Annotated in this window: 48 protein-coding genes, 3 tRNA genes and 1 other annotated feature (1 of these 52 cut by a window edge); of the genes, 35 read left to right on the forward strand and 16 right to left on the reverse strand. The window is 52.2% G+C overall.

Annotation, left to right across the window (positions count from 1 at the left end):
* The first annotated feature begins 255 nt into the window (after positions 1-255).
* Positions 256-1623: a sodium-dependent transporter gene (locus PGX44_RS01795; RefSeq protein ID WP_498854021.1), complete on the forward strand. Its 1368-nt coding sequence runs from the start codon at positions 256-258 to the stop codon at positions 1621-1623.
* A 50-nt stretch (positions 1624-1673) separates the two neighbouring features.
* Here PGX44_RS01795 and PGX44_RS01800 read toward each other — a convergent pair whose 3' ends face one another.
* Positions 1674-3029, reverse strand: coding sequence for an SGNH/GDSL hydrolase family protein (locus PGX44_RS01800; protein ID WP_498854022.1), 1356 nt, complete (start codon positions 3027-3029; stop codon positions 1674-1676).
* 189 nt (positions 3030-3218) lie between these two features.
* On the opposite strand from PGX44_RS01800, the gene PGX44_RS01805 reads away from it, so the two are divergent.
* Positions 3219-4625, forward strand: a complete 1407-nt coding sequence (locus PGX44_RS01805; RefSeq protein WP_498854023.1) for a sodium:solute symporter family protein — start codon at positions 3219-3221, stop codon at positions 4623-4625.
* A 65-nt stretch (positions 4626-4690) separates the two neighbouring features.
* On the opposite strand, the gene PGX44_RS01810 is transcribed toward PGX44_RS01805, so the two are convergent.
* The 3 genes from PGX44_RS01810 to PGX44_RS01820 form a co-directional block, all read right to left on the reverse strand.
* The gene (locus PGX44_RS01810) at positions 4691-5620 is read right to left on the reverse strand and encodes a mechanosensitive ion channel family protein (protein WP_186502760.1); all 930 of its coding nucleotides are present in this window, start codon (positions 5618-5620) and stop codon (positions 4691-4693) included.
* A gap of 104 nt (positions 5621-5724) precedes the next feature.
* Complete coding sequence (locus PGX44_RS01815; protein WP_498854024.1) at positions 5725-6864, reverse strand: MFS transporter; 1140 nt, start codon at positions 6862-6864, stop codon at positions 5725-5727.
* Between the two features lie 46 nt (positions 6865-6910).
* Positions 6911-6987: transfer RNA gene (locus tag PGX44_RS01820), tRNA-Val, on the reverse strand.
* A gap of 153 nt (positions 6988-7140) precedes the next feature.
* Here PGX44_RS01820 and PGX44_RS01825 point away from each other — a divergent pair.
* The 13 genes from PGX44_RS01825 to PGX44_RS01885 all read left to right on the forward strand — a co-directional run bounded on the left by PGX44_RS01825 (position 7141) and on the right by PGX44_RS01885 (position 26112).
* Positions 7141-7216 (forward strand) — tRNA-Ala (locus tag PGX44_RS01825).
* Positions 7217-7443: 227 nt separating this feature from the next.
* Positions 7444-9579, forward strand: a complete 2136-nt coding sequence (locus tag PGX44_RS01830) for an NAD-dependent epimerase/dehydratase family protein (RefSeq protein ID WP_498854025.1) — start codon at positions 7444-7446, stop codon at positions 9577-9579.
* Positions 9576-10469: a hypothetical protein gene (locus tag PGX44_RS01835; RefSeq protein WP_498854026.1), complete on the forward strand. Its 894-nt coding sequence runs from the start codon at positions 9576-9578 to the stop codon at positions 10467-10469. Before PGX44_RS01830 ends, PGX44_RS01835 begins: the two co-directional genes overlap by 4 nt.
* Positions 10462-12309, forward strand: a complete 1848-nt coding sequence (locus tag PGX44_RS01840; protein WP_498854027.1) for a DUF2194 domain-containing protein — start codon at positions 10462-10464, stop codon at positions 12307-12309. The genes PGX44_RS01835 and PGX44_RS01840 overlap by 8 nt, the downstream gene beginning before the upstream one ends.
* A gap of 1 nt (position 12310) precedes the next feature.
* Complete coding sequence (gene pelF / locus PGX44_RS01845; protein ID WP_498854028.1) at positions 12311-13753, forward strand: GT4 family glycosyltransferase PelF; 1443 nt, start codon at positions 12311-12313, stop codon at positions 13751-13753.
* Entirely contained in the window at positions 13741-15207 is a 1467-nt protein-coding gene (gene pelG / locus PGX44_RS01850; protein ID WP_498854029.1) for an exopolysaccharide Pel transporter PelG, read from the forward strand. Before pelF ends, pelG begins: the two co-directional genes overlap by 13 nt.
* Positions 15204-17315, forward strand: coding sequence for a transporter family protein (locus PGX44_RS01855; RefSeq protein ID WP_498854030.1), 2112 nt, complete (start codon positions 15204-15206; stop codon positions 17313-17315). Before pelG ends, PGX44_RS01855 begins: the two co-directional genes overlap by 4 nt.
* Before the next feature lie 12 nt (positions 17316-17327).
* Entirely contained in the window at positions 17328-18320 is a 993-nt protein-coding gene (locus tag PGX44_RS01860; RefSeq protein ID WP_498854031.1) for an endo alpha-1,4 polygalactosaminidase, read from the forward strand.
* A gap of 100 nt (positions 18321-18420) precedes the next feature.
* Positions 18421-19770, forward strand: a complete 1350-nt coding sequence (locus PGX44_RS01865; protein ID WP_498854032.1) for a GGDEF domain-containing protein — start codon at positions 18421-18423, stop codon at positions 19768-19770.
* 136 nt (positions 19771-19906) lie between these two features.
* Complete coding sequence (locus tag PGX44_RS01870; protein WP_498854033.1) at positions 19907-20428, forward strand: hypothetical protein; 522 nt, start codon at positions 19907-19909, stop codon at positions 20426-20428.
* Positions 20394-21572: a GGDEF domain-containing phosphodiesterase gene (locus PGX44_RS01875; protein WP_498854034.1), complete on the forward strand. Its 1179-nt coding sequence runs from the start codon at positions 20394-20396 to the stop codon at positions 21570-21572. The genes PGX44_RS01870 and PGX44_RS01875 overlap by 35 nt, the downstream gene beginning before the upstream one ends.
* Before the next feature lie 228 nt (positions 21573-21800).
* Entirely contained in the window at positions 21801-23477 is a 1677-nt protein-coding gene (locus PGX44_RS01880) for an EAL domain-containing protein (RefSeq protein ID WP_498854035.1), read from the forward strand.
* A 115-nt stretch (positions 23478-23592) separates the two neighbouring features.
* Entirely contained in the window at positions 23593-26112 is a 2520-nt protein-coding gene (locus PGX44_RS01885; protein WP_498854036.1) for a two-component system response regulator, read from the forward strand.
* A gap of 69 nt (positions 26113-26181) precedes the next feature.
* On the opposite strand, the gene PGX44_RS01890 is transcribed toward PGX44_RS01885, so the two are convergent.
* The 3 genes from PGX44_RS01890 to PGX44_RS01900 form a co-directional block, all read right to left on the reverse strand.
* Positions 26182-26412 (reverse strand): YgiT-type zinc finger protein, encoded by a 231-nt coding sequence (locus PGX44_RS01890; RefSeq protein WP_498854037.1) that lies wholly within the window; start codon positions 26410-26412, stop codon positions 26182-26184.
* Between the two features lie 70 nt (positions 26413-26482).
* Complete coding sequence (locus PGX44_RS01895; protein ID WP_498854038.1) at positions 26483-27715, reverse strand: [Fe-Fe] hydrogenase large subunit C-terminal domain-containing protein; 1233 nt, start codon at positions 27713-27715, stop codon at positions 26483-26485.
* A gap of 123 nt (positions 27716-27838) precedes the next feature.
* Positions 27839-28927 carry a mandelate racemase/muconate lactonizing enzyme family protein gene (locus PGX44_RS01900; RefSeq protein ID WP_498854039.1) on the reverse strand — a complete coding sequence of 363 codons (1089 nt, stop codon included), beginning with the start codon at positions 28925-28927 and terminating at the stop codon, positions 27839-27841.
* A gap of 382 nt (positions 28928-29309) precedes the next feature.
* On the opposite strand from PGX44_RS01900, the gene PGX44_RS01905 reads away from it, so the two are divergent.
* The 8 genes from PGX44_RS01905 (at position 29310) to PGX44_RS01940 (ending at position 36975) form a co-directional block, all read left to right on the forward strand.
* Entirely contained in the window at positions 29310-30335 is a 1026-nt protein-coding gene (locus PGX44_RS01905; RefSeq protein ID WP_289001887.1) for a phosphate/phosphite/phosphonate ABC transporter substrate-binding protein, read from the forward strand.
* Positions 30336-30359: 24 nt separating this feature from the next.
* Positions 30360-31112, forward strand: coding sequence for a phosphonate ABC transporter ATP-binding protein (phnC, locus tag PGX44_RS01910; protein WP_498854040.1), 753 nt, complete (start codon positions 30360-30362; stop codon positions 31110-31112).
* Positions 31102-32637, forward strand: a complete 1536-nt coding sequence (locus PGX44_RS01915) for a PhnE/PtxC family ABC transporter permease (protein ID WP_498854041.1) — start codon at positions 31102-31104, stop codon at positions 32635-32637. Before phnC ends, PGX44_RS01915 begins: the two co-directional genes overlap by 11 nt.
* A gap of 185 nt (positions 32638-32822) precedes the next feature.
* A complete protein-coding gene (locus PGX44_RS01920; RefSeq protein ID WP_498854042.1) occupies positions 32823-33794 on the forward strand; it encodes a C-terminal binding protein in 972 nt (323 codons plus the stop codon).
* Positions 33795-33893: 99 nt separating this feature from the next.
* On the forward strand, positions 33894-34712 hold the full coding sequence (locus tag PGX44_RS01925) for a polysaccharide deacetylase family protein (protein ID WP_498854043.1): 819 nt from the start codon (positions 33894-33896) through the stop codon (positions 34710-34712).
* A 32-nt stretch (positions 34713-34744) separates the two neighbouring features.
* Entirely contained in the window at positions 34745-35683 is a 939-nt protein-coding gene (locus PGX44_RS01930; protein ID WP_498854044.1) for a phosphodiester glycosidase family protein, read from the forward strand.
* A 10-nt stretch (positions 35684-35693) separates the two neighbouring features.
* Entirely contained in the window at positions 35694-36590 is an 897-nt protein-coding gene (locus PGX44_RS01935) for a hypothetical protein (protein ID WP_186502781.1), read from the forward strand.
* A 49-nt stretch (positions 36591-36639) separates the two neighbouring features.
* Positions 36640-36975: a hypothetical protein gene (locus PGX44_RS01940; protein ID WP_186502782.1), complete on the forward strand. Its 336-nt coding sequence runs from the start codon at positions 36640-36642 to the stop codon at positions 36973-36975.
* A gap of 54 nt (positions 36976-37029) precedes the next feature.
* Here the strand turns inward: PGX44_RS01940 and PGX44_RS01945 are convergent, their stop codons facing one another.
* The 5 genes from PGX44_RS01945 to PGX44_RS01965 all read right to left on the reverse strand — a co-directional run bounded on the left by PGX44_RS01945 (position 37030) and on the right by PGX44_RS01965 (position 40623).
* A complete protein-coding gene (locus PGX44_RS01945) occupies positions 37030-37956 on the reverse strand; it encodes a ketopantoate reductase family protein (RefSeq protein WP_498854045.1) in 927 nt (308 codons plus the stop codon).
* Positions 37953-38867: a ketopantoate reductase family protein gene (locus PGX44_RS01950; RefSeq protein ID WP_498854046.1), complete on the reverse strand. Its 915-nt coding sequence runs from the start codon at positions 38865-38867 to the stop codon at positions 37953-37955. The genes PGX44_RS01945 and PGX44_RS01950 overlap by 4 nt, the downstream gene beginning before the upstream one ends.
* An 82-nt stretch (positions 38868-38949) precedes the next feature.
* Positions 38950-39023: transfer RNA gene (locus tag PGX44_RS01955), tRNA-Gly, on the reverse strand.
* A gap of 85 nt (positions 39024-39108) precedes the next feature.
* The gene (locus PGX44_RS01960; RefSeq protein ID WP_186502785.1) at positions 39109-39480 is read right to left on the reverse strand and encodes a hypothetical protein; all 372 of its coding nucleotides are present in this window, start codon (positions 39478-39480) and stop codon (positions 39109-39111) included.
* A gap of 150 nt (positions 39481-39630) precedes the next feature.
* Complete coding sequence (locus PGX44_RS01965) at positions 39631-40623, reverse strand: bile acid:sodium symporter family protein (protein WP_288201439.1); 993 nt, start codon at positions 40621-40623, stop codon at positions 39631-39633.
* 99 nt (positions 40624-40722) lie between these two features.
* Positions 40723-40991 (reverse strand) — a binding site (T-box leader).
* Between the two features lie 390 nt (positions 40992-41381).
* Here PGX44_RS01965 and PGX44_RS01970 point away from each other — a divergent pair.
* Positions 41382-42809 carry an FAD-binding oxidoreductase gene (locus PGX44_RS01970; RefSeq protein ID WP_498854047.1) on the forward strand — a complete coding sequence of 476 codons (1428 nt, stop codon included), beginning with the start codon at positions 41382-41384 and terminating at the stop codon, positions 42807-42809.
* Between the two features lie 55 nt (positions 42810-42864).
* Here the strand turns inward: PGX44_RS01970 and PGX44_RS01975 are convergent, their stop codons facing one another.
* Both PGX44_RS01975 and ybaK read right to left on the reverse strand, forming a co-directional pair.
* Entirely contained in the window at positions 42865-43524 is a 660-nt protein-coding gene (locus PGX44_RS01975) for a uracil-DNA glycosylase (protein ID WP_498854048.1), read from the reverse strand.
* The gene (ybaK, locus tag PGX44_RS01980; RefSeq protein WP_186502788.1) at positions 43521-44033 is read right to left on the reverse strand and encodes a Cys-tRNA(Pro) deacylase; all 513 of its coding nucleotides are present in this window, start codon (positions 44031-44033) and stop codon (positions 43521-43523) included. Before ybaK ends, PGX44_RS01975 begins: the two co-directional genes overlap by 4 nt.
* Positions 44034-44213: 180 nt before the next feature.
* Here ybaK and PGX44_RS01985 point away from each other — a divergent pair, with 180 nt between their 5' ends.
* From PGX44_RS01985 to PGX44_RS01995, 3 genes are all read left to right on the forward strand, one after another.
* Positions 44214-44996 (forward strand): carbon-nitrogen family hydrolase, encoded by a 783-nt coding sequence (locus PGX44_RS01985; RefSeq protein ID WP_498854049.1) that lies wholly within the window; start codon positions 44214-44216, stop codon positions 44994-44996.
* A gap of 23 nt (positions 44997-45019) precedes the next feature.
* Positions 45020-45967: an AEC family transporter gene (locus tag PGX44_RS01990; protein WP_186502790.1), complete on the forward strand. Its 948-nt coding sequence runs from the start codon at positions 45020-45022 to the stop codon at positions 45965-45967.
* A 67-nt stretch (positions 45968-46034) separates the two neighbouring features.
* Positions 46035-47201, forward strand: coding sequence for an amidohydrolase (locus tag PGX44_RS01995; protein ID WP_498854050.1), 1167 nt, complete (start codon positions 46035-46037; stop codon positions 47199-47201).
* Between the two features lie 44 nt (positions 47202-47245).
* Here PGX44_RS01995 and PGX44_RS02000 read toward each other — a convergent pair whose 3' ends face one another.
* Positions 47246-48055, reverse strand: a complete 810-nt coding sequence (locus tag PGX44_RS02000) for a carbon-nitrogen hydrolase family protein (RefSeq protein ID WP_498854051.1) — start codon at positions 48053-48055, stop codon at positions 47246-47248.
* Between the two features lie 5 nt (positions 48056-48060).
* On the reverse strand, positions 48061-48954 hold the full coding sequence (locus PGX44_RS02005; protein ID WP_498854052.1) for a LysR family transcriptional regulator: 894 nt from the start codon (positions 48952-48954) through the stop codon (positions 48061-48063).
* 299 nt (positions 48955-49253) lie between these two features.
* On the opposite strand from PGX44_RS02005, the gene PGX44_RS02010 reads away from it, so the two are divergent.
* The 8 genes from PGX44_RS02010 to PGX44_RS02045 all read left to right on the forward strand — a co-directional run.
* Positions 49254-49460 (forward strand): 4Fe-4S dicluster domain-containing protein, encoded by a 207-nt coding sequence (locus tag PGX44_RS02010; RefSeq protein WP_498854053.1) that lies wholly within the window; start codon positions 49254-49256, stop codon positions 49458-49460.
* A gap of 18 nt (positions 49461-49478) precedes the next feature.
* The gene (locus PGX44_RS02015; RefSeq protein WP_498854096.1) at positions 49479-50594 is read left to right on the forward strand and encodes a 2-oxoacid:acceptor oxidoreductase subunit alpha; all 1116 of its coding nucleotides are present in this window, start codon (positions 49479-49481) and stop codon (positions 50592-50594) included.
* A complete protein-coding gene (locus tag PGX44_RS02020) occupies positions 50595-51422 on the forward strand; it encodes a 2-oxoacid:ferredoxin oxidoreductase subunit beta (protein WP_498854054.1) in 828 nt (275 codons plus the stop codon). It begins immediately after the preceding gene.
* Positions 51419-51970, forward strand: coding sequence for a 2-oxoacid:acceptor oxidoreductase family protein (locus PGX44_RS02025; protein ID WP_186502796.1), 552 nt, complete (start codon positions 51419-51421; stop codon positions 51968-51970). The genes PGX44_RS02020 and PGX44_RS02025 overlap by 4 nt, the downstream gene beginning before the upstream one ends.
* A gap of 17 nt (positions 51971-51987) precedes the next feature.
* Positions 51988-53490 (forward strand): succinyl-CoA:acetate CoA-transferase ScpC, encoded by a 1503-nt coding sequence (gene scpC, locus PGX44_RS02030; RefSeq protein WP_498854055.1) that lies wholly within the window; start codon positions 51988-51990, stop codon positions 53488-53490.
* Between the two features lie 163 nt (positions 53491-53653).
* Entirely contained in the window at positions 53654-54898 is a 1245-nt protein-coding gene (locus PGX44_RS02035) for a pyridoxal phosphate-dependent aminotransferase (protein WP_498854056.1), read from the forward strand.
* Between the two features lie 30 nt (positions 54899-54928).
* Entirely contained in the window at positions 54929-56095 is a 1167-nt protein-coding gene (locus PGX44_RS02040) for an aspartate-alanine antiporter-like transporter (RefSeq protein ID WP_498854057.1), read from the forward strand.
* A gap of 254 nt (positions 56096-56349) precedes the next feature.
* Positions 56350-57671: the 5' portion of a fructose-1,6-bisphosphatase gene (locus tag PGX44_RS02045; protein WP_498854058.1), read on the forward strand. Its footprint extends 595 nt past the window's final position; only the first 1322 of its 1917 coding nucleotides appear in the window; the start codon lies at positions 56350-56352; its stop codon lies off the right edge, out of view.

The following is a 57671-nucleotide window of genomic DNA, read 5'->3' on the forward strand; positions in this document are numbered from 1 at the left end:
CAATAACAACTTTTTTTTGACCAGGCTCTGTTTCTTGATGGATTAGCTGGATAAAAAGAATGCCGTTCCTGCTATGGGAACGATGATTACATAAAACGAATAAATATAATCTTGCAGAAGGAACACGTGTTTATTAAAATTAGATTAAAAAAGAGCGTTTCCTGTTGGCACGCTGGGATAAAACTAGTATGATAAACATATTCACTAATGTTTTTATGTTTTTATAGGATTCCTTTTTCGGAAAGAAGGTGCACTATGGAAAGTCGTGATAGTTTTAAATCAAGACTAGGGTTTATTTTGGTTAGTGCCGGGTGCGCCATTGGTATTGGCAATGTATGGAAGTTTCCGTATATTACAGGACAATACGGTGGCGCTGTGTTTGTCCTTTTTTATTTAGCCTTTTTGGTACTGATGGGCATTCCCGTTATGACCATGGAACTGGCCGTTGGCCGGGCCAGTGGTAAAAGCGTGCTCCTCGGCTTCCGCAAGCTGGAAAAGCCGGGAACGCCGTGGCATCTGCACGGCTGGGCCAGCCTTTTGGGTTGCTTTGTCCTCATGATTTATTACACGACCATTTCGGGCTGGATGCTCGATTATTTCTATAAGTTTTTGACGAATTCTTTTGCCGGGGCAACGCCGGAAGTCGTCGCCCAGACCTTTGATGCCATGATTGCCAATCCGCTGGAATTGACGGTCTTCATGGGTATTACCGTTCTGGCCGGCTTTTTCATCTGTTTTGGCGGTGTCGAAGAACGCCTGGAAGGCGTGACCAAGGTCATGATGATCGGCCTCCTGGGCCTTATTGTCATCTTGGCCATCAACAGTGTCCTCTTGCCCGGGAGCAGCGCCGGCCTTTCCTTCTACCTCATGCCTGATTGGGATAGAGCCATCGAAGCAGGCCTCGGCAATGTGGCTACGGCGGCGATGAACCAGGCTTTCTTTACCTTTTCTCTGGGCATGGGCTCTATGGAAATCTTCGCCAGCTACATGTCCAAGAATAACGGCCTGACCGGGGAATCCATGCGCATCGTTGCCCTCGATACGTTCGTGGCTATTATGGCAGGGATGATTATTTTCCCGGCTTGTTTTGCCTTTGGCGTAGAGCCCGATGCCGGTCCGTCCCTGATCTTTATTACCTTGCCGAATATTTTCATCAACATGTCGTGGGGCCAGTTCTGGGGCGTACTCTTCTTCGTATTCATGACCTTTGCCAGCTTTTCTACCGTTACGGCTGTCTTTGAAAACCTCATTTGCACGTGCATGGATAACTTTGGCTGGAGCCGTAAGAAAGCCGTCTATATCCTGTTGCCGGCTATCTTCTTCTGCAGCCTGCCGTGCGTCCTGGGCTTCAACCTTTGGCAGGACGTGACGCTCATCGGTGACCGGGGCATCCTCGATAGTGAAGACTTTATTGTCAGCAACCTGATTCTGCCCATTGGTTCCCTCATCTTTGCCCTCATCTTTGCCCTCTTCTGCTCGTGGAAATACGGCTGGGGCTTTGATGGCTATTTGAAAGAAGTAAACACGGGTGATGGCCTGAAAATGCCTGCCTGGGTACGGCCGTATTTCAAATATGTCCTGCCTGTCCTCATTGCCGTCATCATCGTACGCGGTTTGATCTAATAGAAAAAGAGATATTGCCTGGATGTGTTCCTTGGCAATATCTCTTTTTTTTACGGCTGTGCCTGGCCGGTGACACTGGCCCACTGTTCATTAATCGCTTCAGCCATGAGCTGTTTGCCCCGGCTGTTTAAGTGAATGCCATCGATGCCCAGCTCGTAAGGGAGGTCGTGGTCTTCCGGTATTTTTGTAGCCAGGTCAATATGGGGTTGCTGGCGGATCCATTCGTTGACCTTTTGGAAGCGTTCCCGCCAGTTTTCAGCTGTAGGCTCGTTGAAGGCGCGCTTAATGTTTTCCGGGTTCAAGGGCGGCAAGGTCAGGAAAACCGGCTGGATGCCATTTTCCCGGCACTTTTCTTCGATGCTTGCCAGATTGCTGATGACCTCGTCGGCACTGGTCCAGCCGCGCAGGCTGTTGCTGCCGGTCATGATGATGAGATAGCGCAAATGGAAGGGCAGGACATCCCGGTTGAAACGGTCCAGTGTCATTTGGCTCGTGTCACCGCTGTCAGAGAGGTTGATCGTATCGAAATCCAGGTAATATTGGTAGCTGTATTCCCAGTCTGACGGGGAATAGGATAAGTCGCCGCCACCGTGGCTGATGCTGTCGCCCAGGGTGCCGACCGTATAAGGTTTGTCAGGATTGATGCTCATAGGCTGGGGCGGGCAGAAAACACCGAGCGGCTGGCCATTCTTGTCTAGGGCCCGGACGCGCCAATAGAGCAGCTGCGTAGATATGCGGGGACTGTCGTCATACCAGTCGAACCAATGGGACACGCCGCGCCCCATGACCTGGCTGTCTGCTGCCGGTTCGTCCGGCCGGACATTGGCATCGGTGAGGATTTCTACGTCATACGTCGCAGCGTTGTGTATGGGTACCCAGTTGTAGACCGGGTAGAGGAGGGTTGTACCGTTGCCTGTATTGAAGTGGCTCAGCGGTTCCGGATATAAAGGCGTCTGCACGGCCGGGTCGACGTACATCGTTTCTGCCGGCGAATAGGCTGTCATAGGCTGATTGTCGAAATTGAGGGCCCGCACGCGCCAGGTAACGTCGCCTTTAGGCGTGTTGGCCGGCAGGGCTGCGTTATAGCCGGCGACGAAGATATGCGCGTCATGGATCGGTGTGGCGTTGGGGACGTCTATTTCGATTTCATAGGATACGGCGCCTAGGACCTTGTCCCAGCGCAGCGTCGGGTGCAGGGAGGCCGGGTTTTCTGCCGTGTAATGGGAAAGAATTTGCGGCGGTTCGTGGTCGTAGATTTCCCGGACCTCGTCAAGGGGAATTTCCCGTATAGCCGCTGCTGCGGCGGGTTTTTCTGAGAGAGGTGCCTGGACCGGCTGGGCGGCTGTTGCTGTGGTGGTCAGGCAGAGGGCAGAAAGTAAAAGTAAAAGCGTACGGTTTATAGACATAAAGGCCTCTTTCTTTTTCGTGAAAAAATAGATAGACGGTACTTCTTCTTGTATTCTAGAGAAAAGTGTCCTGAATTTCAAGGGGCCCCTTTTGCCATATGGAACGGATACTGGCTTCAGCAGGCAAAGAGGCGTATAATGAGAAAAATGTAAGCTTCCAATACGCAAAAAACGGAGATGATACGCACTATGGCGGCGCTGCATTTATCGGTCTGGCATATTTTAATTTTATTGGCTACTGTGGCACTGGTCATCGGCACCGGTTTTTATGTGGGCCGGTCTGTCCGCTCGGCTGATTCGTACAGCCTCAACGGCCGTTCAGCCGGTCCCTGGCTCGTTGCCGGCTCCATTGCCGGTACCGTAGTTGGCGGCGGCTCTACTGTGGGCACGGCGCAGTTTGCCTTTTCCTTTGGCCTTTCGGCATGGTGGTTTACCTTGGGTGCCGGCCTGGCCTTTTGTCTCATGGGGCTTTTTTACGCCAAGCGTCTGCGGCGCACGAATTTGACGACGATTCCCCAATATTTGTCCCTTCATTACGGCAAACGGGCTGAAGAAGCGGCCGGTATCATTTCCTCCGTAGGGATCCTCTTCAGTGCCGTTGCCAGCTGTATCCCCGGTATTGAAATCATCGCCGCCCTCTTTCGTATTTCTGCCTGGCAGGCAGCCCTCGTCCTGATCCTGCTCGTGGCAGGCTACACCTTTTTCGGTGGTATGAAGAGTGCCGGCGTGGGCGGTATCCTGAAGATGGCGATTATTTGGATTTCTCTCGCTATTGCCGGCGGCTCGGCGGCTTACAGCCTCTGGTCGCTGCCTACCTTAGGCGTCAGCTTTCCTGCGTCTGCCTTTAACCTCTTTGGCCAGGGCGGCAGTACGGCCTTGGCAAATCTCTTGGCCCTCATCGTCGGTGTTTTCTGTACGCAGACCTACATTCAGGCTGTCTTTTCGGCAGCGAAACCGGCCGTGGCTTCCCTGGGCTGTTTTGTCGCGGCGTTGATCGTCATTCCCGTAGGCCTGCCTTCTGTCAGCATCGGCATGTATATGCACTATTTTGCGCCCCAATCGCTGCCGGTACTGGTCCTGCCCTTATATCTGACGGAGCATCAGCCGGTCCTCGTCGCCGGCGTCGCCTTAGGCGGCATTATGCTCAGCCTCATCGGCTCCATTGGCGGCCTGTCACTGGGTATTGGCACGATGGTGTCGCACGACATCCTGTCGCCGCTATTGGGCATCCGGGAGGATAAAAAGCTGCTGCGCCTGACCCGGGCCAGTGTCCTCGGTGTCATGGTCGTCGCCTGCGGTATCGCTATTGTCAACCAGGATACGGAAGTTCTCTTTTGGAATTATCTCTCTATGGGCCTGCGCGGTGGCGGTATTTTCCTGCCCCTGACGCTGGCTGTCTTTTGGCCGGGTCACGTGAAGGCCGTGTGGGTCGTCATTTCTATGCTGGGCAGTACGGTGGCAGCCATGCTCGCGTCTACAGTCATTCCGTTGCCCTTTGATCCGCTTTTTGCCGGCCTCTTGGTGAGCCTGGCCCTCCTCGTACCGGGACTTCGCTGGCAAAAGCAGCCGCTTCTCGTACAGGAACGGCGTGAATAGTGTGTGCGTAGTACTTTATAGCGACAAAGAAGCCGCAGCGGGAAGCATTCCTGCTGCGGCTTTTATCAATTGGCCGGGTCTTTTTTTTCTGTTTCTTTTTCTTCTGTTGCCGGTGCCGGCGCCTGGACGTAGACCACGCGCTGCGGGAACGGAATATCGATGCCTTCGCTGTCAAAGCGGTCTTTGACGCGGGACATGGTGTCGTAGAATACAGGCAGATAGTCGTCGCCATGTACCTGTGGATAGGCGACGATGCGGACGGAGCTGTCGGCAAATTCCTTAATGCCAATTTCCAGTGTATCGTTATTGAGGATGCGCGGATCAGAGCGGAAAATATCCTGGAGTACGGCAATGGCGTGGTGATGATCGTTCTGATAGCCTATGTCGAAGAGAAATTCAATGTAGCGGTCTTGCTGATAGGAACTGTTCGTGACCTTCGTCGATGTAATGACCGAGTTGGGAATAAAGACCGTACGGTTATCCTTGGTAATGATCGCCGTATTCAGCATCTGAATGCCTTTAATGCTGCCGCTCACGTCGTTAATGGAAACCCAGTCACCGGCCTTGAAGGGCTTAAATATAAGAATCAGCAGGCCTGAAGCAAAGTTGGACAGGTTGTTTTGCAGGGCCAGACCGACGGCGAGGCCGAAGGCACCAAAGGCAGCCAGGAAGGAGTCCGTCGGAATACCGGCCTTATTGAGGGCCGATAAGAGGACGATGGCCATCATGGCATAGTAGACCAGCTGGCTGACGAAGGTAATGACCGTGTGGTCGTAATTGGCATGGGTCATCATGCGGACGGCTATATTTTTTAAGCCTTTGGCAATATAGAGGCCGATGATGAAGATGACGACGGCATAGATGATGTCTGGACCGTGATTGATGAGGATTTCCTTCATCTGATCCAAGGCAGTGACACTCTGGGTCACCTGATTTTGTACATCTGTGCGTACAGCTGAAGCTGCTGTATCAGCCGTATTGGAAGCTAAAGCCATGGGCACTTCTCCTTTCAAACGATAAAAACACGGTTACGTATTCCATTTTAAGCGGTTTATCCTGCCTTGTACAGGGGGCAGGACGCATTTGCCCCGGGCGGGAGCTATTGGAATTCCCTGTGGCAGGTAATGCGCCAGACCATGACGTACATGACGACCAGTAAGGCCGTAACCAGGGCAAATGATGCGTAGAGACTGCTGTAGCTGGCAATATAGCCCAGAACGGCCGGCGCTACGAGAATGCCGGCGTAGCCAATGGTACTGACGGCGGCAATGGCCTCTGTTACGGGAACCAGTTTTTGCCGGCCCAGGAAGGAATAAAAGAGCGGTACCGTGTTGGCACAGCCGATGCCGATGCAGATATAACAAGAAAAAAGGAGCCACGGCGACGTACCCGCGAGGAGGCCGCAAAAACCGAGGCCGGCTATGGGCAGACTGGCCAGCAGAATCTGGCGGGCACCGATGTGGCTGGCCAGGGCATCGCCAAATAAACGGACGACGAAGACGCTGGCTGTAAATAAGGTCAGACCCAGGCTGGACTGCGACATGGGAACGGCTTTTTCCGTCGTCATAAAGATGCCGCTCCAGTCGTTGATAGAGCCTTCAATCAAAAAGGAGAGCGTGCAGATCAGGCTGACCATGAGAATCGGTCCTCTGGGCAGGTGCAGACGGGCAGACGTGCTTTTTTCCGATTGCCGCATGAGATGCGGAGAGAAATACAGTACCAGAACGAGGATGAGTAAACTGCTGATGAGTGTCGTCACGCGGTCTGATAGACGGAAATGGAGAAGCACGCTAAAACAGGCAGCACCGGCAAAATTTCCTAACGACCAAAGCGCGTGGAGACCGGACATGATCCTCTTTTTGACCAGCCGTTCCATCATGATGCCGTTAATATTGACGACGACATCCATCAGTCCCAGAAGCGCTCCTAAGAGGAGGGCCAGGCAAACGGCACCCATATAGGAAGGGACGAGGCAGAGCCCCAAAAAGACCAGTGGCAAGAGAACTCCGGCAACGGTAAGCGGCCGGCGGCAGCCATAGCGGGACGCGATCTTCCCGGCAAAGACCATCATCATGAGCGCACCCAGGCCCAGACAGAGCAAGAGCAGGCCCAGATCGTCATCGGGAATGGCCAGGCGTTGTTTGAGAAAGGGAATGATGGCTGCCCACGTTGTAAAGCCAAAGCCGCCGAGGAAGTAAAAAGACCGGGCTGCGTTCAGTTGTCGTTTCGTTGTGGTCATGAAATTCACCTCGTAAAAAAAATCCGCATCGAAAGGGATGCGGAAGTGGTGGAATTAGGGGGACTCGAACCCTCGACCTCCACGATGTGAGCGTGGCGCTCTAACCGGCTGAGCTATAATTCCATGAAATAACAATTACATTATAACGTATAAGAAAAATATTGCAAGAAAAAAAGAAAAGCCTGTACAGGACGAGGAAACTTTTTTGAGAAAACGAAAAAAAGCTGTTGACGGATTCAGTAGCAAATGATATAATCCTTTTTGTAGTTGTGACATGGGGGTATAGCTCAGCTGGGAGAGCGCTTGCATGGCATGCAAGAGGTCAGGAGTTCGATCCTCCTTATCTCCACCATATCAGAAAACACACTGTCTAAGGCAGTGTGTTTTTTTTATGTCCTGCAGCAGGTCTGTAGGATAATTTTATAACCGTTCATTATTAATTAATTGATATTTGCAACAAAAAGCCATTCCTCCAAAACAGATTTCCTTAAAAAGTGGAAGATAAGCATTGCCTATGGTAAAATGAAGAAGATTATACGATAGATGTAGTACGGGAATGCGCGGAAGAGGGAGGCCGTCATGGCGGGAAGAAGTCATAAAGTACTTTGTTTGGGCTTGCGGGAGGCCATTGCCTTGCCGCTCATACAACTATTTAAGAAAGAAAACTGGCAGGTCTTCTTTATGGGGAAAGACGCACCTGCCTATGATGATGCCCGTTCCTATATGCTGGATATCATGGAAGAAGGAGCAGAGCAGGTCTTTCGTGTCCGGCGGCCGGACTTGCTGCTCGTCGGCTTGCGTGCCTTGAATGGTCCCCAGGGAGCGGCCCAGCTGGAGCGCATTCTTGCCTTAGCAGAAAAAAGCCATACAGGCAAGATCATTCTCCTCTCCGGGGCTGAAGTCTTCGCGCCGGAAACGGACGGTGCGACAGAAGAGATGACGCCCAACCCGGTGACCCGGGAAGGCCGGGCCCTGGCCTGCTTGGAAGCCTTGGCCCTGGCGTGGAAGCGCTATAGCCGCCTGCAGCTGACCATCGTCCGCGTACCCGAAGTATACGGGCCGGGCAACCGCACCCAGGATGGCCTCATGGGCACTTTTTTTAGTGCCATCGCCAAGGGAACTGCCATGCCGCATTGGACAAGGGAATACAAACGGGATTTTCTGGCGGCAAGGGATCTCTTTTATGGTATTTTAGAGCTGCAGAAGCGCCAATATACTGATGATTTCCTGCACCTGAGTACAGGCCAGGGCCTGACCTGTCAGGAGTTTTTCCAAATCGCGGCCAAGAGCATCCCGCACTTGCCGGCAGAACTAGACGATGAGTCCCTGCCTTACGGCCAGGCCATTTTGTCACCGCAAAAAGCGGCCCGGACCCTGGGCTGGCAGGCCCGCCGCTCCCTGCCGGAAACGATACCCCTGCTGTATCACCGGCTGCAGACGGCTCTGGCAGAAAGTGCGGACCAACAGGAAAAACGGCAAAAGCATGGCTGGCAGAACCGCCTGAATGAAGAGCGCATGCCCTACGCGGAAAATGTTGCCGGTGCCCTGTTGATGCTGGCCTTTCAGTATGTGCAGGGAAATACAGTCAGCTCCCTTACGGGTTTTGACCTCTGTTATGTATATATTGCCGTTATGGGGCTCTTGTATGGCCGGCGTCAGGCTTTGCTTGCCGTGTTTTTTTCCGTCCTCATTTTTGCCCAGCGCCTGTTCGTCCTCGATTCGACACTGCTGACGCTTTTATATTTGCCACAGCACCTGATTCATCTCGTTTCCTATGCCTTTGTCGGCATGGTGACGGCCTATTTCAAGGAAGAACAAAACTTCAAACTCGCCGCTGCCAAATGGCAGGAAAAGCACGACCGTGAGGCCTATCATTTTCTGCGCAACCTCTTTGAAGAAAATGTCCAGATCAAGGACCAGCTTTATCGGCAGATCGTCAATTCCGATGACAGCATTGGCCGTTTATATTACATTATCCGCAAACTCGATACGGCTGAGCCGGAAAACCTCTTTACGCAAACGGCAGTCGTAACGGCAGAAATCCTCAATGTAGAAAATGTCATCATTTATGTCGTCAGCCCTAACCGCCAGTATTTGCGGCAAAAGGTACGCGTTGGCCAGGGAACCCTTTCGCGGGCCCGTTCCCTGCGCGTTGCCGAGTATCCCTATTTGCAGGATGTCTTAGCCGGCAAGAGTATCTTTGTCAACCGTGAGCTCAGCCGGGAAGCACCGGATCTGGCCGCACCCATCGTGTATCAAGGCAACGTTATGGCGGTGATCCAGGTGTACGATCTCAATTTTGACCAGTGGAGTATGTACCAGCAAAACCTGCTGGCCATTACGGCCCGCCTCGTATCGTCATCCCTGGCCCGGGCGTATACGTGGGAACAGGAAACGCAGGCCCGCCGCTACGTAAAGGGAACGCGCATCCTGAAGGAAGAGGAATTTGCCAAAATCCGGGAGGAATACCGGAAACGCCGGGAAATCCAGCGGGACTACAGCATCAAGCTGTTACAGGTCGAGGCACCGCAGGGAAACTACGAACGGCTCGATACGCTTCTCGAGGGAAAAATCCGGGCGGAAGATTTCGTCGGCCTTTGGCAGGGAAAAACTTGGCTACTCTTGCCGGATAGTACGGACGCAACACTTACGCTCGTGCGGGAGCGCCTGGAAAAGGCCGGTATCCGGACCGGGGAAAGCAGGGAGATCGTATGACGGAACTGGCTTTTTGGCTTTTTTACGGCCTCTCGGCAGCCTTGTATGGTGTCTATGCCTGGAAAAAAAGAGATAACTCCCTGCAGGCTTTAGCAGAATTGGCCGTCGTGCTCTGCTTGCCTGTAGCCGGCGTCGTCCTGCTCAGTCTGGCCCGCTGTCTGCGCCGCTTTGTGCCGTCTGAGGCGTCCGTCCTTACAGAGGCTGTACCAGAGGAGGTCAATTTCGGCCTGGGCGACCGGGATTACAATGGCAACATGGTGCCTTTAAACGATGTCTATCTCTTAGGTGATGCCCGGATGAAACGCCGTTTTTTTACGGATTCCATTAAGCAGGACGTCGTCAGCAACCAGTCTATCCTGCGCCGGGCCATTCAGGATGAAGACCGGGAAATTGCCTACTATGCCGTTTCCCTTCTCACGGCGAAAATGGAAGCTTTAGGGGAAGAAATCCATAGCCTGGAAGCGCAGCTGCAGACGGCACCGGCAGAAGACCATGCCCTCATGGACCGTTACGCTGCGTGCCTGAAGGAATTTCTCACGAACCGCTATGGTGATGGGGCTACGCGTACCCGGCAGGAACAGGCCTATATCCGCGTTCTCGACGTATTGGCACAGAAGATGCCCGAACGCTCCATTTATTACGAAGAAGAAATCAAAGCCCTCTTGGCAGAACACCGGATTGACGAGGCGGCACAGGTATGCCGGCGCTTTTACCAGCACCATAAACAGGATGAACGGCCTATCCTCATGGAAATTCGCATCCATCAGGCCCGGCGGGAACCGCAGGCCCTGCAAGCGTGCATTCGCCAGCTGAAGGCCTTGCCGCAAGCGCTTACGCCGGAGGCACTGGCGGTCCTGCGCTACTGGGATGAGGAGGTAAGCCATGAATAAACGCGGTATTTACATCCTCCTTTTTATCGTCATCGCCTTGGGGTTCTTTTTCCAGTACACCCGTCTCGATGGCTTTTTGCACCTCAATCCGGCAGCCAACCGCTTTCTGCACCTGGAAGAAACCTATATGGATCCCGACTGGGGCCAAGCCGAAAATCTGCCTGTCGAAACGTATATCGTTTTTTATGATCCGGCTAGTGTACGCAGTATGTATACGCTGCATAACACGCAGGACATGCTCCTTAGCAAGAAGAAAAAGATTGAAGCCCATCCCTTGCAGGAAAAGGTGACTATCGACAAGGCGGCACAGGGCGTCGTCATCGCGACGGGCAGGGTGGCAGAAATCGCCTCCCTGCCGGAGATTCTCCACTATGTCGAACAAGGCGGCACGGCCGTCGTCCTGCAGGAACCGGTCGTCACCGGCGATAAGGCGCCGGCACCGGAACTGTTGCAGAAATTGGGTATTAACGGTCTCAAGGGAGATGGCAAGGCCAAGAGCGTCACAGGTCTCTCCCTGGTGACTAACTTCCTCATTGGCGGCAAGGGCGAGAAAATCATGACGGGCCGTTCGTACATGACTATGGCCCTGCCCCTTTCGCTGACACCGGAAGCTATCGTACACATGACCGACAGCAGTGGCAGCGTGCCCCTAGTGTGGCAGGAACCGCTGGGCCAGGGGAATATTTATTGCTACAACGGCCTGGAACGGGAGGATAAGTCCAACCGGGGCCTGCTCATGGCCATGCTGGCTCATTGCGGCACGGATACCGTCTACCCTGTCGTAGGCTGCAAGATCTTTTTCATCGATGATTTCCCAGCGCCTGTGCCGGAAGGCTATTACGAACGTATTTATAACGAAACGGGCCTCTCGACGTCGGAATTTTACCGCAAGGCCTGGTGGCCTTTTATGAAGGAACTGGCACAGAAAGAAAAGATCAAGTTTACAGGCGTCATTATTGAAAATTACAATGACCGCGTGACACCGCCCTTTGAGCCGCAAGGCGGCCGTACGGCCAGGGATGCGCTCGTCGTCTATGGCCACGAGCTCCTCAATATGGGCGGAGAAATGGGCCTGCACGGCTATAACCACCAGCCCCTGGTGCCACCGGGCTATCAGGATCATGAACCGGAATACGTACCCTGGACCAGTGAACAGGATATGGAAGACAGCCTGCAGGAATTGCGCCGCTACGTATATAACGCGTACCCGAAGTATTCCTTCGAGGTCTACGTGCCACCGTCGAATATTCTCAGTCCTATGGGCAAGGAAGTGCTGAAACAGGTCTTCCCGGAACTGCAGATCTTTGCTTCGCTTTATGACGGGCCGGCTGATGAACACGCTTACTATCAGGATTTTGTCCGCGAACCAGACGGCCGCTACGACATTCCCCGCGTGTCTTCAGGCTACGTGCCGGACCAATCAGCCGTCTATGAGGAAATCAACACGATTAATGCCTACGGTGTCTTCAATCACTTCGTTCATCCTGATGAAATGTTTTACGAAGAAAGTGCCAAGTGGACGTGGCAAGAAATGCGCGACAGCCTGTCGGCCTTCGTTCACGAGCTGGGCCAGCGCTATCCCTGGCTTCAGGCGGTGACAGCCTCGGAAAGCCTGCCTTACTTTGATACGTATTACGATCTTGATTACCGCATCGAACGATCGCCGGAAATGCTCGTCCTCCATTGCCGGAAATACGTGAAGGAAGCCCGCTTCCTGGTGCGCTCCCAACGAAAGCTCGATCACGCCCAGGGCTGCCGCGTAAGCAAGGTCGAGGATGGCGTCTATTTTGTCCGTGTTACGGACCCGGTGGTCCGTGTGTATTGGCAGAAAGGAGACTGACATGTTGCGGATTTGCCTTTTGACAGAAGGGTCCTATCCCTACGTCGTAGGCGGCGTTTCTTCATGGGTGCAAATGCTCATGGAAGGCTTGCCGGAATATGAATTCGTCGTCGATTCTATCGGCGCTGAAGGGAAGGACCGGGGCCACTACAAATATAAGCTGCCTAAAAATTGCGTGGCTATTTACGAGGTCTTTCTCGATGAAATCCTGAATCTAAAGGCCGGCACCAGGCAGTCTCATGTCCTCACACCGGCGCAGACTCAGGTCCTGGAAGAGCTGGTCAAGGGCGATGCGCCCATGAATCTCATGGGCTTAGTCGACATTTTCCGCAAAAAGCGCTGGGCCAGCCCCTTGGATATTTTTATGACTGCCGATTTCTTTGATGTCATCCGCAAGGTCTATGCCGAACGCTACGATTACCTGCCTTTTACGGACTTTTTCTGGACCCTCCGTTCTATGCTGCTGCCGCTTTTTTATCTCTTGCAGCAGGACCTGCCTGCAGCCGACGTCTACCACAGCATCGCTACAGGCTATTGCGGCATTGTTGGCGGCATCGCTGCAGCGGTCTGCCACAAGCCCTTCATGATTACGGAGCACGGTATTTATTCGCGCGAACGGGAAGCGGAAATCATCAAGAGCGACTGGGCCAAGACGGATTTTAAGTCCATCTGGATTCGCTATTTCTACAACCTGGCCCGTCTTTCCTATGAACAGGCAGATCACGTCTATACCTTGTTTGAACACAATGGGGAAATCGAGAAGGAGCTGGGTTGTGCACCGGAAAAGATCGCCATCGTGCCCAACGGCATCCATATGGAACGCTTTGCCCCTATTCCGCCCCTGACGGACCATGGCGGAACGATCAACGTCGGTGCCGTCGTCCGCGTCGTTCCCATCAAGGATATCCTGACACTCCTTAGGGCTTTTTTTCTGGTCCATCAGGACTTGCCGGATAGTCATCTATATGTCATGGGCAATATGGAAGAGGATCCGGAATATGCCGCGCTTTGCATGAATACGCGGGATCTCCTGGGCCTCGGCGAGGCGGTGACCTTTACAGGTTCTATCCAGGTCACGGAGTACCTGCCCAAGATGGACATCCTCGTCCTTTCCAGCATTAGCGAAGGCCAGCCCCTTTCAGTTCTCGAAGGCTTTGCAGCGCACAGGCCCTTTGTTACGACCGATGTAGGCTGCTGCCGTGAGCTTATTTACGGGGATAGCCAGGACACGCTCGGTGACGCCGGCGTCGTCGTGCCGCCTTTGGACTTTGAGTCCATGGCCCGGGAAATCCTGCGCCTGGCCCGCCATTTTCCCTTGCGCTATGAGATGGCCGAGGCCGGCTACAAACGGACGCTGCAGGGCTATACGTATGAGCATTTTATCGATTCCTATCGGCAGATTTATAAAGAGGAAGGAGAACTGGGCGCATCATGGCAGGCGTAGGCTTTGAATTAAAAAAATTATTCCGTGCCCGTACGGCAGCCGGTAAGCTCAAGGCCTATTCGTGGTCCCTTATCATTACGACCGGGCCCTTTGTGCTGCTGGCCTCGATGGTACTTTCCATCCAGCTGCTTTTTGCCTGGCTCGCTGTGCCTGAAAGCCAGTCGGACCTTTTTATTGGCACGACAGTGTATGCGTTTATCTTTTCCCAGCTCCTGGCCAGTGGCTTTGTTGCCGTCCAGTCACGTTATCTGGCAGACTGTCTGAGTGAGAAGAAATACGGCGATATGACGGCGTCCCTCTTTGGCGTACAGGCCATCCTGTTGGTTTTGGGTGCCCTGGCAGGACTTATCTTTTATGCCGGCAGCCCCTTACCCTGGCCGGATCAGCTCTTGGGGTATCTCTTTTTCAGCGAGCTCCTGCTCATCTGGAGCCAGGGCGTCTATTTGACAGCAGTGCGGCGCTTTAAGAATCTTATTTGGGGGTATTTGGCCGGTGCCGGTATAGGTGTGGCTGTCGCGGCGGTGTTGCTTTTTCAGACGGCACTGCCGGCAGGGCGCTGTGCTATACTCGGTGTCGTCTGCGGTCTGGGCGTCATCGTCCTTTCTCTTTACCTTTCTATTTTTGCTTATTTCGGCTTACCTGGCCAAGGGCGCGTCTTTTGGTTTTTGCCCTATTTGGACCGCCATTGGCGCGTCTTCCTGGAAGCCTGTTGCTATTCCCTGGCTCTTTTTTTGCCCAACCTCCTCATTTGGCAGGGACCGTGGAGTCAGGTGACGGCCGGAACGTACCGCTTTGCGCCGGTCTACGATGTCATTACGTGTTATGCCTTTATTTCCATTCTTCCCTTGCGGACTATGTTTGTCGTATCTGCCGAAACGGAGTTTTATGACCGCTATGCTGTGTACTTCGATGCTATCATCCACAAGGGAAATTACCGCGATATTGAAGATGCCCGCCAGGTACTGCTTTTTACGATGTGGTATGAGCTGCGCAAGGTCATGGGCTTTCAGTTCCTCTTTACACTTCTCTTTTTGGCCGGCGGGACCTATGTCCTCAACCTGGCCAACGTAGACTACGAAGCGTCTAATCTCTATAATATCCTGCTCATGGCCGCCTTTTTTACAGGCGTGACAGAAGTCGTAAGCATCCTCTTCCTGTATTTTGATGCCCAGCCAGAGGCACTGCGGCTCATGGCTTTGTTTTTGGGGCTCAACCTGGTCCTGAGCGGCGTGGGCATGTATTTCTTTTCGACAGACAGCTATGGCTTTACGTTCTTTCTGGCCAGCGGTGCGGCCCTGTTCTATGGCCTCCATAGCTTAAGCCATTTTGCCGATAAGCTCAATTATTATATTTTTTGCGGGCAGCCCGTATTCTACAGGCCCAGGCAGGCCCTGATGACGAAAATCTGCCGCCGCCTGTACCCGGAGGCTGATACAGAAAAAGGAGGCCTATGATGAAGGACGAAACGAGACGGAAGCTGACCTGTGCACTAGCCCTTCTGGCCGGTTTTTCCTTTGGACCGGCTGTACCGGTCGCGGCAGTGTCACGGGATATGCTCCACGACGTAAGCGGTGAAATCGCCTCCCTGCGTCAGGCCCGGGATGAAATTATGTACTACCACCAGGCCCAGGCAGATGTGAAACGGGCCCGTGCCGATTTAGCTGAGGCCAAGGCAGGCCTTGCCGAAGCGCGGCGGGGCCGGGCCGAAGCAGCGGCCAATCTAAAGCAGGTCCGGGACAACCTGGCGGCTGTACAGAAACAATTGCAGGCTGCGCAGCAGGCCCTGGTGACGGCACAGCAAATCAGCAGTCAGCGTACGCAACAGGCTTTGGCAGCCCAGCGGGCTGTAGCCGCTTTGGCCCCGTCTGTCTGGCAGGCCCAGGCTGAGCGCGACGCCAGACAAAGACAGGCGGAAGCACTGCAGGCCCAGGCCGACGCCTTAGACCGGGAAGCTGAAGCGCAGGAAGCGGCACAGGAGGCAGACCTGGAAGCCAGGCGGGTGGCAGCTGTACAGCAGGCGCTGGCCGCTGTCAACTATGAACAAAACCGCCTCCTCGATGCGGAAGACATGGTCAACGACGCCATGGATCAGCTCGATAGTGAAGATAACGGTACGTCCCGGGAATGGGAGGCCCAGATGGAAGCCCTGTCGCGGCAGACCGAACAGGCTGAAGCAGCTCTTGAGGGAGCCGAACGGCGCTTGGATGAGCTGCAGGAACAGCTCGATGCCCTCGTCGACGCACGGGAACAGGCAGAGGATGCCGAACGGGATGCCCGGGAAACCGTACGGGAATATACGCAGGAAGTAGCAGATCTAAAAGGAGAAGAAGCACAAGGTAAAAAGGACGTTCAAGAAGCAGCTGCTTATGATGCCGAAGCGGCCCAGTGGCTGACGGACGCCGAAGCCTGGCAGCAAAGTGCCCTTAAAGAATCGCAGCGCGCTGACTATGCCCTGGCTCATTTTGGTGAAGGTGCCGGCTGGCAGACCGGCCTTGAGTACGACAGCTGGCACGGTAAGGGCTTAGGCTATCAGCTCTACGTGCCCTATTCCTTCTCTGAGCAAGGCAGAATCCGCAACCGCCGTGTTGACTTTGGCCTGACGACAGGTTATATTACCTCGGATACGCATTTGAGCCATGGCCATGTTGCCGGCTGGACGGATACACAAATCAGCGCGACACTTCACAATGACCACAAACAAAATAGCCTCCGTTATAATCTGACACTGAACCTGCCGACAGGGCAGAGTGAATTTTATCAAAATTCCATCGTGCCGGAGGACCTGGGCCGTTTTACGGATTTTGGTTCCGGCTTTCAGGTGACACCGGGCATCGATGTAATCCATCATTTTACGGAACGGGACAGCCTGACCGGGAGCCTGCAATATACATTCCGGTCGAGCTATGAGTACTCCCGCGAAGTACCGGGGACACGGGTCAATCCGGGCAACGTCTTCCGCCAGGAGCTTTCGTATCTCCATGCCGGAGAAAAAGCCCAGTACCGCCTGGGCCTGGCCCATACGCAGACGGCCCGGTCCGAACAGGATCTCTTTGAAGAACGGCAGCTGGCCGAGGCCGAAGAAGCACCGGCTCTGGGCAACCTCGATCACCGAGGCCTGGGCCGGCCCTGGCAGCGGGCAGGCCGCTTGTCTTATAAGGACGGCGACGACTGGGAAGCCACGTATTTCTATAATAACCGCATTACCGGCCGGGACGAGCTTTCCTTCTTTGGCCTTTGGAATCTTACCGGTGCTGCTTCAGGTTACCGCTCCCAGGCCGTTCACCGCAGCAGCTGGGGTGCCGGCTGGCGTCATCACATGAATAAGACCATGGACTGGCATGTAGGGGCAGCCTATAAGGATGTTACGTCCGGCTGGGATCCCTTGCGGCGTGAGCTGAACACAGGCGAATACAAATACTATTCCCTTCTCTTCGGCTGGAGCTGGCAAATGGGCGAAAAGGAAAAAATCAGCCTCGATGGGGAACACTATCGGCGCGAGGAAAAATTCGGCGACGATTACGAAGGCTGGAAAATGCTGTTTACATATAATAAGACCTTGTAGAAAGGGGAGTATATGAGAAATATTCTATCGGCCTGCCTCGTAGCTGGCAGTCTCGTGACACTGCTCCTGAGTGGCTGTGGCCAGGCGGCAGCCACAGCCGGTACGGCAGTAAATCCTAAGCAGGAAATGGTCACTCTGGCAGCGGAGCTGCGGCACTACAGCCGGCAGCGACAGCCGTCCTTCCAGCTCGTTGGCAACGGGGCAGCGGGCCTCCTGGAAGTGACGCCGGACAATCCGCCAGAAGTAGCAGCTCTCCTGGTCCACAGCCTGGATGGCTTTCTGACGGAGTCCGTCTTTTATACGGAAAAAGCTGGCCAGGACCAGCTCCAGCCGGCCGATACGGCGGCGTATCTCCAAGAAATCCTGGCGATTCCCCTGGCTGCGGATAAGGCCGTGTGGACTCTCGACTATGTCCGGGAGCCGGCCCTGCAGCAGGAAGATGAGGCCTTAGGCGAAAAAGCCGGCTACGTGAGCATGGCCGTAGGTAATAAGAATCTGGACCGCCTGCCCAAAGGGAAGGTGCCGCATGTAAACAGCCGGGATATAGAGAGCGTACAAGAAGCGAAAAATTTCCTCTTTCTCCTCAATCCGGAGCATTTTGCGAGCCGGGCAGCATATTTGGCAGCTCTTAGGAACACACCCTATGATGTGCTGGTTCTGGATCTTGAGGCCAATGACGGTACCCTGACGGCTGCCGATGTGGCGTCTCTCAAGGAAAAGCCTCAAGGCGGCAGGCGTCTCGTCCTTTGCTACCTGAGCGTCGGCGAAGCTGCCGAGTACCGGCCGTACTGGAAAAAGGAATGGCAGAGACAGCGGCCTGACTGGATTGGCGAGGCCAATCCGGCTTGGCCGGGCAGTTATCGCGTACGCTATTGGCGGCCTGCCTGGAAACATATTCTCTACGGCAGCCATGATGCCTATCTGGACCGCATCATGGCCAGCGGTTTTGATGGTGCATTTCTGGATGTGATGGATGGGTGGCAAAGCTTTTTACCGTCTGAGTAAGGCACGTTACTGCAGGCGGAATAAAAGATAAATAGGACCTGCTATGGCGTTATGGGCGCTGGCAGGAAATCAGTTCTTACGGTATATGAGGGATAGAATTATGGTGCAGGAACGACAATTTACATTACTCATCGTCGGGGCAGCTGCCCAGCGCAAGCAGCTGGCTGAACTGTTACAGGGACACTTTGTGCTGATTGAGCGGGATGACGGCCTTAGTGGTGCGTCAGCCTTAGTAAAAGCGGCCCGCGTCGATGCGGTAGTCATCATTTTGGCAAAGGGGCAGCAGCTGGCCGATTTTCAACAGCTTCACGATGACCCGGAATTTCACCGCCTGCCAGTCGTGTTTTTGGCAGAGCAGGTCAGTGCACAAAAAATGGAAGAAAGTTTTTCCGTAGGTGTTTTCGATATCATTCCCCTGCAGGCAGGCCCCCTGTTTTTACAGGCCCGTTTTGCCCGTCTGCGCTATGTGCTGCAAAGCAACAAAAATACGGCTTTGTTGCAGAGCCTTATCCGGCGGGCTATGAAGCAGGAAGACCCTGATCAGGTATTCTTGCACTTTCTGCGGTACCTGGGACTCATGACCGAAGCAGAACGGGCGTATATTTTTGAAGGCAACATTCAAAATCCGTATACGTGGAGCAAGGATCGCAACTATTCTCCCGGCCGGCGTAAGCTCGAGCGGACAGATTATGTAACAATGCGGAAAATCCTCAACCGGCTCTTTGCCCGTTATGGCAGTCTGGCCATTGAAAACGTGGAACAGTGCCTGTGTGCAGACGACGAGAAAAAGCAGTTCCGCCGTCTGGGCATCCGCAATATCGTCGCCGTGCCGGTAGAATTCCATAACCGGCGCCTGTGCGTCATCAGCCTGGAAAACGTGCCTGCCCGTAAGCTGCGGGAAGTACGGCACTTGCTGGAACAGATGGTAACACCTCTTATCATGATGTTTGCCAATCGCAATACGGTCTTTCATTTGCGGGCCAACAGTGCCATCGACCAGATGACGGGAACGCTAAACCGCAATGCCTTTGACCGCGTTGGCTTGGAACTGAATCCCAGGGAAAGTATAGGCGTCCTTTTTGCAGACATTGATAACCTAAAAAAAGTGAACGATGAAAGTGGCCATGCCTGGGGGGACCGTCTCATTTGTGACGTAGCCGAAGCCCTCCTGCGCTTCCGCCATGGCGGGAATGTCTTTCGCATTGGCGGCGATGAATTCGTCATTCTTTGGCAGGGCCTGACGGAAAGACAATTCCAGCAAATGGGACAGCGCCTGCGCTCGCAGCTGGCAGAACGCAATCTGGAATTGTCGCTTGGCTTTTACTGGGCTCCAGATGTCAAGCAGGGCTTTGACGCCGTGATGGACAAGGCCGATCAGGAAATGTATAGCGAAAAGCAGCGGCACCGTCTCGTGGAGATGCGTGCCAAGGGAGAAGTCAGGACCAGTTGATCCCGTACGTGTATACGTGGGAATATAGAAACAGTTGTCCATGAGGGAGAACTCATACTGATGCTTTGGGAAGAGCAGGTTTGTGTAAAGTGAAAGTAACGACAGAGCAGGAAGATACCTGTATGGGAGAATTGCTATGAAACAGGAAAAACAAGCAGTAACAGAACTGATCAGCACGTGCCTGGAACAACTGCCGGGAGGGGTCATCATTTCCCGGGAAGAACCACTAGGTGAATTAGTATATATCAATCAATACGTCGTCGATTTTTTTGACTGCCGCAGCAAAGAGGAAGTCTACCGATTGGCAAAGCATAACCTTCTGGGCCTGGTCCCACAGGAGGAACGGGAGACACTTAGGAAGATCATGTACGCCGACCGCCAGTACACGGCGGCTCCGCTGCACATGCGGTATACGCTCGGTACGCGTACCGGCCGTCTGCGTCATGTCGATGTGCTGGACTATATCGTAGAAATGGACGCTGGTGAACGGCTTCATTATCTCTTTAGTGTGCCTGGCGATGATCCTGTCCTGACGCAGGATGCCTTATCGGGTAAGCGCCGCTTTCTCACGTATACCAGGCAGATTCCCCAATTGGAAGCAGCCCGTCAGGCCCATACCCGATTTGGCCATTTTATCCTTTCACATCGACCACTATAAGATGTATGCCATGAAATATGGCAGCGAAGCTACGGAAAAGATGGTCCTGCGCTGTGCCGCACTGGTACAGGAAATCTTTGCTCATACGTTTCTCTTTTCCCTGTCGGAGGAACGCTTTGTTTTCCTGGCCCATGAAGACGCACTGGAAGAGAACATTTGCCAGGCCCAAGCTCGTATGCGGAGTGAATTTCCCGATCGAATTGTCATGTTCCACTTTGGCATTTACCGTCTCCATGAGCCTGGCGAAGACCTGAATCGTGCGATCACCTGGGCGGAACTGGCCTGTGACAGTATTCGCAATGAGGTGTCTGCCTGCTATGAGGAATGTACAGCACCCTTACGGGAGGAAATACAGATCCGCCGTCACGTGGTCAGCCATATTGATGAAGCTATTGAAAAGGGCTGGATCCGGCCGTATTATCAGCCTGTAGCCTGGGCCGGGGATTTGACCTTGCACGGCTTTGAAGCGCTGGCACGCTGGCAGGACCCGCACTACGGTATGCTCCTGGCGGACATGTTCATCAAGGCCCTGGAAGACTCCCATCAAATCGATAAATTGGACCAGTATATGATTACCTGCATCTGCCAGGAGTACCGGCAGCGTGTCGATTTGGACTTGCCTGTATTTCCTATTTCGCTTAACCTGTCGCGGCTGGATTTCTTTCTTAGCGATGCCTTCCAGGTTCTGGAAGACAATGTCAGGCGCTATGATGTACCGCGGGAACTGATCCGTATCGAAATCACAGAAAGCCTTATGATCGGTGATGCCGGCCGTATGGAAGAGGAAATCAGCCGCTTCCGCGACGCCGGTTACCAGGTCTGGATGGATGATTTCGGCAGCGGCTATTCGTCGCTCCATACGCTGAAAAGCTATACCTTCGATATGATCAAGCTGGACAAGGAATTCATCCGCCCCTTTACGGATAAAGGACAGCGCATCGTTACCAGTATCCTGGCCATGAATCATGTCCTGGCCGTACCGACACTGGTTGAAGGGGTAGAGACGTGGGACCAGCTGGCCTTCCTGCGTAAACGGGGCTGCGAGCTGATTCAGGGGTATCTCCTGGGGGCTCCCATGCCTTATGAAAAAAGTCTGGAAAATTTCAAGCGTATCCAACAGCGCCTGCACGACGGTAACACATAAGTCCTTGTAGATATTGGTTATATATTAGTATATCAGATATAATACTTTCTTTTTTTAAGAGGCTATAGTATAGTAAAGTTCTGAGTAGTTTTTGTTATATAGTATTATGACGCCTTGATGTGTATACCTGAGCTATATACCAACCAAAGGACCTGCTTAAGCCACGGCGTATAGCGCAAACAGTGCCAGGCCGGGATTTGTGTACGAGCAGATTTTGAAGGAGGTTTCATGACAGAGCAAGCAATAAAAGACCGTCAGGCCGTAGCTAAGGGTTTGGAATGCATCCCAGGCGGCGTTGTCATCTTTCGGGGAAATGAGCAGGGGGAATTGCTCTATGCCAATCCCTATGTAATAGACTTTTACGATTGTGCCAACGAAGCAGAATTTAAAGCCTTCACCGGTAATACTATTTATACTATGGTACGTCCGGAAGAGCAGGAAAACCTGCGTCAGTGCTTACGGGAAGAACGGACCGGGCCGGCTGCATATTACCGCATGCGTTATACAGCCTGCACTAAAAAAGGACGGCTCCGGCACCTCGATGTTATCGACCGGGTCGTACAGACGGCAGAAGGAGAGCTGCTGCATTACAGCGTGACACTGCCTGTATGGGATAATGAAGTAGGCCAGGATGCCATGACTGGCACAACGCGCTTTTTGACCTATGCCAGCCAGTTTTTGGCCTTTTATCGCCATGGCACGGCTATGCCGCCCATGAGCCTCATCTTTTTCAATATTGAGCGTTTCAAGCTCTACAATATCAAATATGGTATTGATGCGGGCAGCCAGCTCCTGGCCCGCTGTGCAGCTGTGCTGCAGGAAACCTTTGCCAATGATTTCGTCTTTTGTATTTCCGACGATCGCTTTGCCATCCTGACAGAAGCCGGACAGGTGCGCGAACGCGTCACAGCGGCGCGAAACGTTCTGCGCCAGGATTTTGCCGACCGTGTCGTAGCCTTTCACTTTGGCTGTTACCGGATTACGGACCCGGCAGAAAATTTACACCAGGCACTGGATATGGCACGTCTGGCTTGTGAAAGCATCCGTGGCAGTGTAGAAACGTACTTTTGCGAAGGAACGAAGGACCTGGCTGCCGGACTGGACCTGCGTGCGTATGTCGTCGGCCATATTGACGAGGCTGTAGAAAAGGATTGGATACGCCCGTATTATCAGCCTGTAGTGGCGCTTTCCGGCCTGCGCCACGTGGGCTTTGAGGCGCTGGCCCGCTGGATTGATCCGGTCCACGGCCTGATTATGCCGAAGCATTTTATTTCGGCCTTAGAGGATTCCCAGCAAATTGACAAGCTGGACCGTCATATGATCCGGGCTGTTTGCCGGGAATACAGGCAGCGCGTCGATGCAGGCGAGACCGTTCTGCCTGTGTCGGTCAATTTGTCACGCCTTGATTTTCTTCTTTGCAATGCCTACGAGGTGCTGGAAGAAAATGTCCGCGCTTACGGCGTGCCGCGGCAGATGCTGCGCGTGGAGCTCACGGAAAGCCTGCTCCTCGATGAGGGCGAACGCATCAAAGAAGAAATAGCACATCTGCGCCAGGCCGGGTATGAACTCTGGATTGATGATTTTGGCAGTGGCTATTCTTCGTTGAATACGTTAAAAAATTATGATTTTGATGTAGTAAAATTGGACCGCATGTTTTTGGAACCTTTTACCGGGAAGGCAAAAAAAATCTTAGGAGCTGTCCTTTCTATGAACCAAGCCTTGGGGATACGTTCCTTAGGGGAAGGCTTAGAGACAACCGATGAACTGCGATTTTTCTGTAAGAACCGTTGTGAATTGGCACAAGGGTATTTGCTGGGCCGGCCTCTTCCCTATGAAGAAAGCTTGGCAGAATGTGCAGAAAAACGACAGTGTATACGCCAGAATAGAAACTGCCTCCCAGGCTAGAGGAGGAGAAGTAGAGAAAAAATGCGATGGGACCTCGTTTTTCCCACCTCTTTTTTCCAGGGAAACGGCATGGGCTGTAGGTGAGCAGCCTATGGGACTGAGTGAGGGTATAAGGATGAGAGGGAAGAAAATACAATTGGTGTTAGTTGCCGATGCACGGCGACGAAGATGGTTAAAAGATATTCTTCAGACGGGCTTTGTTTTTTTGGAAGCCTGTGATGTGAATGAAGCGGTAGGGCTGATCCGTCAAAAACGCCGGGTCGATGCCATTATTGTGGCCCCCTCTAGAGGACGGGGCCTGACGACCTTGCGGCGGCTGCACGCTGATCCGCTTTGTCATCATATTCCACTGGCACTCCTCTTGGAAAACGCCAGTGCAGAAGAACAGGAGGAAGCCTTTTTGCAGGGGGCAGTCGATGTCATTTCCCTGCCGGCAGCCGATGCGATTATCCGCGCCCGTTTTAGCCGGATGGACTATGAGCTGCGCAAGCAGAATACCCTGCGCCTGTTACAGCGTATTGTCCGCCGTTCCATGAAGCAGGAAGATCCGGATCAGATTTTTCTGCACTTTTTAAAGTATCTGGGTATGTTGTCCCAGGCAGAAAAAGTATTCATTTTTGAAGGGGATTCCCATTCCCCGTACTATTGGAGTGCCAATGGTGAAACCGGTGTTGGCAGCCGCAGTGTGCCCCAGCGGGATTATGCCCAGCTGCGGGAAACGATGGACAGACTCTTTGAGAAGTATGGCAGTCTGTCCATTAGAAATGTGTCCCAGTATGAAGCAGAAGAGCCTGAAGCAGCGGCTGTACTGCTGGCCTATGGCCTGCACAGCCTTGTCGCACTGCCTGTCTACTTTAACCGGCGGCGTCTCTGTGTCGTTTGTCTGGAGAACGTGCCGACTGGCTGCATGAAGGGCACGCGTATGCTGACCAACCATATAAAGACGCCCTTGATCATGATGTATACAAACCGGAATTCGGTGTACCACCTGCGGGCCAACAGCTCGATCGATCAGATGACAGGCACGCTGAACCGTAATGCCTTTGACCGCTACAGCCAGTCCATTGAGCCGGATGAGAGCATAGGTGTTCTCTTCGCAGATATAGATAATTTGAAACGGGTTAACGACGATCTGGGCCACAGCTGGGGTGACCGGCTCATTTGCGATACAGCAGAAGCCCTTTTGCGCTACCGTTACGGCGGTACGGTTTTCCGTATTGGCGGTGATGAGTTTGTCCTGATCTGGCAGGGACTGGAAAAAGAGGCCTTTTTTGCCTTGGGCCAGCGAATACGCCAGCATCTGGCCGAACGGAATCTGAATAACTCTATCGGTATGTATTGGTCCCCCGATGTAAGGGCCGGCTTTGATGCTATTTTACAGGCGGCAGACCAACAGATGTACGATGAAAAACATCAGCACCGCATCATAGAAGACGGGATGGATAAGGAACCGGGACGGTTTTCTGATGCCTTGGCTAACGGCGAGTTCACCTTTTATTTGCAGCCCTTTGTAAACCCTGCCAGCGGCCAGATTCTCGGCGCAGAAGTACTGGCCCGCTGGATTCGCCAGGATGTCGTCCTGGAGCCAGGCCAATTTATGGAGAAAATGGAGTCAGATACGTTTATTTTCCAGCTTGACGTGTATTTGTGGGAAGCCGTATGCCGTTTTCAACGGGAACTGCTGGATCAGGGCGTGCAACCCATGCCGCTGGCTGTAAATGTAAACGCCCAAGACTTTTATTTGGGTAATGTACCACAGATTATGAGGAACCTTCTGAAAAAATACGACGTGCCTGATGATTTGCTCCTCGTGGAAGTCAAAGAAAAAGATTATCGGCGCAATTCCCACATTCACAGCTGTGTCGACGCCCTGTACGATGAAGGGATCTTTACGGTGATGGATCAATTTGGCATGGAGTATGATTCTCTTCAGGTCTTACCAACACTAAAAGCCCGCGGTGTCAAATTCTGTTACCATAGACGGCCTGATATTGCGGAAGAGTATAAGCAGAAAATCATAGAAAGCCTCTTAAATCTGGCAGAACGGCAAGGCATTCTGGTCAACGTGGCCGGCATGGAAACGGCAGAACAGGTGCAGCTTATCAACCGGCGGGGCTGCAGCTGTGCCCAAGGCTATTACTGGTACCGCCCTATGGAATGCGCGGCCTTTCGCGAGCTGATACAAAAACCTTCGGCCGTACAATCCCGGCAGGACCTGCATATGTTCAATAAAAATGTAGGCACCCTGACGGTGTATCACTTGCTGGCTGAAAATATTATTAGCGAAGCCCGTTTAAATGATATTATCGGTCCAATGGCCATTGTGTCGGTCCAGTATAATGATGAACGGATTTATGTGCGGCAAATGAACCGTGCCTATTACCACCTCCTGGGCAAGAATCCCCAGGAAAAAGCCTTGAATCATGTAGATAACCTGCAAACGGATGAGCCAGGACAGGATTTGATAACGGCGTTCCACCGGGCAGACGACTGTCCGGACAACGGCCACCTCATTTCCTTCCGCTACCGTTGCCAGGGCTTGGAAGAGCCCCTGCACCTGGTGGCCCGTATCCTGCCAATCGGCAAGAACAAACGGTACCGGTATTATCTCGTGTTTTTACATAAATACCGTTAAGTGTAAAGAAAAAGGCCTTTGCTGTCCCACCTAAGAGAGGTGTCTGGCAAAGGCCTTTTGTCGTATTGGTTATTCACCTGTTTCATAATCTAAGATGGCGACTTCTTCTGCCGGCGTGGTAATCGTATCGAGGAGACGGTCAATACGGGCCGTAACGGCACCGTCGAAAAATTCTTCGCCGCAGCTTTCGCATTTCCGGCAGGGGACGTTCTGTACGATGACGTAGCGTTCCGGCAGTTGGATGAAATACGTAGAGGTTGTTTCTATAAGGTCAGGTGCATTGCAGGAGGGGCAGTTCATGAGTGTCGTCCTTTCATATAAAGAGAGAAAAAGCAGCTTTCGCAAGCATTTTGGGAAAGCTGCTTTTTTGTTAGTCTAATTGACGGTCGTAGAGATCGCTCTTTTCGAGGAAGTCTTCGACTGTTTCAAAGCCGAGCTTTTTCAGCATTTCAATGACGTAGGGGTTTTCCATAGGCGTCCGGTAGAGGGCATTTTTGGCATAGGCCTGTACGTTGGCTTTGCCTTCTTCTTTCTTGATGATGGCCCGGGGACCGCCGACACAGCCGCCCTTGCAGCCCATACCTTCAAAGAAGTTGCCGTCCCGGTTGCCAGCCAGGATATCGTTGATCATGGCCTTGCAGTCCGGCACGCCGTCGGCCTTGCGCGTCTTAATGTCGATGGCACGGTCCGGATTGAGCTGGTGTACTGTTTCTGCTACGGCACCGGCGACACCACCAGCGTAGGCATAGCTGATGCCGGCTTCCGAGGCGTGAGGCTGGTTATCTTCAGGCAGGCTGGCCAGGTCGATATTGGTGACTGTAAAGAGGTCGCGCAGTTCCTGATACGTGAGGACGTAGTCGATGGCACCGGCCAGGTCCGGTTCTTTCATTTCTGCTTTCTTAGCCAGGCATGGGCCGATAAAGACGGTCTTTGCTTCCGGATGGAGGGCTTTGACTGTACGGCCGCCGGCGATCATAGGCGATACGGAACCAGGAACGTTGGGCAGCAGCTGATGATAAAGCTTTTTGATCATGGCAATCCACATGGGGCAGCAGCAGCTCGTAAGCTGGAAATCAGCTTCGCTGTTAACCTTTTTGTCGAATTCCAAGGCTTCCTTCAAGGTCAGAATGTCGGCAAAGACGGCTACTTCCAGCATGCCTGTAAAGCCCAGGCTCTTGAGGGCTGTGCGCAGTCTGCCCGATGTAACTTCAGGACCGAACTGGCCGGCTACGGCAGGGGCTACGAGTGCATAAATAGGTCCGTTATAGTCGTGCAGTTCCTGAACGACAGGGATAATATCCTTTTTCGTCGTCAAGGCGTCCATCTTGCAGGCATCGATGCAGGCCTGGCAGCCGACACATTTGCTGTCGTCGATGGCAACGCCGTCTGCTTCATGATGGAGGGCGCCCCAATCGCAGGCGTCAGCACAATCAGCCTGGTCAGGAGGACAGAGACAAGGTTTTACACGCCAAACCAAGGGTTTGTCCTGCGGATGGGCCAGACAGTCCATGAGCTTTAAATCGCCATTTGTTACAGCTTTCACGTCTTTTCCTTCGACGGCCCGCTGCAACATGCTTTTGTATAACTCTTCAAGTGTTAACATAAGCTCCTCCTTACACGTACATAAACTTAAAATATATCTATGCTCTTATCATAGCAATTTTCATATAAAATCACAACTTGTTTTTAAGGAGAATGGGAAAAATGATACAAAGTTTTTATAATTTTACCAGGCTTCCCAGCCTGTTACGTCAGCGATTCCCAGACCCGGTGCATCAGGCAGGCAGAGCTCATTGCCGTCGTAGATAATGCCGCCTGACACGGGGTCAGCGGCCATGAGGTCGGCTGCGTCCAGGTCGTTCAGCATGATGACAGGACTGCCGGCAGAGAGGCTGGCAGCGGCAGTAATGCCGATCTTTGATTCAAGCATACAGCCCATCATGCACGTTACACCACAGGCGCCGGCCATGGCAGCAATCTGTGCGGCTGCCTGGAGACCGCCTGCTTTCATGAGTTTGATGTTGAGCAGGTCGCACGCATGACGTGAGAGAAGCTGAAAGACATCATAAGGGCTGAAGGCGGCTTCATCAGCCATAATGTCCGTAGCCACGTGGTCCGTAACGAACTTCAGGCCGTCAAGATCCCGGGCGGCGACGGGCTGTTCGATGAATTCAATGCCTAAATCCAGATCTTCCAGACGGCGGATTGTACGGACGGCTTCCTTAGCCTTCCAGCCCTGGTTGGCGTCCAGGCGGATGGCTACGTCCGGCCCTACGGCATGGCGCACGGCCTGGACGCGGCGGATGTCGAGGGCGGCGTCTGTACCGACCTTGATTTTTAGGCTCGTATAGCCGCGCTGTACGGCCGTGAGGGCGTGGCGGACCATCGTTTCCGGGTCGTTCAGGCTAATCGTCAGGTCTGAGGCAATACGAGTGCGCAGGCCGCCGAAGAAACGGTACAAGGGGAGCCCGTAGTGCTGGCAGAAGAGATCGTGTACGGCTATATCAAGGGCTGCCTTGGCCGATGTATTATGGGCCATGGAGCGGTTGATGCGGGCCAGGATTTCTTCCCTGTCGTCTATATCAAGGCCTAGGAGCTGCGGCGCCATGACTTCTTTAATGGCGGCGGCTACGGAGGCGTGACTATCACCGGTAATGACTACCGTTGCCGGTGCGCTGCCCCAGCCGATGGCACCGTCATCTGTGTGGACCTTGATGACCAGGTCTTCTGCCGTGTCGACACGGCGCAGGGCCGTAATAAAAGGTACCTTCAAGGGAATTGAGATTTTCCCTGCTTCAATCTTGGTAATTTTCACTATTGTACACCTCATCACATATGGGATACTTTGTATTGTACTGGCCTTGTAGCGTAAATTCAAGCACTGCAGGCTTGCAGAGGCGTGAATGTGAAAATTTTACCTTGAATTTACAAAGGGCCTATACTATACTGAAGATGGTCTGAACGCGGGTCTTGGGGGAGCTCCCTGGACCTGTTATATATCTATATTATTATATTAATGGCCAACATGCGAGGGAGCCCGTAGGCCGGGCTGAGAGGGTACCAGAGTGCCGACCGTCAGGTGAGATACCGGAGTGAACCGGATCCTTTTGACGCATGTTGCCTGCTGCTGAGAGAGGAACCGTATGTCCTCTCTCTTTTTTATTGCCCTTATTATATATATTAAAGGAGTGTTGTATATGAAAAAATGGAAAATGGCAGTGGCCCTGCTGGCCTTGAGCAGTCTTTTGCTGGCCGGCTGTGGCAACGGTGAAAAAAGTGCCGGCAATACGAAGGAAATCCCCGAATTGAAGATTGCGATTTCTCCCTATCAGGATGCCGAAACGATTCAGACAAAGACTGAACCCTTAGGTAAGATGCTGCAGGCAAAAATGAAGGAAAAAGGCTATACCATCGACAAGGTGAGTATCAACGTCGGGACGTCCTATAATGCCGTCGGCGAAGCCTTGAGCTCTGGCAGCGCCGACGTAGGCTTTATTTCCGGCGCGACGTACGTTCTTTATGAAAAGGACGTCGATGTCCTGTTGACAGCCCTGCGCGAAGGCATCAACAAGGATACGACAGACCTTGCTGTCTGGAACGATGGCCAGCCGGAAGTATTTACGAAGGATCTGGTCACGTATTACCGCTCGGCTATTTTCGTCGGTCCCAGCGCCAAAGGACAGGCCATCCTGGCTAAGGTAAAACGCGGCGAAAAACCGACGTGGGATGAGCTGAATGATCTCACCTGGGCGGTCATGAGTCCGGCTTCGGCATCGGGATATTTATATCCGTCCTTGTGGCTGAAAGAAAATTACGGCAAGAAAATTTCCGATCTGGCCCATGTGGTCCAATCGGACTCGTACTCTACGTCGGCAGCACGTTTGGCCTCAGGCCAGGTTGATGTCCTTACGGCGTATTCCCATTTCCGGGCCAAGATGGCTGAAGATTGGCAGACGAAGCTGGGCGGTACGTCTGATATTTGGGCCCAGACCGGGGTCATTGGTGTAACCGGGAAAATTTACAACGACACGGTCAGCGTCAGCAAAACCAGCGATGTCATGAAGGATGAAGGCTTCCGCAAGGCCTTGGGCGAATCGCTCATCGAAATCGGCAAGACCGAAGAAGGCCTCAAGGTTCTGAAGACCATTGGCCACAAAGGCTATGCCTGGGCAGACCCAAAGGATTACGACGGGGAACGGCAGGTACAAAAGGAACTGAAATAAGAAAAGGGAGAGGAGGAAACTGCTGTGGAAGCACTGGAACTGCGCCATGTGTGTCAGGCCTATGGCAAAAAGCAGGTATTAGATGATATTTCCCTGACCGTACACGCAGGAGAGTTTGTTTCCATTATCGGCCCCAGCGGTGCCGGCAAGACGACACTTCTGCGCCTTTGTAACGGTATGCTGCAGCCTGCGTCGGGCCAGGTCTGGGCTGGCGGTACGCGCCTCGATGGCCTTAAGGGCCGGCAGAAACGGCAGGCGCAGCAACAAATCGGCATGATCTTTCAGGATTTTTGCCTTGTCGAAGAAATGTCGTGTTTGCAAAACGTCTTAAACGGTGCCCTAGCCCGCGTATCCTTTTGGCGTGCCTTAAGCGGCCGCTTTCCTCGGGCAGAACGGCAGCGTGCCGTAGAGGCTCTGGCTGATGTAGGTCTTAACGAACTGGCTGATGCACCGGTGCGTACTCTCAGCGGTGGCCAAAAGCAGCGCGTAGCCATTGCCCGCACGCTGGTCCAGCAGGCGTCCCTCATTCTGGCAGATGAGCCGGTGGCGTCTCTCGATCCCCAGACGGCACGGCAGGTCTTGGAGCTGCTGCGCCGCCTGCAGCAGCGGCGGGGTCTGACCGTACTCATGAACAGCCATAACGTGGATCAGGCCCGGACCTGGTCTGACCGCATTGTGGGCCTCCAGGCTGGGCGCGTCTTTTTTGCAGGCCCGCCTGACGCCTGGGACGAAGCACGTCTGGCAGCCCTCTACGGGAGGAATTGTCATGAAGCATAGGGCTTGTTATACCGCCGCCTGGCTTATCCTGCTGGCCTTTACATTCGTAGCGGCAGCTAGTACCGGTTTTTCTGTTTCCTTGCTCATCCGGCGGGGCTCGTATTTCTTCGATATTGCCGCTGCCATGGTGCCGCCGTCGTGGTCGTACGTGCCCGTCGTCGTGGCGCCATTATGGGCGACGATCCGCATGTCCTTAGCGGGCACGGCCCTAGGCGCCTTGCTGGGCCTGGTCTTGGCTGTCGCGGCCAACGCGTACGTCAATCCCTGGCCTTTTTTCCGCTTGCCCCTTAAGGGCCTGATTCATCTGGTGCGTACGATTCCGGCGTTGATCCTGGCCCTCTTATGTACTTTCCTCGTGGGCATTGGCACCCTGGCCGGGACGCTGGCACTCTTTCTCTATACGACGGCTGTCATGGCCCGCATTGGCTACGAGGATATGGAAAATGCGGACCTGACGGCAGCCTGCGCCTTGGCAGCTGCCGGTTGTGGCCGCCTGAAGGCCTGCGTGCGGACGGTTCTGCCAGCCGTTCTTTCGGGCTATTTGACAAACGTCCTGTATTTGCTGGAGGCCAACGTGCGTCATGCGGCTATCCTGGGCTTTGTCGGGGCCGGCGGCATTGGCCTTCTGCTCAATGAACGGCTGGCTTGGCGGGAATACGCTGACGTCGGTGCCATTCTCTTGCTCCTCTACGTCGTCGTCATTGCGACGGAAGGCCTGAGCGAATGGCTGCGCCGCGTTTTGGACGGTACCTATCGCCTGGGCCGTGCCGGACGGTTCTGTACGGGCCTTTTCCTGGCCCTGTTGGTCCTCATCTCCCTGACGGCCCTGCGCCTGCCTGAAGCAGGCCAGACGAGCCAGGCCGCAGCCGCTGCCCTCGTGAGCGGCCTCTTGCAGCCCGATTGGTCTCTCCTCTTGGCGACGGACCATACAGGCGTAGCCTATTTATTGTATGAAACCTTTTGTATTGCCTTTTTGGGAACCTTAGGCGGTTTAGTCATTGCAGCCTTCTTTTCCTTTATCGCGAGCTTTCGCCTGGCGCCGTGGGTCCTTTCCGTGCCGTCGCGCCTGGTCCTGCTTCTCATCCGCACGGTACCGGTCTTTGTGTACGGCCTCATGTGGATCCGCGTCACCGGACCGGGACCCTTCGCCGGCGTCCTTACGCTTATCCTTTGCAGTGTCGGTCTCCTGGCTAAGCGCTTCCTCATTGCCATCGATGATATTGACCGTCATCCCTATGGGGCTCTCCTGGCTTTGGGCAGCAGCCGGCCTGCCGCGTTGGTGCGGGCCATTGTGCCACAGCTAGGGCCACGCTATGCAGCGGCAGTCTTGTACAGGCTGGACGTCAATTTGCGCGATGCTGCTATTTTGGGGCTCGTCGGCGCCGGCGGTATTGGTACGCCCCTTATCCTGGCCATGATGCATTACGATTGGCACGCGGCGGCGTCCCTCCTGTGGGGGCTCATTGCCCTGGTGACGGCCGTTGAGATGGCTTCGGAATGGCTGCGTAAGGTGCGGCGCTTTTAAGGCAGACCCGATGAGGTGATTACTCTTTGGCATAGATTCGGGAGTAATCGCCTTTTTTGGTATACTTTTCCTGCCATCAGGCCGTAAAGACTTGCTATTTGACAGGTTATGTGATATATATTTAAGTGTATATCTATGAGTGTATCCTATTAACTATGTATTAGAAAAAGAAAAGGGGCTGTGGTATGTACCATATAAGCATTCTTACAGGTCATCAAGACGAAGACGATTTTGGAGAGCGGTTGGGCGATATTGCCGATGTTGCGTATTGCCCAGTTAGCGATGATGAAGAACAACTGGCAGATGAATTGAAGGATGCAGACATTATTATCTGCAAACACGAAAAGATAACGGCTTCACTTCTCGAAAAACTGGATGAGCTGAAGCTGATTGTAATTCTGCGTTCGCGTTTTGATAACGTAGACGTACAGGCTGCGGCACAGCGGGGCGTTAAAGTCCTGCGCAATGCCGATTACTGCACGGATGATATTGCAGACCACACGTGTGCCATGATTCTGGCCTTGATTCGTCAGATTCCGGAATACCAGGATGATATCCGCCGGCACAGCCGTTGGCAGTTTGGCAGCGTGAAATGGGAGTTGCACCGCGTCAGCAGCCATCTTATCGGCCTCGTTGGCTTTGGCCGTTCCGGACGCGCAGTAGCGGCCCGCATGCAGGCCTTTGGCTGTACCGTGCAGGCCTATGACCCGTTTGTAGAAGAAGAAGTCATGTTGGAACGGAATGTCAAACCCGTCGATTTCGATAAGCTCATGCGCACGAGTGATATTATTTCCCTCCACGTGCCACTCAATGAAACGACGCGCTATCTTTTCCGGGACGAACAGTTTGATGAAATGAAAGAAGGCTCTATGTTCGTCAATTGCAGCCGTGGCGGCCTCGTAGATGAAGCGGCTCTGTACCACGCTGTCGACGACGGCCACGTACGCAGTGCGGCTCTTGACGTCCTGTCCATGGAACACCCGGGGCCCATGATGCTTAAGATGATGACCCGGCAGGAGTTCCTGTTGACGCCGAGCATTGCCTCACACTCTGTAGAAGCAGAAAAACAGCTGCATGATGATGCGGAACGCTATATTCGTGCCTTTGTGGCAGGAGAGACGGAAAACCTCCCGTTTATTCCGGCCAGTGGTGTCTGATAGCCGCAGAATTTGCACTGAAAGTGAAAATCCTGTAAAATATATAAACAGGCGTGTCGCCTGTTTATATATTTTTATTTAAAGGAGGTTTCTAGACTCTTGCGTATTTGGAAACTAGTAGGGATGGCTTTGGTATGTCTGGCCTTGCTCGCCGGCTGTGGCTTCACGGGAGAACAGAAGCAGGAAACAGCGGCGGCTCCGGAACCGGCAAAGCAAGTAGAAATGGCTGTGCCGAAAAACGGTGTGCCTGTCCTGATGTACCATATGATTGGCGTCGATCCGGCAGATCCGCACAATCAGGCGTGCCTGACAGAAGAAAATTTCCGTAAGCAGATGAAGTTCCTCAAAGATAACGATTTTCATCCGATTACGATGGAACAGCTCTATGAATACATGGCTTACAATAAACCCGTTCCCGTACGTCCCGTCGTGCTGACCTTTGACGATGGCTACCCGGATACGTATTCTATCGTAATGCCTGTGATGAAAGAATATGGCTTTGCCTGTACCGTTTTTATCCCGACCTACGATGCAGACCAGAGTACGCGTCTGACGTGGCAGCAGATCAAGGAAATGCAGGCTGCCGGCATGGAGATTGCCTCCCACGGCTATCATCATGAACGGGTCAACGAGATGGGCGGCAATACGCTGGAAGCAGAAATACAAAAAAGCCAGGCTGAGCTCAAAGAGCACCTGGGCATTACGAATGAATATTTCTGTTATCCCTATGGCGGCTATAATCCCGCAGCGGCCAAGGTGCTGAAGCAGTTTGGCATCAAACTGGCCTTTACCATGGATCCGGGCTGGGCAAAATACGGCGATAATCCGTATGCTGTCAAACGCATCTGGATTGGCAATGAAGTGGATATTGATAATTTCAGGCAGCGCGTTACGACTGAAAAATATGAACAGCGATAGAGACAGTTGCGTGCGTATACGATGAGGTAATTATGAAACTGAAAGATATAGGGAAGTTTTTCGTTGTACTGCTTGTATTCTTTGCGGTAACCTCTCCGGTTGTCGTACTGTTCGGGCCTTTTGATAATATTAAGCGGACTGTAGTCGGCGCCATCTTGAAGAGCCGTCACCCGCAATATATTACGTGGCTTTTTACGCAGGATGAAATCGATAAGATCTTAGGCGGTATCAGTACAGCTCCGAAGCAGGAATTATTTAAATTCAAGGTCCGTACGGACTCTTCGTTAAAATTGCAAAATATCGAATCCAGCCGTTTCAAGGGCTTTTTGCTGGAAATCCCTGATCCTAAGCGGGTCAAAGTGGGAACGGCAGAAAATATGGATGAAAAAGGGGAAACGACGAGTGGTATTGCCCAGCGTTACAATGCTGTAGCGGCCATCAATGCCGGCGGTTTCTATGATGCCAACGGCACCGGTACAGGCCGCAGTCCCTATGGCTTTATCGTCCACGACGGCAAGTTCATCCTCGGCGGCGACACGGCCGACAGTGAAGTCAATGAATTCATCGGCTTTACGAAAGATGGCAACCTCGTAGCTGGCAACTACAGCAAGGGCGAAATCATTTCCATGGATATTCAGGAAGGGATTACCTTCGGACCACCGCTGATCGTCAACGGCCAGAAAATGATCACTGTCGGTGACGGTGGCTGGGGCGTCGGTCCGCGTACGGCCATTGGCCAGCGCAAGGACGGCACGGTCTTGTTCCTGGTTATCGATGGGCGTCAGCCATCGTATTCCATTGGCGCAACGCTCCGCGACCTGCAAAATATCATGTATGAACAGGGCGCGTATATTGCAGCTAATCTGGACGGCGGTTCCAGTTCGACCTTATATCTGAATGGGAAAGTCGTAAACAAACCGGCGGATCTTCTCGGTGAACGAATGATTCCGACGGCCTTTATTGTGAAGTAGGAGGGGAATCATGAAGCTGGGAAAAGTGCTTTTGGCATTCGCCATCGGCATCGGCATTCAGGCCGGTGTGTACTACTACCTGGATACAGTCCTCTTTGCACCAACTTCGGATTTCCAGATTGGCAGTACGAATCAACAGGAAAAGCTGGGTTTCGGTGTAGAACCGAATGGCCAGACCTATTATTCCTATGATAAGCGGTTTATGGCGACGATTGTCGATGATGTTGTTTCTATTTATGAAGCCGGCAAGAGTTCGGAACCGCAGCGTATCAGCCTGCATGGACGCAAGGTGTCGTTTTTCGAGTGGCTGCCTGACCGCGATTTGGCTATTTTCGCAACCTACGGCAAGGATGAAAAGACAGGCCGTTATGGCGTATATATTGCCCAATATAACCCGATCTATCCGGACCGGGAATTGGATACGCCCATTGAAAATGCGCCCCAGGGCAGCAAGATTGTCGACGTAGCGTATTCGACAGCGACGAATGTCGTCTATATGAAATTGGAAGTGGACAAGGACAAGTATCGCATTTACCGTACAGATGCTAACTATGATACACGCCGCATTAACGTCCAGGCAGAAAATATTGGCCGCATTGCTGTATTCTACGACCAGGATATTTTCTTCTACGATAATCTGCGTACCGGTGTCGTATACATGTTTGACGGAGCAACGAGCAGCTGGCGGGAAATTTCGCCGAGCGGCAAGTTCCGCCTCATTGGCATAGACGGCCAGGAAATCTTCATTGCCGAAATGAATTCGGATAATGAAGTAGTGGCAGCGTACCGCGGCCGCTTGAAGAAGGGCTTTACGAAGATTGCAACGTATAAGACACCAGAAAAATTCTCGGATATTACCTTGAACAGTATGCGTGAAGCTGCCGATAAGGTAGATAATAACAAATAACCAGAGCAGGCGCCGTAAGGGCGCCTGTTACTGCATAGGAGTGAGTTAGATGGCAAAAAATAAGATTCCTAAAAACCGTTCGCTGGAAGACATGTTTGCCGGCGTAAAAGAAGAAGTTACCTTTGAAACGGCAGACTGGGACGACGAAGAAACGGTGGCCAAGCGCCCTGTCGCTAAGAAAAAAGGCACCGGTACGTCGGCAGAAGATTTCCGCAAGCAGTTCTTTACCGATGAATTGCAGCAGCGTGTAGGAACGCTGCTCCTGGAAATCAAGATGGCCTACTATAAGGACGGCGTAGGCGATATTTCCCTGGAAGTCGTCAAAGACGGCCGCAATGTAGTGATTAAAACGGCACCGAAAACGAGCAAAAAGCTGAAAAAATAAAGCGTGAAATGAAAATAGGACGCACCCGGCGGGTGCGTCCTATTTTATAGGGTATTATTGCTGCTGCCGTTCGGCAATGCGTTTGGCAATGGCGTGGTACATCATGGCCGATAAGGGGACTGCTACGTGTACCTTTTCTGCCGTGCGGACCAGGAGACCGCTAAAGGTATCAAGCTCGCTCTTACGGCCGGCCATAATGTCATTGGCCAGGGAACTGTAGACGTCCTTGTTCTTTTGGGCAATGACGCGGCCATAGATCGTTTCGACCAGGTCCTCCGGCAGGGTAATGCCTGTGGCGCGGCCGACGTTTGTCGCTTCTTCGAGAAGGGTGTGGAATTGTTCCTTTCCGTCGGGCCGGGCGAAGATGGCACCGATCGTTTCTTCGTAATAGGCGGTAATGACGTTAAAGGCGCAGTTCGTAATATATTTGATCCAGATCTGCGTGCCGATGGCAGCGCCTTCGTTATGGATGCGCAGGCCTTCATGGGCGAGAATTTCTTCGACACGCCGGCAGCTGTCTGCGTCGTCGGAGCCAAAGAAAATACGGGCAAATTTGCCGCTTTGTTCAATGGAGAAATCGTCATTGTATTTGGAGTTAATATAGACTGCGGCATCGATGATATGGCCTTGGGGGACGATTTCTTTTGCCTTTTCCGCATGGTCAATGCCGTTTTGGATGAGAAAGACGATCGTATCTGCACCGATGCAGGGAATGACTGCCTTGAGGGCAGCTTCGAGGGAATAATTTTTAACGCAGACAAAGATTACGTCCTGAATGCCTGTGTCGGCCGGTGTATCTGTCACGGCCGGATGGGTTACGTGTTCACCGAAATATTCGCTGTGCAGGACGAGCCCTTTGGCAACCAGCGATTCTTTACGGGCCTTACGGGCAATCAGTGTTACTTGGCCGGGATAATAGGTGCTGAGGAACGAGGCTAAATAGCCGCCTACGCCACCGATACCGGTTACCATTAATTTCATATATGTGCCTCTCTTTCTTTTAATACTTCATAAAAACGTTCTGTCAGGGGTACGGCTACACCCAATGCGCGGGCCTTGCGTACGAGGACGCCGCTGAATGTTTCCAGCTCACTCGGCCTATGGGCGGCAAAATCGCGGGCCATAGAACTGCTTAGGTCGAGGCCTCGCCGGTTGAGAAAGCGGTCATAAATGCGGGCCGTCAAATCATCAGGCAGCTTGGCGCCATCGGCCATGGCAACGGCATAGGCTTCATCGAGAAGGGTCTGGAATTCCTTTAAGCGCGTCGGCGGTTCCAGCAGACCCCGTGTCGTACAGCCGTAATAGGCGGTAATGGTATTATAGCCGCAGTTGACGATGAATTTGTGCCAGAGCTCCGATTTCATATCGTCGGCAATGTAGCAGTTTATTTCGCCTTCGTGATTGAGAACGGAAACGACGCGGGCAGCGGCCTCTGCTTGTGGCGCTGCGACGATGATGCGGGCATAATTGCAATTATGGTCAATGGAGTAATCAGGGCGGTAATTGGCCGCAATGTATACCAAGGCATTGACAACGATGCCGCCTTGCAGCAGGGCACGGGCCGTTTCGTAGTGATCGATGCCGTTCATGATGGGGACGACCAGCGTCTCCGGGCCTACGCAGGGCTGTACGGCCGCCAGCGCAGCGGGCAGGGAATAATTTTTCGTGCAGATGAAAATCATATCCTGAATGCCTGCTTCAGCCGGTGTATCCGTAACAGCCGGATGGAAGACCTGTTCTCCCAGCAGCTGGCTGTGGACGACGAGGCCTTTTTCCCGTAAGGAATCACGTCGCTTCCTGCGGGCAATGAGCGTCACTTCAGCATAGTGTGAGCAGAGAACGGCTGCGACGTAGCCGCCGACACCGCCAATGCCGGAAACCATAAGCTTCATAATTACACCTTCTTCATTTGGTATAGGTACGATTTTATTATAGCAGAAAAAAGGCCTTACTCCTATGAGTAAGGCCTTGATTTGGAGCGGATGAAGGGGATCGAACCCTCGTACCAAGCTTGGGAAGCTCGTATTCTACCACTGAATTACACCCGCATGATAGGTACTTATATATTTTACCAGCAAATACTATATTTGTAAAGAAAAAGAGCCCTATCATCTGTGATGGGGCTCTTGAATGTCAGCGGTTTTGTCCGTATGGTACATACGGATTAGGCTGCTGCTTTTGTTGGTTCTGGGATGGCGTTTGGTTTTGCGGCGGATTTTTCAGATTCTTACTGGCTTTTTTGGAATCCTTTTTATTGTCTTTCTTTACTTGCTTGTAGTCCTTGTTTGTATCCGCTTTATCCTTTTTTACGTTGTCGGTTTTATTTTTCTGGCTGTTCCATTTTGCCGTAGGATTAGCCTGTGGTGCCGGCTGTTGTGCCTGAACCTGCTGACCCTGCCACGGGTAGGACGTATAGGACTGCTGTCCCTGGGCAAAGGCGAAGCTGCCGCTCATGGCAGCCGTTATAGCCGTCAGAACGGCCATGTGTTTGATCATGTTCTTCATTTGTATTCCCCCTTTGAAAGTAACTATAGTATAGTCTTTTTTTGTGACAAATATGTTGCAAAAGAGTAGCAATATGAAAACAAAAAAGCGCACTGACTGGGGATGCAGTGCGCTTCTTTGTTATGGTATATAGTAACCCGGTTAACAGCCTTAGTGTGCTGTCGGAGCCGGAGCCACTTCCTGTTTGCGGGCAGCTTCTTTTGCTTCGTGTTTATCCATGTTGCGGGCGAAGAGGCCGGCCAGCATGGAACCGGTGATCTGGTGCACAGCAGCACCTACAGCAGCCGGGATAGCGACGGCCGGAGCGAAGTAGACGGAGCAGATGGAAAGAGCCAAGGCATCATTCTGCATGCCGACTTCCAAGGTAACGGAATGCTGCTGCCGTTTGCCAAAACCGAGCTTGCCAGTGATGAAATAGCCAAGAGCAAAACCGAAGAGATTGTGTAAGAGAACGAGAACGACCATGAAAACACCAAGCGATACGATTTTAGCACCGTTTACGGCAACGACACCACCGAGGATGGAAAGAACGGCAAAGGCAGAGACGAGAACGAGTACTTTCTGGAGCTGGGCCAAATATTTTTCACCGACTACACGATGGACGAGCAGACCTAAAACGAGCGGTACGAGGATGACCTTCATGACCGTCAGAGCCATGGAGAGGAAGGAAACCGTAACCCATTGACCGGCCAGTGCCCAAACGAGGAAGGGCATCATGATCGGGGCGAGGAGCGTAGAAACGGTCGTGATAGAAACGGCCAAAGGTACGTCGCCTTTAGCGAGGAAGCTCATGACATTCGATGCCGTGCCGCTGGGGCAGGAGCCGAGGAGTACCATGCCGACGGCTAATTCCGGCGAGAGACCAAAGACCATGACCAAGGCGTAGGCTACGAGCGGCATGATCGTATAATGACAGACCGTGCCGGCCAAGACTTCGCGCGGACGCTGCAGGACGAGACGGAAATCAGAAGCGTGAAGCGTCATGCCCATACCAAACATGACTACGCCTAAGAGCCAGACCGTATTGGAGACGGCCCAGGTAAAACCGGAAGGAACGAAATAGCCGCCTACGATGGTGAGTAAGACGAGCCAGGTAAGATTTTTTCCAACAAAACCGCTTAATTTGGTAACGAAATTCATCATGATAACTACCCCCTGAAATAGAAAAAAGATAATGGATTCGGCAAATAACAAACGGCTGATTGTATTACCTGGAGAATAAAAAAACGCTTTGTCTCTTCTGAAAGAGACAAAGCGTTAAATGCTCTGCGGTACCACTCTTATTGTCGTTAAAAACGACCCCTCTACAGACATCACCGAAAGATTTCTCTAACGTTCAATGCCGGACAGGATAACGGTTGTCAATCGGCCACACTTACTTGCAACGGACGCGTTCAGCTGGCAGCTCCTGGGTGATTTTCCTCATAGTCTTTACATCCTGCCTCGCACCATACGGCAGGTTCTCTGTAATGTCAGGGTCTGTAAGTACTTTTCCCAATCAACACTGTTTGGTTGTTTGCTTGTGTCGTATTATACGCAATGACGGGGAAAGAGTCAAGTACTTTATTATTAATTTATTAAAATAACAAAAAATAACTAAATTGCCATATATACGGTATAAAAGGATGGATTCATTCCAAAATAGAATGATAAAATTAATAAAACGATATAGTTTGAGAATGATATTGCGTTAAACGTCATAGGTAGCTTAACCATGGGGATACGGCCGTTTTTTTTGCAGTGTTGGCAAGAAAAAAACGGCCTTTACAAGACGGAAAAGAGTGCTATACTGTCAAACATAAAGTTTGAAGCGATGATTTCATGAAAATCGTCGGTGTAAACTTTAATATATTAATATATTTATATTTCTATTAAAGGGGAAACACAAAAGGGGTGTATGCATGATGGCACATTTTAATCCGGTTACACCGGAACTGGTAGCGGACTTGAAACGGGTCCTCAGTGACAAGCAAGTAAAGACAGACGAAGAATATCTTACAGCCTATCAAACGGACGAAGAAGGCAATTCCTATTATTTCCACAAGCCTGAGGTAGTCGTCTTTCCGGAAACGACGGAACAGGTAGCAGACGTCGTCAAATTAGCGAATCAGTACTTGGTACCGCTTACGCCGCGCGCAGCCGGCTCGGGCGTCGCCTGCGGGGCCATCCCTGTGTACCACGGTATCGTTGTCGAATTGGACCGCATGAATAAGGTTCTCACCTTCGATGCAGATAACATGTATGCCGTTTGCCAGACCGGTGTGCGAACCAGTGATCTCCAGGAAATGGCCCGGCAGCATCATTTACTCTATGCCGGCGACCCATCCAGTGCCGAAAGCTGCCAGATTGGCGGCAATGTAGCCAACAATGCCGGTGGCAACAAGGCTGTTAAGTATGGCACGACGCGCAACCAGCTCTACAGCCTGAAAGTCGTTACGCCGACGGGGGAAATCGTAACGGCTGGGGCGCGCCTGCAAAAGAGCTCGACCGGCCTCTGTTTGGAACAGCTCTTTGCCGGTTCTGAAGGGACACTGGGTATCATCACGGAAGTGACTGTAAAGCTTCGGCCTTTGCCGCCGTACCGCTTCAACGTAGTCTGTGTCTTTAATAGCGATGAAGAAGCCTTTGCCTTGCCCAATAAGATCCTCAAGGCCGGTATCGACCCGACGAGCATTGAATTCATGGATAACGAAGCCCTGGTCATGACGACGAAATTCCTTTCCATGCCTATGCCTCATGTCGATGAAGGGGCAGACTACGTCATCGTCACGGTAGAAACGTTCAGCCAGGATGATGCCGACCGCAAGATGGAGCAGCTCTGCGACCTGGCAGAAGCCAACGGTGCCGTTGATGTCCTCGATGCAGATGAACGGATCTGGAAGCTGCGCAAGCAGTTTGCCGAAGCAGCGCGGGACGTGGATAAAATGTTCCAGACCGAGGATTTTGTCGTTCCCTTGGACCAGATTGCTGCCATGACGGCCCAGATTCCGGAACTGCGGGAAAAATACGATCTCTATTGCGTCACTGTAGCCCATATCGGTGATGGCAATATCCATGTCCTGCCCCTGAATGCCAAAGGCCTTTCACCGGAAGCATGGTTTGAAAAAATCAAAGCCTTCCATGCAGACCTTTTCCCGCGCGTCTACGCCTTAGGCGGCAAGATGTCCGGCGAACATGGCATCGGCTACAAGAAGCTCGAAGAATTTGCCAAGTGCACACCAGCGGCAGAGCTGCACGTCATCAAGGCCATCAAGAAAGCCTTGGATCCTAATAATATCATGAATCCAGGAAAACTGGTCGATATGACAGGCGATTTCGTTGCTGGTTAATTGAATAGTTATGCAAAAAAGACGCTGGCTCCGAGGGGGAGTACAGCGTCTTTTTTTAGAAATGCCGTTGTTCTTTTACGGCTTGGTATTGAGCCAGGAGATTGGGCTTTTCCGGGCTTTGATAAACGTAATCCGGACAGGCAGCCTGCGCCTTTTCTACGGCAGCCTTAAAATCATAGTAGACCTGCCATTTTGCTTCGACCAGGTCTTTGCCTGTTTGCCGCAGGAGAAAGGCCGGGTGATACGTTGGCATGACGGGAATGCCCTGCCAGTCGAACCACTTGCCGCGGTTGCGCATGATACTGGCAGCGTGGCCGTAGAAATACTGAAAGGCTACCTTGCCCAGGCAGATGATGACCTTGGGGGCGACGAGTTCGATTTCCCGGACGAGATGGATGTTGGCACAGCCCTTGCCTTCTTCCAGCGTCGGCGTACGGTTGTTTTTGGGCCGGCATTTGACGATGTTCGTGACGTAAATACGGTCCCGCGTGAGGCCGACGCTCCATAAGGCTTTATCGAGGAGCTGGCCTGACGGGCCTACGAGAGGAACACCATATTCATCTTCCACACCGCCTGGCCCTTCGCCGACGAACATGATGGGTGAGGCCGGATCACCCGTAAAGCCTGTAGGACCGCGATTGCCTTCGTGACGCAGCTTACACGCTTCGCACTGGGCGAGATCCTGCAGCCAGGCTGCCATCTTGTCGCCGCTCATCGTACGCGCCCTTCTGTGAGGGTTACGTCCTTCATGGTCAGGTCAGCCAGCACGGCACCGGTCACTTCCATGATGGAGGCAGCCGGTAAAAATACCTGCTGTCCCCGCTGGCCGGCACTGATGCTGATGGCGTCATACGTTTCTGCCGATGCATCAATATACGTTGGAAATTGTTTTTTCATACCAATAGGCGAGCAGCCGCCGCGGATATAACCGGTCAGGCCGGGCAGGTCTTTGACATGCAGGAGCTGCACGCTTTTATTGCCACTGCAGGCCGCCGCTTTTTTCAGGTCCAATTCTTTATCGCTGGGAATACAGAAGACGACAGGGCCGGTCTTATTTCCTTGTCCGACGAGGGTCTTAAAGACCTGTTCCGGATCCATGCCCAGGGCTGCTGCCGCGTGGACGCCGGAAAGGTCGTCTTCCGAGTATTCATAAGCCTTCGTTGTATAGGCTATTTTTTGTTTATCTAAAATGCGCATGACGTTTGTCTTCTTTAATTTGGCCATGCTTTCGCCTCCCTGCATTGATTTGTTTCACTTTACTATAGCATAGGGACGTGAGAAATGCCAGGGGACCTGCCAGGTGACGATTTTGGCTAAATCATATATTGCATTGCAGGAACAGCTCGCTTATAATAGAATATACAGCAATTATGATTTTATTCACACTCTGAGGAGGTGCACATAATGAAGATAGCAGCCGTACAGGCAGCCATTGCCTATGGAGATGTAGAAAAGAATTATGCTTTAGCAGCAGAGAATATAAAAAAGGCGGCAGCTGCCGGAGCCGACCTCGTTGTCTTGTCGGAGCTTTGGAATACGTCCTTTTATCCGCCAGATATTATGGATCTTGCCGACCGGGATGGCGTCCGGACACAGGCCTTTTTGTCAGAAGAAGCGAAGCGCTACGGCGTCCACATCGTTGGCGGTTCCGTTGCCAATCGCCGTGGTGACAATCTGTACAACACGACCTTTGTCGTAAATAAGGCGGGCCAGGTCATCGCTACGTACGACAAAGTCCATCTTTTTACGCCTGGGGGAGAAGACACGGTGTTTACGCCAGGCGATCATCTGAATGTATTTGAATTAGACGGTATCAAAATGGCTTCGATCACTTGCTATGATATCCGTTTTGGCGAATGGGTGCGTATGGCAGCCCTGGCAGGTGCCCGGATCTTGTTCGTTCCGGCTGCCTGGGCAGAACAGCGGCGGCAGCACTGGCTGATACTCAATCAGGCCAGGGCCATTGAAAACCAATTCTATGTCGTAGCCGTCAACAGCTGCGGAACGACCGATACCGTGCGTTTTGGTGGCAGCTCGCTGATTGCTGACCCATGGGGAACCATGCTGGCCCAGGGCGGGGCAGACGAAACGATTCTCCTGGCAGATGTGGATTTTTCCATTACGGAAAGAATTCGCCAAAAGATCAACGTCTTCCGTGACCGCCGGCCCGATTTATACAAATTATAACGATTTAAGGAGTTGAGGTCCTCATGGAAGGGGCTATTCATGGCCTGCAGGGTATTTTTGAGGTCATTTTTATCATTGCGATTGGCTTTGTCTTGTGCCGCAAGGGCTGGTTTGACAGCAATACGAGTGCCCTCTTGACGCGCATCGTCATGAAGGTGGCTTTGCCGCTCTACATGGTGGTCAATATGGTGCGTGATTTTACGCACGATTCGCTCGTACAGATGGCACCGGATTTGCTGCTGCCCTTTGCGTCTATCTTCTTGGCTTACATTGTCGGACGCATAGCGGCGAAGGTGTTGCATATCCGTAAGGAACGGCAGGGCATCTTTATTACGTGCTTTTTTATTGCCAATACTATTTTTATCGGCCTGCCGGTTAATCTGGCCCTCTTCGGACCGAAGAGTGTGCCATCGGTTATGTTGTACTATATGGCCAATACGACGATGTTTTGGACGTTAGGGATTTACCATATTGTCAACGATAGTACAGGTGGCAAAAATATGCCCCTCTTTTCTATGCAGACCTTGAAAAAAGTATTCTCTCCGCCTCTCGAGGGCTTTCTCGTAGGCCTGATTCTGGTCATGCTGGAAATTCCCTTGCCTGATTTTCTCGTCATGAGCTTTCAGTACGTAGGTAATTTGGCGACGCCCTTGTCCCTCATGGTCATCGGCATCGAAATGAGCGGCATCGTCTGGGCGGACATCCATTGGGATCGCGACATTATCGGTGCTCTCGTTGGCCGTTTTCTCGTCTGCCCTTGCTGCGTTCTGGCTCTTTTGCCGTTTATTCCCATTACGGATATGTCGGCTAAGGTCTTTACCATGCAGGCCAGTATGCCGGCTATGACGCAAATGACCGTCGTGGCCAAGTCTGTCGGTGCCGACGTGCGCTATTCGACAGAAATCAGTTTTATTTCCATTGTCTTAGGTCTCCTGGTCATTCCTTTGTATATGACCATCGTCGGGGGCTGACAGGTTGTATTCATGTGCCGGCAAGTGTATTGCCGGCCTTTTACTGTGAAGAAAGGACGTGTATTGCATGTCATTATGGGATGCCTTTTCTGCTAATGTGCAGAAATTTGCACCACAAGCCTTTACCTTAAATTATGAAATTGCCAACGATCCGGAATTATCCGGACAGGAATATCACGCCTGCGCCCGTCATGTAGCGGCGTGCCGCTCGTTGGGTATGGACGTGGAAGAACACTTTAGCGGCCAGCCTACGGCGTATAAGGCCGTCGTAAAACAGCCCCGGCAGCCAGCCCTGCGGATCGGTATTTTGGCTGAGTACGATGCCCTGCCGGAAATCGGCCACGGCTGTGGCCACTCAGCTGGCGGTGCCGTGAGCTTTTTGGCTGCCGCTGCCTTCCACGCCATGCCTGATCTGCCGGTGGCTGTCGATCTCTTCGGTACGCCTGATGAAGAACTGCACGGCGGCAAAGTACCCATGTGTGAGCAAGGCGTCTTTAAGGACTATGATCTGGTCCTCATGGTGCATATGTCATCGTGTGAAACGACGCCGAATTCGCGTTTTTTGGCCTTAGATGATTATCGCATCCGCTTCCATGGCCAGACGGCTCATGCTGCAGCCCATCCCTGGGAAGGCCGCAATGCCTTGAACGGCGCGACCTTGTCGCTCCATGCCATCGATATGCTGCGCCAGCATGTCCTGCCCGATACGCGGATCGGCACGTATATTGTCAATGGCGGTACGGCGTCTAACGTCATTCCGGACTTTGCCGAACTGGAATGCTGCATCCGCCACACGACGCGGACCTACCTCGACCAGGTCGTAAAACGCATTATGAACTGCTTTGCCGGTGCCGCTTTGGCGACGGAAACGACGTATGAAGTAGAACAAGTGGGGTATAAATACGACGACCTCATTTGGAATGAAACGGCAACGGAAGTCGTCCGTCAGGTTCTTCGGGAGATGGAGATTCCTTTCGTAGAACCCGGTATCGGTGGCAGCTCCGATATTGCCAATATTAGTCATCAATGCCCGGTGCTTCATCTTCATTTGGCCATGGGCGATACCTTTTACCCTGATCATTCCCGGGAAATTGCCGACTTGGTCAAAAGCAAGACCATTGAACCGGTTATCGTCCAGGGAGCAGAAATCATTGGCCGGACAGTTTTGCGCATTGCTGCTGACCCGGCTCTTAAAAAAGCGATTCGTGCAGAATTTGACAAGTCAGAAAAATAAGACAGAAAAAATTCCAAGTCTGCCCAGGCAGACTTGGAATTTTTTTATGGCAGGGCACAGATTCCCGGCCGGCGTAACGACAGGTATTGCTTTTCCCGGCGCAGAACAGCGGCTTTAGCGAAGTCCAGGTCGGCCAGGAGCAATTCTTCCCCTGTACCGGCCAGGGCAACGACGCTGCCATCCGGGCCGGCTACGAGACTTTCGCCGCAAAAGTCCATCATGCCTTCGCGGCCTGTGCGGTTAATCATAACTGTATAGAGGCTGTTTTGAAAGGCCGGAATGCGCATTTCCCATTGAAAGACATCACGAGGTTCACTCGTTTCGTTGGCTACAGCCGTAATGATGACGTCTGCCCCCTGCAGGGCCAGGGAACGGAAGCTTTCGGGATAATGACGGTCAAAACAAACGATGAGGCCTATGCGTCCGGCACTGGTGGGGGCGACGAGAAAACCGTCGTTTCCCGGCGTAAAGTAATCCTGCTCATAGAAATGAGGCGCCCGGACAATATGGTTTTTGGCTGCTGTAATGAGTATTTCCCCCGTTTCGTCGATGACCAGCATGTCTGAATAGATGTGCTGGTCTTTTTCTCTGAGGGCAAGAGAAAAGACGCCGATTATATGATGTTCCCGGCAGGCCTGGCAAAAACCCTGCACATACGGATGGGTACGGGAAATTGCAAAGTCGTCACTAGAAAGGCCGGCATATTGGGCAATGTACTGGCTGAGCTGACCTTCGGGAAAGCAGACGATATCCGCACCAGCTTTAGCGGCACGGCGGACATAGTCTAAGGATTTTTGATAACTATCTTCCTGGCTGGTACTCATAGCTATTTGGGCACAGGCAATACGGGTCATAAAAATCACTCCTCTGCAGGGGCAAGCTGTTCTTGCAAATATTGGAGAAATACACGGGTTACAGCCGACATGGCCTGTTCCCGCCTGACTGCTATCATACGCCGCGTTTCCAGTCCCGGACCAATAAGGGGGCAGCAGCAGATTTCTTCGGCCAACTGGTCCGGCCGGGCCGTACCGACGAAAACGGCGGCGGCTGTGCCGGACAGAGCCCAGCGTAACGGCAGGTAGCGCGAGGCAGAGACGAGGCGGATACGCGGTGTAAAGCCGGCACTTTGGCAGATGTCTATTATCTTCTGCTGGAAACCGCGGGAAATGGCCAGGGGAATATCTTCCAGGGCTGTTACTGGCAGGCTGCCTGCTTTGGCAGACAGGCCGGGCAGATCCTGGTGAAAGGCAATCATCAGCCGTTCATCCACCATGTAAGGCGCAGTAAAACGCGGCGGCAAGGGAGCGGCCCGGCGAATAATGGCCACTTCAATCCGTTCCTGGTCCAACAGGGTTAAGAGCTGATTTGAATTTTCTTCGCAAATATCAAAGTCAATGTGCGGATAGGCCTTGCCAAAGACCATGAGCAGGTCGGCTAATTCCGAATCGGGCCACGACGGTGTCAGGCCTAAATGGAGTGTACCGCGCGCGCCTTCAATACAGGCGTGGATTTCCTCCTGCGCTGCCTGTTCCATGAGGCACATGCGCTTGGCCCGCTCGTATAGAATATGACCGGCACTGGTCAGGGAAATGTGACGGGCACTACGCTTTACCAAGGCTGTGCCGTACGTTTCCTCTAAGGTCTTAAGCTGATGACTTAAGGCCGGCTGGGCAATACACAGTTCCCGGGCCGCGGCGGAAATCGTGCCGGCGTCGATGATTTTGACAAAATTACGATACGTTTCCAGGTTCATAGAAATCTCCTTTGTATATTTTGAAGAGAAATTTCTCTCTTTTGTGTTTTTACAGGAAACACTACGCGAGGCAACTACGTTGCGGAAAAAGATAAGCGGTTGAGCTTATTATACGCGTTATATTCTGTAAAATCCATATGAAGATAACCATAAAAAGCAGTAACAAAGAGGCCAAAGTATAAAAAATGACGATACTTCCTATGAAATTCTTGTATTTTTACTATGCCTGTTTTACGGCTATACTATGAGCAAAAGGAAAAACAAGAATACAAAAAGGTAAATTTGAGGAGGCGTAACGTATGATGGCACGGGAACATAAAGAGTTTGTGTTGGATCGTCATCTTTGTAAAGGTTGCGGTATTTGTACCGCCTTGTGTCCTAAATCCGTTCTGGATACGGATGAAGCTGGGAAGCCCGTTTTTGCACGGCCTGATGATTGCGTAAGCTGTATGTTGTGTGAACTGCGGTGTCCTGATTTTGCAATCAGAATGTTAGGAGGAAACTGAGATGGCAAAAAATATGAAATCATGACGGGCAATGAAGCGTGTACACGGGCAGCTCTGGCGGCAGGTATGCGGTTTTTTGCCGGGTATCCTATTACACCGGCTACGGAAATTGCCGAATTGGCATCGGAATTACTGCCCCAGGCAGGGGGGACGTACATGCAGATGGAAGATGAACTGGCGTCGATCGCTGCGGTTATCGGTGCCTCAGCGGCCGGCGTTAAGGCCATGACGGCTACGAGCGGTCCCGGTGTTTCCCTTATGCAGGAAAACCTGGGCTATGCCATTATGGCAGAGATTCCTTTGGTACTCGTCGACTGTATGCGTCAGGGCCCCTGCCAGGGTGTTGCTACCGTACCGGCCCAGGGCGATATCATGCAGGCCCGCTGGGGAACCAACGGGGACCATCCGATTATTGCCATTGCTCCCAATTCTGTAGGCGAAATGTACAGGGAAACGATTCGTGCCTTTAATTTGGCCGAAACGTACCGTAATCCCGTGTATATTCTCAGTGATGCCATGCTGGCCCATATGAGTGAACGCGTTCAGATTCCCGACCCGGCCACGTATGAAGTGGTAAGTCGCAAGCGTCCGTCGTGTCCGCCGTCTGAGTATAAGGCTTATGCTGATGATGGCACGGGCATTCCGGCTATGGCTTCCTTTGGTGACGGCTACCGCTGGTTTGTTACCGGCATGATTCACGATGATACGGGTTTCCCGGTGACCAATAATCCAGACCGGACGTCGTATCTTGTAAAACGGCTGCACAAAAAAATTGAAAACAATCTCTCCCGGATTGAACGATACGAAGAATATCGTACAGACGATGCGGACATTCTCCTTGTTTCTACAGGGATCGTTTCCCGTTCTGCCAAGGCTGCCATTGATGATATACGCAAGGAAGGTGTGAAGGCTGGTTTGTTCCGTCCCATTACGGTGTGGCCGTTCCCGGAAAAACGCCTGGCAGAGCTCTGCCAGGGCGCGCAGAAGGTCATTACATGTGAAATGAATGAAGGCCAGCTCTATCATATGGTGCGGGAAGCCGCAGGGAAAATACCTGTAGGCATGATCAATCAAAATAATGGCGTGATTTTATCGGCTGATACGATTCTGGCCGGTTTAAGGGAGGAACTCTAAATGGCACATGTCTATGACAGATATTTACGGCAAGATAAGCTGCCCCACATTTGGTGTAGCGGTTGTGGCAATGGGATTGTGACCAATGCGCTGATCCGGGCTGTTGACAAAGCGGGAATTGACCCGGATCAGGTCGTCGTTATCGCTGGTGTCGGCTGTTCCAGCCGGGCCAACGGGTACCTGAATTTTTGCGGTCTCCACACGAACCATGGCCGTCCCTTAGCCTATGCGACAGGCGTTAAAATGGCTAACCCCAAGCTGCACGTCATCGTCGTTACCGGTGATGGCGACTGCGCTTCCATCGGCGGCAACCACTTCATTCATGCCTGCCGTCGTAATCTCGATATTACGACGGTTATCTATAATAATGATAACTATGGTATGACCGGCGGCCAGTATTCGCCGACGACGCCAACGGGGGCCAAGTCGAAGACGACCATATACGGCAATATCGATGCGCCCTTTGACCTGTGCCAGCTGGCCCAGGCAGCCGGTGCCACCTATGTAGCCCGTTCAACCGTATACCACGTACAGATGCTGACAGATCAGATAACCAAAGGACTGCAGCATAAGGGCTTTTCCGTTATTGAAGCCATGAGCTCGTGCCCGACTCTGTTTGGCCGATTGAATAAGTTAGGCGGACCGGCAGAGATGCTGCAGCACTTTAAAGACCAGTCCATCATGCTGGCTCAGGCACAGAAGCTGCAACCGGAAGAAGTAGCGGGAAAACTGGTTCTCGGTACCTTCGTCAATCGTACCGACCGGCCGGAATATGCCACGCAGTATGAACAGCTGAAAGAAGCAGCAGAAAGGCAGGCAGACGTATGACACACGATCACTATGAAATGAGATTTGCCGGTTCCGGCGGCCAGGGCATGATGCTCATGGGCGATATTATGGCAGAAGCGGCCGGCGGCCTAGATGATAAGGAAATTGTCCTGACCCGTTCCTACGGGCCGGAAGCGCGGGGTGGTGCATGCCGTTCGGAATTGATTATTGACACCCGGCCGATTGATTATCCGACTGTGCGGCATCCGGATTTTGTCCTGGCCATGTCCCAGGAAGCAGCCGATACATACTGCAAGGATGTTTCCTCCCAAGGTATTTTCTTAGTCGATCCTGGTTTTGTGCATGACATACCGAAAACGAGCGGACAGGTATATGCCATTCCCTTGACAGAGCTGGCTGAAAGCGTGACGGGCAATACCCTGGCTGCTAATGTTGTAGCCATTGGAGCTATTGCAGCATTGACAAAGGTGGAAAGTTTATCTATTGTAAAGTCAGCAGTACTCGACCACTTTAAGCCAAAGCTGCGCCCGCTCAACGAAAAAGCCTATGACGCCGGCGTAGCTGCAGCCCAAGCGCTAATAAAATAAAGAGATGAGGGATTCATATGATCGACATTGCAGCGCGTATACGTAATCAGAACTACCTGTCAAAGGTTATGACACCGGAAGAAGCCGCCATGCTTATTCATCCAGGCGATGTAGTTGCCGTTTCGGGTTTTACACCGGCAGGGTATCCTAAAGAAGTGCCCCTGGCCCTAGCTAAACGGATGGAAAAGGAGCCCTTTCAAATCACCTTGTATGCCGGCACCTCTTTAGGCGATGAAGTCGACGGTGCCTTAGCCAGGGTCCACGGTATTTCCCGGCGCCTGGCCTATCAGACGAATAAGGATTTACGCCGCCAGGTTAACGATGGCAGCGTAGCCTATGCAGACTATCATGTCAGCGTCTTTGCCCAGCTGATCCGCCAGAATTTCATCCGCCGGCCCGACGTAGTGATTGTAGAAGCCGTCGCCATTACGGAAGAGGGCAACCTCATTCCGGCTACGTCTATCGGCACGACGCCAGCCATGATTGCCGCCTGTAATAAGGTGATTGTAGAGCTGAACGTGACCCAGCCGCTCAGCCTGGAAGGCATGCACGATGTCTACGAAGTAGCCAATCCGCCGGCACGCGAACCCATTCCCATTTGCCATGCAGGCGACCGTATTGGCAAAACGTGGATTACCTGCGGCTGGGACAAAATAGCCGCTATCGTAGGCAGTGATATTCCCGATGCGCCCCGTTCTTTCAAACCGGTAGACGAAAATGGCCAGCGCATGGGCGATCACCTCCTGGCGTTCTTCCGTGAAGAAGTACGGCACGGACGCTTGCCAAAGAATCTGCTGCCACTCCAATCCGGCGTCGGTTCTGTTGCCAATGCGGTCATTCAGGGACTTATACAAAGTGAATTTGAACATCTCTCTATTTATACAGAAGTGCTCCAGGACGGTATGCTGAAACTGATCGATTCCGGCAAGGCCGATGCCGTTTCAACAGCGTCTATTTCCGCTTCACCGGCAGGGCTCAAGCATTTTTATGACCACATCGATACGTATCGCAAGAAAATTATCATCCGGCCGCAGGAAATCTCTAATAATCCAGAAGTGATCCGCCGTCTCGGTGTTATTTCTATGAATACAGCTGTAGAATTTGATATCTATGGGCACGTCAACTCGACGCACCTGTATGGTACGCGTATGATGAATGGTATCGGCGGCTCCGGGGATTATGCCCGGGCCGGGTACCTGACCATCTTCTTTACCAGTTCGACCGCCAAAGACGGTGCTATCAGCGCTGTCGTTCCCATGTGCTCTCACGTAGATCATCCGGAACACGATGTGGATATTCTCTGTACGGAACAAGGACTGGCCGATCTACGGGGGCTGTCGCCGGTAGAACGGGCCCGTACGATTATTGCCAACTGTGCCCATCCGGATTATAAGGACCAGCTGACAGAGTACCTTGACCGGGCGATTGCAGCGACACAGGGCGATCATGAACCGCACATCCTTGCAGAAGCTTTGTCGTGGCACGAACGGTTTAAAAAAACAGGCAGTATGAAAATATAAAAAAAGGAAAGGAAAACAGGGGATGAGAAAAGTGTCTCTTGTCCCCTGTCTTCTGATTTTTTATACAAGCAATCGTCAGGTTGTATTTTTTATGCCTAAAAAACGTATATTAATAATTACAAATGCATAAAAATTAAATAAAAATAATGGGAGGCGCTACAAAATGACTATGTATATGGCAAGTCCTGCACGGGAAGGAAAAAAATTAAATGATGTTATTTTTCAGGCCGGGGCCAAGGTACAGGCTGCGATCGCTGCGTATGGAAAAGAACGGGTTGTCAATGGCACGCTGGGAGCTTTTGCCGATGATGAAGGAAACGTTGCCTGTATACCGACTGTAGAAACACTCTTCCGCTCTATGGAGATGCGTGACTTTATTTGTTATGCACCTCCCGTCGGCCTGCCGGCATATAGAGATGCTGTCTTGAAAGCAGCCTTTGCAGACCAAAGACCGGATGCCTATGTGGCAGCTGTGGCTTCAGCTGGTGGCACCGGTGCCGTTCATATGGCTATTGCAAATTATTCTGACGTCGGCGATTATGTACTGACGACAGATTGGCGCTGGGATGCGTATGGTGCCTTGTGTTCAGAAATCGGACGAAACCTGACGACGTTTCCTCTCTTTGACGATACACGTCATTTCCATATAGCCGCTTTGGAAGAAAAGGTAAGGGAACTTTGTCAGCATCAGGATTCCCTCTTGCTCATCTTAAATACACCGGCCCACAATCCGACCGGTTTTGGCCTTTCTGAAGCGGATTGGGATGCCGTACTGGCTATTGCCTGCAAGGAAGCCGGCCAGGGCAAGCGGATCAGCATTCTCGTTGATATTGCATATATCGATTATGCCGGTGAAAAAAATGACGTACGCCGGTTTATGAAAAAATTTTCTTCCCTGCCGGATAAGGTCTTTGTTATGCTGGCGTTTAGCATGTCTAAAGGATATACCATGTATGGCCAGCGGGCCGGGGCCTTAGTGGGAATCTCAGCGAATACGTCCGTCATCGATGAATTTAACGATGTCGTCTTGTATTCGGCCCGGGCTGCCTGGTCGAATATCAACCGTGGCGCCATGACGTTATTGACGACGATCCAAAATGATGCGGCCTTATGCCGGCAGTTTGAGGCAGAACGCCATGCCTTCTATGAAACAATCCGTCGCCGCGCAGCTGTCTTTATGACCGAGGCTAAAGAATGCCAATTGGCTGCCTTGCCGTATCAGTCAGGCTTCTTCATTTCGATTCCGGCTAAAAATTCAGCGCTCGTATGTGATAAGCTGGCTGACTCATTGATCTTTGCCGGCCCTCTGGCCATGGGTGTGCGCTTTGCCGTGTGCTCTGTATCGGAACGTAAAATGAAAGGCGTCGCAAGTGCGATGAAACAAGCGTTTATCGCGGCCGGTGAGTGACCGAATCGTATAGGGAAGGGAGGGCTTCAGATGGTTAGCTTTGTTATGAGTGATATAGGGATGCTTTTGCTTGTCATCTTCGTTATCGGTGTAGCCGGTTACCTTATCGGTCATGTCACCGTCAATGGAGTCAATTTGGGAACGGTAGGCGTCTTCGTAGCAGCCTTGGTGGCAGGTCACTTTGGTGTAGACATACCCAGCGGGATTACGAACGTAGGCCTCATTATCTTTATTGTCGGTGTCGGCCTTAGTGCGGGCCCCAGCTTTATTGCCAGTCTCAGAAAAAACGGCATTAAATATTCGTGTCTTTGCTTGCTGACTATTGGTGCCGGTGCGGCCGTCTGTGCGCTTATTGTAGCCGTGTTTGGCGTGCGGCCGGAATTGACTGTCGGCATGATGAGCGGTGCCTTTACGACGACACCGGGCATGTCGGCAGCCAGGGAAGTCGTGGCCGCCAGTAGCGATGCCGTGACCTATGTCGTTACGGGGTATGGAATCATTTACCCCTTGGCAGCCTTGTTTAAAGTCCTGTTCATGCAGGTTTACCCGAAAGTCGTTCATGCGGATATGGCCTATGAACGGAGCTTGATACAGATAAAGTCGCCGGCTACTCCGTCGGAACTGGCTAAGAAGGTAAAACGGGTATTGCAGGTCGACCCACAAGGTATTTTTTGCTTGTCTGCTGCATCTGTTGTCGGTGTCGTTGTCGGCGCCTTTACGATTCCCTTACCCCATGGTGCGCAGTTTGCCTTGGGAATCACAGGCGGTCCGCTCATCGTGTCACTTCTTATGGGGCATTTTGGGCATCTTGGCCCCTTTGATATGCATGTAAGTAAAAGTATTTTAGATCCGATTAAAGAAATTGGCCTGTTTCTGTTTTACGTCGGCGTCGGTACACAAGGAGGCCATAGTATGGTCCGGATCATCATGGAAAATGGAATGACACTGGTACTTATTGGTATGCTTCTTGTCGTGATTCCCATGATTTTTGGGGCTCTCTTTGGCACACGTATTTTGCGGCTGCCCTTGTTGAATTGCCTGGCCTGCAATGCTGCCAGCATGACCTTTACGCCGGCTATGGCGGCACTGGCAGAAAAGTCCCAGTGTGACGACGTAGCTGCCGCCTATGCTTCAACGTATCCGTTAGCCCTGTTGACACTCGTTTTGACGTGTCAGCTATTGGTAACGATACTTTGAATATACTTCAAACACACTCTCTGCAACAAAACACACACGTGCTGCCCATGGTGGCACGTGTGTGTTTAATTATAAAATAAAAATAAACAGCATATACTAATAAAACGAATTCAAATAGAAAAATAAATATTGTCATATACATGCGCCTGATACTAGTCTATTTTTCAAATATCATGTACAATGGAAGAGTATGAAAAACGTGCATGATACATCGAATACAACGAAACGATACCAGAGAAAAAGGGTGATACAGGATGACGGAAAATTATCAGGGATACTCAGATCAGTATATCAGGTATTTGGAGCTCTTAGCGAAGGAATATCCGACGCAGGCAGCGACGTTTACGGAAATCATTAACCTGCAGGCTATCGTTAACTTGCCTAAGGGGACGGAACATTTTATGAGCGACCTTCATGGGGAATACGATGCCTTTTATCATATTTTGAATAATTGCTCCGGCGTTATCCGGGAAAAAGTAGAAATGCTATTCAACCATTCTATGACGCAGGAAGAGCAGGATAATTTCCTGACCCTCATTTATTATCCTAAGGAAAAGCTGGACCTCATGAGCCGGAAAGGGGAACTGAACGATAAGTGGGCCCGCAAGACCCTGCATCAGCTGATCCGCCTGGCCAAGCTGTTGTCGTCCAAGTATACCCGTTCGAAGGTGCGTAAAGCTATGCCGCAGGTCTTCCGCTTCGTCATCGATGAATTGCTCCATGCCCAGGTCGATGAAGATAAAAACCGTTCGGTATACCATTCCAAGATTTTGGATACCATGTTGGAAACAGGCAGTACGCGCCAGTTTATCTACGCACTGACAGCCCTGATTAAACGGCTGGCTGTAGACCATTTACATATTATTGGTGATATTTACGACCGCGGCCCTCATGCCGATAAGATTATGGATAACCTCATGCAGCACCATTCCCTCGATATTCAATGGGGCAACCATGATATCCTCTGGATGGGTGCTGCAGCGGGCAGCCCGGCGTGCATTGCAAACGTGCTGCGCAACAATGTGCGCTACCATAATATGGAAATCCTGGAAAGCGGCTATGGTATTAGTCTGCGGCCACTGGCCTTGTTTGCCCTGAAGAATTATACCCATGATGACGGTATCGATCCTATGGTCAAGGCGATTAATGCCATGCTGTTCAAATTGGAAGGGCAGGTCATTTTCCGCCACCCGGAATACAATATGGACGATCGCCTCTTATTCCACAAAATCGATTTGACAACGGGGACAGTGACCCTCGATTCCGGTACGTATGAATTGACGACGACGGATTTTCCGACCTTTAATCCGGCCGATCCCTACACGCTTTCGCCGGAAGAACACTGCATCATGACGGAGCTTCAAAATGAATTTATGCAGAGCGAACGGCTGCAAAAGCATATGCGCTTCCTCTACAGCCATGGCTCCATGTACCGCTGCTTCAATAACAATCTCCTTTTCCACGGCAGCCTGCCGCTCAATGACGATGGCAGCTTTAAGGAAATCTATTTTGACGGCCGTCCCTACAAAGGCCGGGCCTTTATGGATCATGCCGATCACGTAGCCCGTCAGGCCTT

It is taken from the genome of Caecibacter sp. AF58-12pH5A, assembly GCF_027681725.1.
Lineage (GTDB): Bacteria > Bacillota > Negativicutes > Veillonellales > Megasphaeraceae > Megasphaera > Megasphaera hominis.

Coding starts and splice junctions, on each gene's coding strand:
- PGX44_RS02005 (WP_498854052.1), bottom strand. CDS start 48,954: ATGAACCTGGAAACGTATCGTAATTTTGTCAAAATCATCGACGCCGGC.
- pelF (WP_498854028.1), top strand. CDS start 12,311: ATGTTGCGGATTTGCCTTTTGACAGAAGGGTCCTATCCCTACGTCGTA.
- PGX44_RS01970 (WP_498854047.1), top strand. CDS start 41,382: ATGATGGCACATTTTAATCCGGTTACACCGGAACTGGTAGCGGACTTG.
- PGX44_RS01975 (WP_498854048.1), bottom strand. CDS start 43,524: ATGAGCGGCGACAAGATGGCAGCCTGGCTGCAGGATCTCGCCCAGTGC.
- PGX44_RS01800 (WP_498854022.1), bottom strand. CDS start 3,029: ATGTCTATAAACCGTACGCTTTTACTTTTACTTTCTGCCCTCTGCCTG.
- PGX44_RS01795 (WP_498854021.1), top strand. CDS start 256: ATGGAAAGTCGTGATAGTTTTAAATCAAGACTAGGGTTTATTTTGGTT.
- PGX44_RS01890 (WP_498854037.1), bottom strand. CDS start 26,412: ATGAACTGCCCCTCCTGCAATGCACCTGACCTTATAGAAACAACCTCT.
- PGX44_RS01865 (WP_498854032.1), top strand. CDS start 18,421: ATGGTGCAGGAACGACAATTTACATTACTCATCGTCGGGGCAGCTGCC.
- PGX44_RS01960 (WP_186502785.1), bottom strand. CDS start 39,480: ATGAAGAACATGATCAAACACATGGCCGTTCTGACGGCTATAACGGCT.
- scpC (WP_498854055.1), top strand. CDS start 51,988: ATGATCGACATTGCAGCGCGTATACGTAATCAGAACTACCTGTCAAAG.
- PGX44_RS01830 (WP_498854025.1), top strand. CDS start 7,444: ATGGCGGGAAGAAGTCATAAAGTACTTTGTTTGGGCTTGCGGGAGGCC.
- PGX44_RS01885 (WP_498854036.1), top strand. CDS start 23,593: ATGAGAGGGAAGAAAATACAATTGGTGTTAGTTGCCGATGCACGGCGA.
- PGX44_RS01985 (WP_498854049.1), top strand. CDS start 44,214: ATGAAGATAGCAGCCGTACAGGCAGCCATTGCCTATGGAGATGTAGAA.
- PGX44_RS01805 (WP_498854023.1), top strand. CDS start 3,219: ATGGCGGCGCTGCATTTATCGGTCTGGCATATTTTAATTTTATTGGCT.
- PGX44_RS02040 (WP_498854057.1), top strand. CDS start 54,929: ATGGTTAGCTTTGTTATGAGTGATATAGGGATGCTTTTGCTTGTCATC.
- PGX44_RS01990 (WP_186502790.1), top strand. CDS start 45,020: ATGGAAGGGGCTATTCATGGCCTGCAGGGTATTTTTGAGGTCATTTTT.
- PGX44_RS01835 (WP_498854026.1), top strand. CDS start 9,576: ATGACGGAACTGGCTTTTTGGCTTTTTTACGGCCTCTCGGCAGCCTTG.
- PGX44_RS01860 (WP_498854031.1), top strand. CDS start 17,328: ATGAGAAATATTCTATCGGCCTGCCTCGTAGCTGGCAGTCTCGTGACA.
- pelG (WP_498854029.1), top strand. CDS start 13,741: ATGGCAGGCGTAGGCTTTGAATTAAAAAAATTATTCCGTGCCCGTACG.
- PGX44_RS01950 (WP_498854046.1), bottom strand. CDS start 38,867: ATGAAGCTTATGGTTTCCGGCATTGGCGGTGTCGGCGGCTACGTCGCA.
- PGX44_RS02000 (WP_498854051.1), bottom strand. CDS start 48,055: ATGACCCGTATTGCCTGTGCCCAAATAGCTATGAGTACCAGCCAGGAA.
- PGX44_RS02035 (WP_498854056.1), top strand. CDS start 53,654: ATGACTATGTATATGGCAAGTCCTGCACGGGAAGGAAAAAAATTAAAT.
- PGX44_RS01870 (WP_498854033.1), top strand. CDS start 19,907: ATGAAACAGGAAAAACAAGCAGTAACAGAACTGATCAGCACGTGCCTG.
- PGX44_RS01905 (WP_289001887.1), top strand. CDS start 29,310: ATGAAAAAATGGAAAATGGCAGTGGCCCTGCTGGCCTTGAGCAGTCTT.
- PGX44_RS01930 (WP_498854044.1), top strand. CDS start 34,745: ATGAAACTGAAAGATATAGGGAAGTTTTTCGTTGTACTGCTTGTATTC.
- PGX44_RS01895 (WP_498854038.1), bottom strand. CDS start 27,715: ATGTTAACACTTGAAGAGTTATACAAAAGCATGTTGCAGCGGGCCGTC.
- PGX44_RS01945 (WP_498854045.1), bottom strand. CDS start 37,956: ATGAAATTAATGGTAACCGGTATCGGTGGCGTAGGCGGCTATTTAGCC.
- ybaK (WP_186502788.1), bottom strand. CDS start 44,033: ATGGCCAAATTAAAGAAGACAAACGTCATGCGCATTTTAGATAAACAA.
- PGX44_RS01995 (WP_498854050.1), top strand. CDS start 46,035: ATGTCATTATGGGATGCCTTTTCTGCTAATGTGCAGAAATTTGCACCA.
- PGX44_RS01855 (WP_498854030.1), top strand. CDS start 15,204: ATGATGAAGGACGAAACGAGACGGAAGCTGACCTGTGCACTAGCCCTT.
- PGX44_RS01915 (WP_498854041.1), top strand. CDS start 31,102: ATGAAGCATAGGGCTTGTTATACCGCCGCCTGGCTTATCCTGCTGGCC.
- PGX44_RS01935 (WP_186502781.1), top strand. CDS start 35,694: ATGAAGCTGGGAAAAGTGCTTTTGGCATTCGCCATCGGCATCGGCATT.
- PGX44_RS01815 (WP_498854024.1), bottom strand. CDS start 6,864: ATGACCACAACGAAACGACAACTGAACGCAGCCCGGTCTTTTTACTTC.
- PGX44_RS01940 (WP_186502782.1), top strand. CDS start 36,640: ATGGCAAAAAATAAGATTCCTAAAAACCGTTCGCTGGAAGACATGTTT.
- PGX44_RS01920 (WP_498854042.1), top strand. CDS start 32,823: ATGTACCATATAAGCATTCTTACAGGTCATCAAGACGAAGACGATTTT.
- PGX44_RS02025 (WP_186502796.1), top strand. CDS start 51,419: ATGACACACGATCACTATGAAATGAGATTTGCCGGTTCCGGCGGCCAG.
- PGX44_RS01810 (WP_186502760.1), bottom strand. CDS start 5,620: ATGGCTTTAGCTTCCAATACGGCTGATACAGCAGCTTCAGCTGTACGC.
- PGX44_RS02020 (WP_498854054.1), top strand. CDS start 50,595: ATGGCACATGTCTATGACAGATATTTACGGCAAGATAAGCTGCCCCAC.
- PGX44_RS01880 (WP_498854035.1), top strand. CDS start 21,801: ATGACAGAGCAAGCAATAAAAGACCGTCAGGCCGTAGCTAAGGGTTTG.
- PGX44_RS01840 (WP_498854027.1), top strand. CDS start 10,462: ATGAATAAACGCGGTATTTACATCCTCCTTTTTATCGTCATCGCCTTG.
- PGX44_RS01965 (WP_288201439.1), bottom strand. CDS start 40,623: ATGATGAATTTCGTTACCAAATTAAGCGGTTTTGTTGGAAAAAATCTT.
- PGX44_RS02010 (WP_498854053.1), top strand. CDS start 49,254: ATGATGGCACGGGAACATAAAGAGTTTGTGTTGGATCGTCATCTTTGT.